General features: G+C 40.8%; 48 protein-coding genes. 15 read left to right on the top strand and 33 right to left on the bottom strand.

The genetic code is table 11. The annotated features are described in order from the left end of the window. Positions 1-241 precede the first annotated feature (241 nt). From KEM09_RS00240 to KEM09_RS00220, 5 genes are all read left to right on the top strand, one after another. Positions 242-781, top strand: a complete 540-nt coding sequence (locus tag KEM09_RS00240; RefSeq protein WP_212223625.1) for a hypothetical protein — start codon at positions 242-244, stop codon at positions 779-781. A gap of 65 nt (positions 782-846) precedes the next feature. Further along, the gene (locus KEM09_RS00235) at positions 847-1,371 is read left to right on the top strand and encodes a hypothetical protein (protein WP_212223623.1); all 525 of its coding nucleotides are present in this window, start codon (positions 847-849) and stop codon (positions 1,369-1,371) included. Between the two features lie 197 nt (positions 1,372-1,568). After that, positions 1,569-1,919: a DUF5684 domain-containing protein gene (locus KEM09_RS00230; RefSeq protein ID WP_212223621.1), complete on the top strand. Its 351-nt coding sequence runs from the start codon at positions 1,569-1,571 to the stop codon at positions 1,917-1,919. A 142-nt stretch (positions 1,920-2,061) separates the two neighbouring features. Continuing rightward, a complete protein-coding gene (rfbB, locus tag KEM09_RS00225) occupies positions 2,062-3,114 on the top strand; it encodes a dTDP-glucose 4,6-dehydratase (RefSeq protein ID WP_212223619.1) in 1,053 nt (350 codons plus the stop codon). A 259-nt stretch (positions 3,115-3,373) separates the two neighbouring features. Continuing rightward, positions 3,374-5,191 (top strand): methyl-accepting chemotaxis protein, encoded by a 1,818-nt coding sequence (locus KEM09_RS00220; RefSeq protein ID WP_212223617.1) that lies wholly within the window; start codon positions 3,374-3,376, stop codon positions 5,189-5,191. Between the two features lie 156 nt (positions 5,192-5,347). On the opposite strand, the gene KEM09_RS00215 is transcribed toward KEM09_RS00220, so the two are convergent. The 5 genes from KEM09_RS00215 to KEM09_RS00195 all read right to left on the bottom strand — a co-directional run bounded on the left by KEM09_RS00215 (position 5,348) and on the right by KEM09_RS00195 (position 9,970). After that, positions 5,348-6,097 (bottom strand): hypothetical protein, encoded by a 750-nt coding sequence (locus KEM09_RS00215; RefSeq protein ID WP_212223615.1) that lies wholly within the window; start codon positions 6,095-6,097, stop codon positions 5,348-5,350. A gap of 80 nt (positions 6,098-6,177) precedes the next feature. Next, positions 6,178-6,567, bottom strand: a complete 390-nt coding sequence (locus KEM09_RS00210) for a rhodanese-like domain-containing protein (protein WP_212223613.1) — start codon at positions 6,565-6,567, stop codon at positions 6,178-6,180. Positions 6,568-6,671: 104 nt separating this feature from the next. Continuing rightward, a complete protein-coding gene (locus tag KEM09_RS00205) occupies positions 6,672-8,066 on the bottom strand; it encodes an LPP20 family lipoprotein (RefSeq protein ID WP_212223611.1) in 1,395 nt (464 codons plus the stop codon). Positions 8,067-8,082: 16 nt separating this feature from the next. Beyond that, a complete protein-coding gene (locus KEM09_RS00200; RefSeq protein ID WP_244824727.1) occupies positions 8,083-8,550 on the bottom strand; it encodes a regulatory protein RecX in 468 nt (155 codons plus the stop codon). A 52-nt stretch (positions 8,551-8,602) separates the two neighbouring features. Beyond that, on the bottom strand, positions 8,603-9,970 hold the full coding sequence (locus tag KEM09_RS00195) for an NAD-dependent succinate-semialdehyde dehydrogenase (RefSeq protein ID WP_212223603.1): 1,368 nt from the start codon (positions 9,968-9,970) through the stop codon (positions 8,603-8,605). 102 nt (positions 9,971-10,072) lie between these two features. Between KEM09_RS00195 and KEM09_RS00190 the strand changes: the two genes are divergently transcribed. Beyond that, positions 10,073-11,155, top strand: coding sequence for an acyloxyacyl hydrolase (locus KEM09_RS00190; protein WP_212223601.1), 1,083 nt, complete (start codon positions 10,073-10,075; stop codon positions 11,153-11,155). Here KEM09_RS00190 and KEM09_RS00185 read toward each other — a convergent pair. From KEM09_RS00185 to KEM09_RS00140, 10 genes are all read right to left on the bottom strand, one after another. Further along, entirely contained in the window at positions 11,152-11,604 is a 453-nt protein-coding gene (locus KEM09_RS00185) for a DUF2147 domain-containing protein (protein ID WP_212223598.1), read from the bottom strand. The genes KEM09_RS00190 and KEM09_RS00185 overlap by 4 nt on opposite strands. Before the next feature lie 74 nt (positions 11,605-11,678). Then, on the bottom strand, positions 11,679-11,966 hold the full coding sequence (yidD, locus tag KEM09_RS00180; protein ID WP_425305773.1) for a membrane protein insertion efficiency factor YidD: 288 nt from the start codon (positions 11,964-11,966) through the stop codon (positions 11,679-11,681). After that, positions 11,935-12,342 carry a ribonuclease P protein component gene (gene rnpA / locus KEM09_RS00175; RefSeq protein WP_212223589.1) on the bottom strand — a complete coding sequence of 136 codons (408 nt, stop codon included), beginning with the start codon at positions 12,340-12,342 and terminating at the stop codon, positions 11,935-11,937. Before rnpA ends, yidD begins: the two co-directional genes overlap by 32 nt. A gap of 68 nt (positions 12,343-12,410) precedes the next feature. Continuing rightward, positions 12,411-13,160 carry a uroporphyrinogen-III synthase gene (locus KEM09_RS00170; protein ID WP_212223587.1) on the bottom strand — a complete coding sequence of 250 codons (750 nt, stop codon included), beginning with the start codon at positions 13,158-13,160 and terminating at the stop codon, positions 12,411-12,413. 48 nt (positions 13,161-13,208) lie between these two features. Then, positions 13,209-14,258 (bottom strand): DUF4271 domain-containing protein, encoded by a 1,050-nt coding sequence (locus KEM09_RS00165; protein WP_212223585.1) that lies wholly within the window; start codon positions 14,256-14,258, stop codon positions 13,209-13,211. 76 nt (positions 14,259-14,334) lie between these two features. After that, a complete protein-coding gene (locus KEM09_RS00160) occupies positions 14,335-14,916 on the bottom strand; it encodes an LOG family protein (protein ID WP_212223577.1) in 582 nt (193 codons plus the stop codon). A gap of 51 nt (positions 14,917-14,967) precedes the next feature. Further along, a complete protein-coding gene (locus KEM09_RS00155; protein ID WP_212223574.1) occupies positions 14,968-15,402 on the bottom strand; it encodes a DUF417 family protein in 435 nt (144 codons plus the stop codon). Between the two features lie 10 nt (positions 15,403-15,412). Further along, complete coding sequence (locus KEM09_RS00150) at positions 15,413-16,351, bottom strand: glutaminase (protein ID WP_212223566.1); 939 nt, start codon at positions 16,349-16,351, stop codon at positions 15,413-15,415. A gap of 6 nt (positions 16,352-16,357) precedes the next feature. Further along, complete coding sequence (locus KEM09_RS00145) at positions 16,358-17,047, bottom strand: DUF6048 family protein (protein WP_212223564.1); 690 nt, start codon at positions 17,045-17,047, stop codon at positions 16,358-16,360. Continuing rightward, complete coding sequence (locus KEM09_RS00140) at positions 17,022-17,519, bottom strand: DUF6452 family protein (protein WP_212223562.1); 498 nt, start codon at positions 17,517-17,519, stop codon at positions 17,022-17,024. The genes KEM09_RS00145 and KEM09_RS00140 overlap by 26 nt, the downstream gene beginning before the upstream one ends. Before the next feature lie 235 nt (positions 17,520-17,754). On the opposite strand from KEM09_RS00140, the gene KEM09_RS00135 reads away from it, so the two are divergent. From KEM09_RS00135 to KEM09_RS00120, 4 genes are all read left to right on the top strand, one after another. Beyond that, positions 17,755-19,086, top strand: coding sequence for a M16 family metallopeptidase (locus tag KEM09_RS00135; protein WP_212223560.1), 1,332 nt, complete (start codon positions 17,755-17,757; stop codon positions 19,084-19,086). Positions 19,087-19,159: 73 nt separating this feature from the next. Continuing rightward, positions 19,160-21,217, top strand: a complete 2,058-nt coding sequence (locus KEM09_RS00130) for an insulinase family protein (RefSeq protein ID WP_212223558.1) — start codon at positions 19,160-19,162, stop codon at positions 21,215-21,217. A gap of 160 nt (positions 21,218-21,377) precedes the next feature. Then, positions 21,378-22,541 (top strand): DUF362 domain-containing protein, encoded by a 1,164-nt coding sequence (locus tag KEM09_RS00125; protein ID WP_212223556.1) that lies wholly within the window; start codon positions 21,378-21,380, stop codon positions 22,539-22,541. 10 nt (positions 22,542-22,551) lie between these two features. Next, positions 22,552-23,298: a DUF6599 family protein gene (locus KEM09_RS00120; RefSeq protein WP_212223554.1), complete on the top strand. Its 747-nt coding sequence runs from the start codon at positions 22,552-22,554 to the stop codon at positions 23,296-23,298. A gap of 160 nt (positions 23,299-23,458) precedes the next feature. On the opposite strand, the gene KEM09_RS00115 is transcribed toward KEM09_RS00120, so the two are convergent. Further along, complete coding sequence (locus KEM09_RS00115; RefSeq protein WP_212223552.1) at positions 23,459-25,933, bottom strand: FAD-dependent oxidoreductase; 2,475 nt, start codon at positions 25,931-25,933, stop codon at positions 23,459-23,461. Positions 25,934-26,152: 219 nt separating this feature from the next. Here KEM09_RS00115 and KEM09_RS00110 point away from each other — a divergent pair, with 219 nt between their 5' ends. Next, positions 26,153-27,646, top strand: coding sequence for a M28 family peptidase (locus tag KEM09_RS00110; protein ID WP_212223543.1), 1,494 nt, complete (start codon positions 26,153-26,155; stop codon positions 27,644-27,646). Positions 27,647-27,677: 31 nt separating this feature from the next. Here the strand turns inward: KEM09_RS00110 and KEM09_RS00105 are convergent, their stop codons facing one another. From KEM09_RS00105 to KEM09_RS00070, 8 genes are all read right to left on the bottom strand, one after another. Beyond that, a complete protein-coding gene (locus tag KEM09_RS00105; protein WP_212223541.1) occupies positions 27,678-29,192 on the bottom strand; it encodes a glycosyltransferase family 39 protein in 1,515 nt (504 codons plus the stop codon). Between the two features lie 28 nt (positions 29,193-29,220). Then, positions 29,221-29,709, bottom strand: coding sequence for an arsinothricin resistance N-acetyltransferase ArsN1 family B (locus tag KEM09_RS00100; RefSeq protein ID WP_212223540.1), 489 nt, complete (start codon positions 29,707-29,709; stop codon positions 29,221-29,223). Next, positions 29,706-30,371, bottom strand: coding sequence for a hypothetical protein (locus KEM09_RS00095; RefSeq protein WP_212223538.1), 666 nt, complete (start codon positions 30,369-30,371; stop codon positions 29,706-29,708). The genes KEM09_RS00100 and KEM09_RS00095 overlap by 4 nt, the downstream gene beginning before the upstream one ends. A 165-nt stretch (positions 30,372-30,536) precedes the next feature. Next, on the bottom strand, positions 30,537-32,426 hold the full coding sequence (glmS, locus tag KEM09_RS00090) for a glutamine--fructose-6-phosphate transaminase (isomerizing) (RefSeq protein ID WP_244824726.1): 1,890 nt from the start codon (positions 32,424-32,426) through the stop codon (positions 30,537-30,539). 109 nt (positions 32,427-32,535) lie between these two features. Beyond that, positions 32,536-33,342, bottom strand: a complete 807-nt coding sequence (gene nagB / locus KEM09_RS00085) for a glucosamine-6-phosphate deaminase (protein ID WP_212223536.1) — start codon at positions 33,340-33,342, stop codon at positions 32,536-32,538. 24 nt (positions 33,343-33,366) lie between these two features. Next, a complete protein-coding gene (locus KEM09_RS00080) occupies positions 33,367-35,355 on the bottom strand; it encodes a DUF4954 family protein (RefSeq protein WP_212223534.1) in 1,989 nt (662 codons plus the stop codon). 251 nt (positions 35,356-35,606) lie between these two features. Beyond that, positions 35,607-37,334, bottom strand: coding sequence for a DUF4270 family protein (locus KEM09_RS00075; RefSeq protein ID WP_212223532.1), 1,728 nt, complete (start codon positions 37,332-37,334; stop codon positions 35,607-35,609). Positions 37,335-37,346: 12 nt separating this feature from the next. Next, entirely contained in the window at positions 37,347-38,153 is an 807-nt protein-coding gene (locus KEM09_RS00070) for a glycogen/starch synthase (protein WP_212223530.1), read from the bottom strand. A gap of 254 nt (positions 38,154-38,407) precedes the next feature. Here KEM09_RS00070 and panC point away from each other — a divergent pair, with 254 nt between their 5' ends. The 4 genes from panC (at position 38,408) to radA (ending at position 41,563) form a co-directional block, all read left to right on the top strand. Continuing rightward, on the top strand, positions 38,408-39,268 hold the full coding sequence (gene panC, locus KEM09_RS00065) for a pantoate--beta-alanine ligase (protein WP_212223528.1): 861 nt from the start codon (positions 38,408-38,410) through the stop codon (positions 39,266-39,268). Further along, positions 39,258-39,608 carry an aspartate 1-decarboxylase gene (panD, locus tag KEM09_RS00060; RefSeq protein WP_212192184.1) on the top strand — a complete coding sequence of 117 codons (351 nt, stop codon included), beginning with the start codon at positions 39,258-39,260 and terminating at the stop codon, positions 39,606-39,608. Before panC ends, panD begins: the two co-directional genes overlap by 11 nt. A gap of 90 nt (positions 39,609-39,698) precedes the next feature. Beyond that, complete coding sequence (gene rfaE2 / locus KEM09_RS00055; RefSeq protein ID WP_212223526.1) at positions 39,699-40,193, top strand: D-glycero-beta-D-manno-heptose 1-phosphate adenylyltransferase; 495 nt, start codon at positions 39,699-39,701, stop codon at positions 40,191-40,193. A gap of 2 nt (positions 40,194-40,195) precedes the next feature. Continuing rightward, positions 40,196-41,563 (top strand): DNA repair protein RadA, encoded by a 1,368-nt coding sequence (radA, locus tag KEM09_RS00050; protein WP_212223518.1) that lies wholly within the window; start codon positions 40,196-40,198, stop codon positions 41,561-41,563. On the opposite strand, the gene KEM09_RS00045 is transcribed toward radA, so the two are convergent. From KEM09_RS00045 to KEM09_RS00005, 9 genes are all read right to left on the bottom strand, one after another. Then, positions 41,560-44,880 (bottom strand): hybrid sensor histidine kinase/response regulator, encoded by a 3,321-nt coding sequence (locus KEM09_RS00045; RefSeq protein ID WP_212223516.1) that lies wholly within the window; start codon positions 44,878-44,880, stop codon positions 41,560-41,562. The two genes, radA and KEM09_RS00045, sit on opposite strands and share 4 nt — an antisense overlap. Before the next feature lie 82 nt (positions 44,881-44,962). After that, positions 44,963-46,711, bottom strand: a complete 1,749-nt coding sequence (locus KEM09_RS00040) for a sensor histidine kinase (RefSeq protein ID WP_212223514.1) — start codon at positions 46,709-46,711, stop codon at positions 44,963-44,965. Continuing rightward, entirely contained in the window at positions 46,712-47,536 is an 825-nt protein-coding gene (locus KEM09_RS00035) for an alpha/beta fold hydrolase (protein ID WP_212223512.1), read from the bottom strand. Positions 47,537-47,730: 194 nt separating this feature from the next. Beyond that, a complete protein-coding gene (locus KEM09_RS00030) occupies positions 47,731-48,870 on the bottom strand; it encodes a DNA/RNA non-specific endonuclease (protein WP_212223510.1) in 1,140 nt (379 codons plus the stop codon). Between the two features lie 4 nt (positions 48,871-48,874). Then, on the bottom strand, positions 48,875-49,894 hold the full coding sequence (locus KEM09_RS00025) for an endonuclease/exonuclease/phosphatase family protein (RefSeq protein ID WP_212223508.1): 1,020 nt from the start codon (positions 49,892-49,894) through the stop codon (positions 48,875-48,877). Positions 49,895-49,960: 66 nt separating this feature from the next. Next, entirely contained in the window at positions 49,961-51,688 is a 1,728-nt protein-coding gene (locus tag KEM09_RS00020) for a DUF4493 domain-containing protein (protein ID WP_212223499.1), read from the bottom strand. A 37-nt stretch (positions 51,689-51,725) separates the two neighbouring features. Then, positions 51,726-53,573, bottom strand: a complete 1,848-nt coding sequence (locus KEM09_RS00015) for a DUF5689 domain-containing protein (RefSeq protein WP_212223497.1) — start codon at positions 53,571-53,573, stop codon at positions 51,726-51,728. A 33-nt stretch (positions 53,574-53,606) separates the two neighbouring features. Further along, positions 53,607-56,333, bottom strand: coding sequence for a carboxypeptidase-like regulatory domain-containing protein (locus KEM09_RS00010; protein ID WP_212223495.1), 2,727 nt, complete (start codon positions 56,331-56,333; stop codon positions 53,607-53,609). Between the two features lie 24 nt (positions 56,334-56,357). Then, positions 56,358-57,671 (bottom strand): endonuclease (locus tag KEM09_RS00005; protein WP_212223494.1); only part of this gene is annotated, 1,314 nt, incomplete at its 5' end.

Genomic DNA, 57,671 nt, shown 5'->3' with positions numbered 1-57,671 from the left:
AAGTCATCACTTATCACAATATTCATAAGCTGTCAGAAAATTCTGGCAGCTTTTTTTGTTCTCCCATAGATATTAATTTCCATACACAAACACTGCCTGCCACATTTAAACTAACATAACATACGTGTAAACACCCAGTTGTTTTTCTTATAACTGTTGCAACAACACGAGTCATCATCATATGACCTTTCAAACAGGCAATTTAGTTTGCTAATCATTTATTACAAACAAATAAAACACCATGACCAAAGTAATTCTACTACTATCCCTAACGATTGGGATCTGCTGCTACGACATGCAGGCCCAGACTCCCAGGTATGAGGTAGAGGTACTCACCTGCATTGAATCACTGGTACCCGGAGGTGCCGGACGATCGCGGATGATCTCCACGCAGGCCAGGGTAGACTACCTCGATTTCACCTCACACCAAACAGCTGCCACGAAGGACAGAAACAAGAGCAACCGCAAAGACATACGTCTAAAGGAATACGAAGAAACAAAACTGCTGAACCTGTACAATGCCGGCGGTATCCGTTTCCAAAATGTGGCCAGTAACGATGCGCTGGTGACATCGAAAATTAATAGCATGCTGACCGATGGTTGGGAACTGTTTTTTGTATCAACGGGCGTTGAGAGTAAAATGGCAGATATAACCGTTAAAAAAGAGTTGTTTAAGATGGGGATGAAAATGCTGCTGGACGACAATAGCGCCAGCGAGAACAATAACGATCCCAACGGCCTTTTTATGACACGTTATTACTTCAGAAAACTAGTACAATAGGCTGATAAAAAGTCTCTAAACAAAATTAGTAACATACAATAATGACATTCTTAAAGCATATAACAATGAAAACAAACCTGATTACAACCTTAATCGTTTTACTAGTCACAACAGCTTCTTTTGCTCAAGACAAACCCGTTTATGAGGTGAAAATTATTACCAGCATTGAATCTATTGTACCCAATGGAGTAGGACGATCGCGCCTTATCTCTACCGACTCGGAGGTAGACTATAAACAATTTACAACAACCCAAACAGCTGAAAGTGGCGATCGCAACAAAAGTGACCGATCGGATATACGCATCAAAGATTACGATGAGACCAAACTGCTTAACTTCTTTAATGTGGGCGGTATTCGTTTTCAAAACATCGCTTCCAATGATGCTCTGCTGACATCAAAGATTAACCAGATGATGCAGGATGGCTGGGAATTGGCTTTTATAAACACTGGGGTTGAGAGTTACGGAGGAAAGGATGATAACAATGGCATATACATCACACGCTATTTGTTTAAGCGCATAAAACCTGCTACTTCCGAAACTCCGGCCACACCTGAATCAAGTGAGGATAACAGTTTGGTTCAGCAATAAAAGCACGCTGCTTTAAGTGTATAATTGAAGAGAAAATGGGCATTCTATAATTGAGAAGTCCACAAAATAAGCTCTTTGGCTGAAAACTTTTTAACAGGACAATCCTCAGGTTGTCCTGTTTTTTTGTTTATATTCAAGCTGCAATTTTTTAACAGTGTGGTCATCCACACGATTTCTAACCAATAAAAAACAGATTTATGGAAGATGTAGGATTATTTGGCGGTATAATTTATATGGCCGTTGTTGTTTTGCTAATTGCCTCAATGTGGAAAATCTTTGAAAAGGCAGGGAAACCTGGCTGGGCATGCTTAATTCCAATTTACAACACTATTGTATTACTTGAAATTGTAGGCAAACCTTGGTGGTGGTTACTATTGATGCTAATACCTGTTGTCAATATTATCCTTCTGATCTGGGTAACCAACTTATTAGCGAAAAGTTTTGGCAAAGATGTTGGTTTTACATTAGGACTTATCTTCCTCTGGTTTATTTTCTACCCCATTTTGGGCTTTGGCGATGCCAAATATCAGGGACCTGCAGGTGCGTAAGCGTCAGATTAAGATATAAAGACTAAAAGCCTCATCTTTGAGGCTTTTTTATTGCTAGTAAGACGAAGCTTGTAACTTGATAATAATCTTGATACTTTTGTTTGACACTCCCACTACCCGGGATAAACTTTGATATTGAAATATGAAAAAGCTATTGATTACCGGCGGAGCCGGCTTTATTGGCTCGCACGTGGTAAGGTTATTTGTTGAGAAATACCCCGATTACCATATTTTTAACCTGGATACCCTCACCTATGCGGGCAACCTGGAGAACCTGAAGGATATAGAAAACAAAGACAATTACACCTTTATTAAAGCCGATATCACCGATGCAGAGCATATGAATGCACTGTTTGCCGAGCATGTATTTGACGGTGTTATCCACCTGGCTGCCGAGTCGCATGTTGATCGCTCCATCTCCGATCCGCTGGCTTTTATCAAAACCAATATTCTGGGTACGGTCAACCTGCTGAATGCGGCCAAAACAGCCTGGAAAGACCAGATGGACCAACACTTGTTTTACCACATATCAACCGATGAGGTATATGGCTCACTGGGCGAAACAGGCCTGTTTACCGAAACAACCGCTTATGACCCACGCAGTCCTTATTCTTCATCAAAGGCCAGTTCCGACCACCTGGTGCGTGCCTATCATCATACTTATGGCATGCAAGTGGTTATCTCCAACTGCTCCAACAACTACGGCCCCAACCAGTTCCCTGAAAAACTCATCCCCCTGTCAATCAATAATATCAAAAACAATAAGCCCATTCCTATCTATGGCAAAGGCGAAAATATACGCGACTGGCTGTATGTACTTGACCACGCCCGAGCCATCGACCTCATCTACCACCAGGGCAAAAACGGGGAAACTTACAACATTGGCGGCATTAACGAATGGACCAACATTGACCTCATCCATAAGTTATGCGAGGTGATGGACACTAAACTGGGTCGTGCCAAAGGCGAATCAGCAAAGCTCATCACTTTTGTGAAAGATCGAGCCGGTCATGATTTGCGCTACGCCATCGACTCATCTAAGCTGATGAATGAGCTGGGGTGGGAACCTTCATTGCAGTTTGAGGAAGGCATTGAAAAAACCGTGGACTGGTACCTGGCCAACGAGGAGTGGCTGAATAATATCATCTCGGGCGACTATGAGAATTATTATCAGAAACAATACAGCGAACGATAAACTATTATACATCTACCGCAAGTAAGAAGGCACCACTGGTGCCTTTTTTTATGAGGTAAAATGAACCTTGACATACACTCAAAATATGGGCAATATTTTTTTTTAAGATCTTATAACCATTTGATATTTATCTCGTATTGTAACTCATTGCTAAAGGAATAGGGAAAACAATCGGCCAAACAACGGCTGCCTTTACCAATATGGGAATTTATAAGTGTTTAACAAATACCGGTCTATCCGGTTAAAAAAAGTATGTTGTATGCAACTTCGAAGCATTCGCTCCAAGATATTGCTATCTTTTGGGGCTGTCGTTTTTATGGTGATTGCAGCTGTGAGTTTTACTTTCTATTACTCAGTAAGCAACACCTTAACCGAAAACATCAGAACTCAACAACTTCACTCCTTTTTAGAGGCTTCACAAAGCAACTTACGTGCAGGCTTTGAAAAGGCCATTGAAACCTCAATCAGCCTTGCCAGCGATCCGCTAATTTCGAACTGGTTTGAGAACGATGAAAGCAATGAAGACATTAAGTCGCTTTGTTTGGACAAGATAGATTCAGCGGTGGATGAATTTGGTTATTTAACTGCTTTTGCAGTCAATAATCGCACTCGTAACTTCTGGTCTAAAGGTCATGTTCTTCTTGATGTTATATCAGAAGACGATCCGGATGATGTTTGGTTCTTTAATACAATCAAAGATAGTCACAAACGAATTCAGACCAATCTTGACTTTAACCGAGAACTGAATCAATCAGCCCTATTCATTAACGTTATAATGGGAAGTGCTGAAAACCCATTAGGCGTTGCAGGTGTTGGTATGAATATTGACTTCCTCGTTAATGAGCTAACCCAAAGAAAGTTTAGCGCAGGTAGTAAATTATGGGTTGTGGATGACAGTGGCATCATAAAACTTGCCCAGGATAATAATGATATTAACACATCGCTAAATGAAGTATTGGGCGAAGTTGCAAGCGAAATTGTAAATGCAGTTGATAAAGGATTGATCAGTGAATATATGATTGATGACGAAGCGAATGAGATTGTATATATGAACATTGGCAATACAGGACATAAAATTATTATGTCGGTTCCGACCTACGAACTGGTAAGCATGCTCAACCCTATTCGCAATATTACTTTTGTCATAGGCACCATTTTCCTGTTACTGGCGCTGATTCTGGCCTTTTTCATTTCAAAGTCGCTGGCACAGCCAATATTACAACTGAATAAAGTGGCTCACTCTCTCTCCGAAGGGGATTTGGGAGTGAACATTGATGCTGAACTTACCACCCGTGCCGATGAAATTGGACAGCTGGCACTGACATTTAGCAAGATGACTGATAAAATATCTGAGGTTATCTCCCAGACCAAACAAACAGCACTACTCATTTCAGAAGGCGGTACCAAACTTACTGATTCGGCCAACGAATTGTCAAGCCGTTCGATGCAACAAGCGACTTCCACCGAAGAGGTATCTGCCTCGATGGAAGAAATGGGCGCCAACATCAGTCAGAATGCCGACAATTCCAAGCAAACTGAAAACATTATGTCACAAGCCTTTAAGGAGACAAGTGATGGTGGCGAAATAGTTAAGCGGGCGGTTGAAGGCATCAAGCTAATTGCCGAAAAAGTTCAGATTATCGAAGAAATAGCCATGCAAACAAATATCCTCTCACTCAATGCAGCTGTTGAAGCAGCCAGAGCCGGAGAGGAAGGTAAGGGCTTTGCAGTGGTGGCAGCCGAGGTACGCAAACTGGCGGAGCGAAGTCGCGAGTCGGCCAATGAAATACGAGAGAAAGCAACTGCTGGTGTTGACATAGCTATACGAGCCGGCGAGATATTTGAAAGCCTGGTGCCGGATATACAGAGGGCCTATAACCTGGTATCTGAAATTTCAGCAGCCTCTATGGAGCAAAATGAAGGCTCAAAGCAAGTGAATAAAGCAATTTTAGAGCTGGACACTGTGTCTCAGGGTAATGCGGCGGCAGCAGACAAGATATCGGATCTAAGCGAGTCCTTCTCAGAGGAAGTTCAAAAACTCAATGAAGTCATCAGCTTCTTTAAAATAAACGAATAAAGAATTAACTATAAATAAATGCCCTGCTTCATTATAGGAGCAGGGCATTTTTATATTAAAATGTTTATTGGTTGGGGGGGGGGTATTAAGAAAAACTTCTGCGATAAATCAATCAGAAATTGATGCACTCCGTTATTTTAAACTAATTAAAGCCCATTATCGTATTTTAGAAAGCATATGCCGTATAATTTCGGTTATTGGCTCATTTGCTTTATCAATGGACTTAAGCTCCAAGGAACTAATAGGAAAATATGCAACAATAATATACTCTTCATCCTCAACAACCCTAATAGCAGTGCTGGCCTCTTCTGGTTCATAAGCATTAATCAGAATAATTCCTCCCCCATCACTATTGCCAATATACACGTATCGCTCATCAAGATAATCTATCAAACTATCTACAGCTAATTTTGAGATTAAAACAAGAACGCCTTCAACTTTTGTCAGTTCATCAAAATAGTAAAATAAACCTTTTGTGCCTGAGTATTGATAACCTATAGCTTCAACTTTGTCAACATCGGGAGTTCCATATGCACTAATTATGTTTGTCCGTTTCAAAGTCCAATCCAGAATAGGTTCTTTAAATAAGTTATGATTACCAATTGTTTCAACTGGGACTTTGATAGCTTCACCCTCACATTCAACTATGATTTCTGTTTTGCCTACTTTATATCCTTTAACGATGCCCTCCTTATTTATTGTTGCATGAAATCCATTAGCTGAAAAGAACGACACAGGAAAGTCAGATTCCACAACAATAGTTTGTGTTTCTCCTGATTGCACCAGAACTTCCTTTGTAATAACAGTAAGCTTTGGTGTAGCCTCATCATCTTTCGAGCACCCTGCAAATAACATGAATATTACTATACTGAAGTGCGTGCTTTTAAATAAAGAATTACGTTTCATAAAATTCTGTTATACAGATAAATATAACAATAAAAACTTAATTCCCATACTTTTAGACATAAATCTACACCCCGAGTTAACTAATATTCATCTTGATCCAAAGGTAATCCATTACGACGCCAGCTAACCAGCCCGCCTTTCAATTCAATTACATGGATATAACCCAATTCCACAAGCACCTCAGCAGCAGGGCGGGTACGTATGTCTTTCTCGCAATACACAAAAATAGTATCCGTTTTGGGAACTACTTTTGTCAGCTCTAATAAATCAGCTTTCTCGGGTGCCGGCATGGCATCTTGCAGACGGTATTTTGCAAACATCCCGGCCGGCCGAACATCTACCAGTAAAGCATTAGGATGCTGCTGTATTAATGCATGAAACTCCTTTGCTGATACGCGCTTTGAACCCTGAGCCATCAGGCTAAGGCAGGTTCCAAGCAATACAAATATTAGTATAAAAGCTTTTCTCATTTTATCAGGTGTTTATCACCCGGTGTTACGATCGTGTATCCGAATGGTTACTAAAAACCCGAAATGACAATCATTCCGGGTTATCTATTATAGTTCAACAGTGCTTACATATTTACCTGCTCCAGGCGAGGTTCAATCTGTTCTTTAAACTCCTCAATCAGCTTTATTCTTACATCTTTTAATGCGTATTCGTAGTTACCTGGTCGCATTCCTCTGATGCCCGTCAGGTTATCGGCGAATATTTCTGTTTGGCTCTTAATATCCTGAATGGCAATATTAAAATCGGCAAAAACGGTGAATACTGAGTAGCCCTGCCCTTTACGTTCATCACCTGCTACAAAATTAGAGTTGACAGTCACTACAAAGTCAGCCTCATTCACGTCACTTGTAAAAGTAAAAAAATTCTCATTGAGTTCGGTTTTAAGCATACCGGTAAAAGCCCCTTTATCATCCAGCTTTCCAAACACTTTCTCTTCGCTTACCAGGTAAGCTTTTGATTTGAGGACTTCAATGGCAATACCAACCGCAGGCATTTGCTTAACAGGGAAAAACACCTTCAGCAGGCGCTTAACTTCATCATCCATCTCCGATTCTGCCACATGCGAAAAGTCAAAACCGGCGGTTATTTCCTGCATCTTTCGTTTTGATATCAGCCTGGTGATGGATACCGAGGTATAGCCATCGAAATTGGTTTTACTCTGAGCCGTAAGAATACCTTCACCTTTGGTAAACTCATATTTTAAAGGGAAGCCTACCAATGGCCTTTTCTCCCCTGCCTTACCAGTAAAAGTCGCATTAACACCAATCGGTACTTCCAGCTTTTTCGAAAACTGTATCTGATAGTTTGATTGCACCGGCATTAGTTGCACCCTGCGAAATACATCCTGAATAGCACTAAACAGTTCGGTTCCGACATTGTAGGTTCCGTCAACGGTTTTATAGGTTAAGTCCTCTTCCAGATGATCCTTCAGGCTGATAACACCTTTGGCCAGATAATTTAGAGCTGAGTAAGCATCATAATTATCAATGGCCTTGTAAGCATCGGTCAGGTATGAACTAGCCATCATCTTGGCTTTATCCAGCTTCATCTGTTTGGCACGCTCATATTTCTGCTTCGACAAACGGGTCATCACCCAATACTCTTTTCTACCTTCCCAGGTGAGCACTTCGTAGCCTTCAAGCGTTTGCTCTACCGAAGCCTGTATCTTAGATTCGTAGGCCTCTTTATATTCATAATCGGTTTCAATCTTATGCAATACCGAGTTTGAAGAGATATTCACTTTAATTTCACTGCTCATTTGCTTGAGTGCGGTTCCACGGGCGGCCTGACGATACTCAACAGCACTGCCTGCTTTTGGCACATTGGCAATACCAATATAATAGGCCGGATCATTTGGCCGTTGCTTTACCCAGGAGGGCTTTTTCTTAGCTTCGCTAATGTTTGGCATCAGTAAAAATGCCAATAGTAAAAGGAGAGTTAAGTTTGCTTGTTTATTCATAATGAATTGCTTCAGGTTATATTTCTAAATATTGGTCGATTAAACGATAAACGATATCTGGTTCAAAACCCCTGGACTGAGCAAAACGCACAAGCGCCGCCTTTGTCTGCCAGGCGTCTTTGTTTTTAATCTGCCGGTTTTTACTATGCAATAATTCTGCCAGTTTTTCAGAATAATCTGCATCCACAATCTGTTCCAGAGCCTCATCAATCATTGATGAAGATAGGCCTTTACTGCGCAGCATAAAACGGATTTTGATTCGCCCCCACCCATTGAATAGGAATTTATCTTTCACGTAATAGCTTGCATAACGACTATCATCAATGAACTTCTCATTCACTAAACGCACTAAAACAGCTTCCACTTCTTCATCACCCAATTCCCAGTTTACCAATTTTTTGCGGATATCAGTTGTGCAATACTCCTTTCTTGAACAGAGAGCTGCTGCTTTATTTAAGGCCTGACGACAATCCATATATATCATTAATGTATTTAGCCCGCTACAACAATCTATTGTTGACCTGGCTATCATTCACTTATTTGATGTACACTCCTTTAATATTCATAAATTCTTTCATGCCGTAATGCGATAGTTCACGGCCGTAACCACTCTCCTTAACACCTCCAAAAGGTAATCGTGGATCAGAGCGCACAAAGTCATTCACGAAGCAGCAACCTGCATCCAGCTCTTCTTCGGCAATCTGTTGCCCTCTCTTTACATCACGCGTAAATACAGCTGCTCCCAGTCCAAATACTGTATCATTGGCAATTCGGATAGCATCGGCCTCATCCTTCGCTCTTATAAGAGAAGCCACGGGCCCAAACAACTCCTCGTGGTAGGCTACCATACCTGGCTGCACATCACCCAAAACCGTTGCCGGATAGTATGCCCCATCGCGATTGGGAATATACCCCCCTGTAAGCAGCTTTGCGCCCTTGCCTATGCTACTTTCCACCTGTCGGTGCAAATCCTCGCGAAAACTCGACTTAGCCAAAGGTCCCATATCCTTTGTTTCATCAAACGGATCACCTATGGTAATGTCACGCATCTTATCCGTAAATTTTGTAGCGAACTCATCATACACCTCATCTGCTATGATAAAACGCTTAGCACCTATACAACTTTGCCCGGCATTTAATATACGACCTGCCACACATGCCTCCACTGCTGCATCAATATCGGCATCTTTCAGAATCAGGTAAGGATCACTACCACCCAGTTCCAATACACATTTTTTAAGGTGCTGACCCGCTGTAGAAGCCACAGCTTTACCAGCAGGCGTGCTGCCTGTAAGCGTCACTGCTTTAACGCGTTTGTCGCTAATTATCTTTTCAACCTTACTACTTCGCACCAATAGTGTTTTGAATACATCTGCAGGAAAGCCAGCCTCTACAAATATGTTTTCAATGGCCAAAGCACAAGCCGGCACATTGGAAGCATGCTTTAACAAACAAACGTTACCTGCCATTAATGCAGGGGCCGCAAACCTGAACACCTGCCACAGAGGAAAGTTCCATGGCATAATAGCTAATACGGGACCTATGGCCTGCATGGATGCATATGATAAGCTGGCTTCTGTTGGAATGATTTCACTTTTTAAGAATCCGGCACCATTTTGTGCATAATATTCACACACTTTAGCACACTTTTCTACTTCTGCACGGGCTTCAACAATGTTTTTACCCATTTCAACCGTTATATTGAAAGCTAATCCCTCCTGCTTATCGCGCAACACTTTTGCTGCTTTAATCAATAGTTGCGCCCGCAATTCAACAGGCTCTTTTCTCCAGATCTTATAAGCCTCATAGTTGGCCGCTATAGCATTATCAATCTCATCGGAATAAAACTCCTCATATTCCCTGATTATTTCCCCTGTTGCCGGATTTATACTTTTCAAATACATGGTTTTTTCATTTTAGGTATGCTCCCTAAAAGTACATGGAAAAAAAGAACCTAAAAAGGTTTTTATTGGGAATTTACGAGCTATATACCTTAACTTGTTAAGATGCTCAGACTAACTCATCATATAAAAATTGACTTAACCATCATTGCCCTTTGCCTCATTCTGAATAATATAAGTGGATATGCACAAACCAACCAGTCTGACGCACCAGTTTTTTATGGCATATCGGCCTATTACGGGCAATTTCAGGTACATACCAAGTCATTATATCCGTATAATGGAACACATCCTTACGGGATTGAATTTGAATTCAGTCGGCTACTATTGAAAGATAACATCAGGGAAACATTTGGCACGTTTGTTAAATGGGGCCTTGGAGTTAATTACGTCAATTTCAATCATGCTGATCTGGGACATGGACTCACAGGCGTGGCTTATATTGAACCTTTTATCAAAGCTGGCAGACGATGGCGATACTCCTTAAAAGCTGGCATGGGAGTCGCATTTATGAGTCATCCATATCACCCTGAAAGCAATCCACAAAACCTGACATACAGCACCCAACTGGCTTTTCCTTTGTTTGGCGGAGGAAGTGTATACTATTTCTTCACTAACGAATGGGCCATAAAAGCGACAGCTTCCTTTCAACACATCTCCAATGGCGGAATAAAACAACCCAACCTGGGCATCAATTACCCGGTCATTGCCTTAGGTGTTGAGCATACCTTACATCATTATACTATACCCCCTGCAAAAAGACTGCATCATTACACAAAAGCAAAACGGATGGATATATTGCTGGGCTACTCACTAAAGGAAGACACCACTCATACAAATAATCAAAATGTTATAACGGGGATCATCAATCGGAGCTGGCAGGTATCGCGCATTAATGCAATTACCGTTTCATTTTTTGCTGAGTATCAGGAATCATCGGAGATAACCAGCACCAAGGACCAATGGAGTTTAGCCCCTTTGGTGGGTAACGAGTTTATTCTTGGGAAACTCTATTTTGGACAGCAGATAGGAGCCTATCTGTTGAAAGGACAAAAAGCACCCAATTTACTTTTGCAGAACTATTACCTGAGGGCAAAAGTTAACGCCCACTTTATAGCAGGCGTTAATCTTAAGGCTCATGGCCGTGTGGCCGATTTCTTATCTATTCAGTTGGGTTATACCTTTTAGGCATCCCCCACCACTCGTGTCCAACTAACTTTCTTTCCAATCAACGAAAATCCTATATACCCTTTCACTTGCAGCTTATTGGGATTGCCATCGAACCACATGTAGCATTTATAGGTATTGCCACTTTTAGGATCATATATAGTACCATTGGTCCATTCCCCTTCATCATCGTTATAGGTGAATTTCTCAAGAATATTCAAACCAATAATCTTACGTTTCTGTAAGTCCTCGTCGGGATTATGCTTATCCAGTTTATGTGAACCATCCTTCTCAGTCGGATTTTTTAACCATATAATTTGCCCGGCAAAGGTACCATCAGCATCTTGCGAGATGCTTACTTTTGAATCCCCATCTTGTGTGAGCCAGGTTCCAATTATTCGCGTATTCTTCTGACCAAAAGAAGCAAGTGTAAACAGTAATAGCGCAAAACTTAAAAGATACTTCTTCATTTTCATTAATTTACCATCCATTCTATTCCCTCCGATATTTTGAATGGCAATATAAGAAAAATAAACCAACCTGCTTAAGGAACAGGATCATGCCCGTGGCCACCCCATGGATGACAGCTCAATATACGTTTTATGGATAAATATAAGCCTTTGAATGGCCCGTGCTTCTTAAGCGCCTCAATGGTATACTGTGAGCAAGTGGGCGTATACCGGCATGATGCCCCTAAAATGGGTGAAATAAACCACTGATACAACTTAACAGGTATGAGCAAAAGAGCCACCAGCCCGCTTTTCAACAGGAATAGCAGGTAATGAATAAAACGCACTATGCTATTCTTTTTCTTCATTCTTTCGAACTTCATCAGTTAGCTTTTTGAGTGCTTTCTTCACTCCCTTTTGAACAGAAGCAAAATCAAGAAGTTCACTTGGCAAATACACAAAAGCAACAGCTAAATGCACATTGACATCCTTCAGTTGAGAATAAGCATCAAGTTTATTTAAACGGTATGCTTCGCGCACAAGTCGCTTTACACGATTGCGCTTGTTAGCTCTCTTAAATCGCTTCTTGGATACACTGATAAGCAATTGAATGGGCACATCATCACCTGATTCTATAGGTATGTAACTCACCCGGAAAGGATATTTAACAAACGACTGACCTTTTGTAAACAGTTCCTGAATGGTTGTGCGGCTGCACAAACGCTCATTCTTACTAAAGGTAAACCGCTGCTGTTCCATTATTGTCAGATAAAAATAATCCTCTCTGCCAGAGACAAAGAGGATTAATCAGCCTCAGGCTGTATGTATTATTTTCCTTTGTTGTATTTCTTGATGTATTGCTCAAGCGCCATTGTCATTGATGGAGCCTGTGGCATTGGTGCCTGAATATCAAGACGCAAGCCTGCATCCTTCACCGCCTTGGCTGTAGCTGGTCCAAAAGAAGCAATTTTGGTATCATTCTGCACAAAGTCAGGGAAGTTCTGCATTAATGAAGCAATTCCCGAAGGACTAAAGAACACCAGCACATCGTAGTTAACATCCTTAAGATCACTCAAGTCGCTACTAACTGTACGGTATAAAATTGCCTTTGTGTACTTTACTTTTGCCTTATTCAGCAAAGTTGGAATTTCCTGCTTATGAATATCCGATAATGGCACCAGGAAAGTCTCATCTTTATGCTTTTTCACTACCTCGGCTAAATCAGCAAATTTTCCTGTAGAGTGGAAGATTTTACGTTTTCTGTACACAATATACTTCTGTAAATAAAAAGCTGTTGCTTCTGATATACAGAAATACTTCATGGTATCGGGCACAGTTACGCGCATTTCTTCAGCAATGCGGAAATAATGATCGATAGCTGTTCGGCTGGTAAAAATCACTGCTGTATAGTCCAGCAAATTAACTTTTTGTTGCCTGAATTCCTTTGCTGAAACCGCTTCTACCTGAATAAAAGGTCTGAAATCTATTTTCAGATTGCTTTTTTCGGCCAAATCAAAGTAGGGAGATTTGGGGGTTGAGGGTTTGGGTTGTGAAACCAGTATTCTTTTAATCTTCAATGTTCTACAATTTAAATTCAACTAAACCTTTACCTCATTTACTATTCCCTAGTATATCATTACTTTAATAAGTATTGATAAGGGTAAAATTTCTAGGGCACAAAAGTACAAAAACATATAAAATATTGAAAGGGGGCTGCGCAAAATTATTTTAGCCCCGCGAAGTAATTGAATAATGTACATGATTATAAATAGCACAACACCTGCTTTCAGCAAAAAAGTAGCTGTTAATACATCAACAAATGGTACAATACTAACGATTGGCAAACACGCTATACCAAATACCTTACTTAGCATATTGGCATTAAATAAATATTCTTTGGTAGCCTGATGGGCTTCAAATACAGCCGCCACAAACCGATATAGCAGGTTTTTGAGAATAAAATAACCAACCACACCTGCATTTACCAATATAAAAAAGATAAAAGGACTAAAACGCTGCGGACTTTTACCTCCCAGGTGAGCAAACTCAAAAATGAGCATCGATGTTGACAAAAAGAATAACACAGTGAGCGCCCACGATGGCTTTTGATTTTGAAGATTACCACTGAAAAATAACTTGGAGGCACTCTGCTGATAACGAACCGATGAGAATAAGTCACTTAAGTATTTTCCCGCCGTAAGTTTTATGAAGCCTGCCACAATTAAAGCAAGCAAAATAAAGCCTGCCAGCCAGTCTTTGGATTCCTCAAATGGAGAACCCTTGCGCTGTATGACCGGAGGTGGTGGAACAGACACAACATTTTGTACAGACTGATTACTTGTGTCTATCGCTATTTGAATAGATTCTGCTGCCGTCTTATTCAGTGCCTGTTTTTCGACTGTTGACTCACTTGGCAAAGATACCTTACCAATACCTATCGCTCCATCAGATGACTTAAGGTTGAAATAAACCGAGTCCTCTGAGGACCAGGTTCTGTAAATTTTCTTCTTTGGCAGCGCTGCTTGCTTCACTTGCAAATGCCTCGGTGCTGCAGTCGATATTTCCTGGATAGGCGTACGCAAACTTTTATTGGTAGCCAGGCTATCACCACTTGTAGCGGCTTGACCGACTGCAACCTGCTGCGCTTGCTGATATGTTACCGTTGTTTTCCCCATCCAAAAAAAGCACTATTCGACAAAAGTAATCAAAAATACGAATGCATATATTCGCAAATAACAACTCAAAAGAAACTTATTTCACCGCTGCTATCTCAATGGCATTATTATGCCATGCAGGCAGCTCTTCAATGGCCTGACATACCTGCTGTGAAGATTCAACCAAATGCCACAAGGCATGATGCTCAACGCGCATAAACTGCTCATCCACTAATTTCTCAAGCATCTTAATTAAGGGATCAAAGAAACCTCCTGTGTTTACCAGGATAATGGGCTGTGTTATTTGCCCCAGTTTTTTTAAGGATAACACCTCAAACAACTCTTCCAGCGTGCCAATACCACCAGCGAGTACCACTATGGCATCACTATCTTTTACAAGCAATTTTTTTCGCTCGGCCATATCATCCACATGCACCATATCACTAACACCTTTGTGCTCCCACTCCACTTCAACCATGAAATGTGGTATGATACCCCTCACCTGGCCATTTAGTTCTAGCGCACGATTAGCCAAATTTCCCATCAACCCAACAGCGCCTCCGCCATATACTATTCTATAATTGGCTTTTACCAGCTCTTCAGCCAGACTAGTTGCCTCGGCCAGATAAGCCTGTTTAACTTTGGGGCTTGAAGCACAAAAAACGGTTACATTTTTCATTAAATACAATTTATTGGTTCCTGGTTTTGGATGAGATTCAATCAAGTTTGTTTAGGCCGAATCGCCAACACACCACATAGCTGCTCCTAATAAAATAACATCTTTCAGAATGCTTTGCCCCAGCTTTGATAATTCTGGAAAGCCATAGGGTGGCAACCAAACATATGAACTGGTAAATAAAGTGGTAACACTCAAAAATAACACTATGGTAGCAAGCACTCCTCCCACAAAAGACAATTTACGAGCAACCGGTTTTGCTGCTATCATAATACCTATCAGCATTTGCAAGTATGCAACCAGTTGCGAAAATGCATATGGCGTAATGTACTTTAGCAACCAGCCTAACATTGCAGAGTTTGACAAAACATCTTTGAGGTAATCGGCCTCGCTATTTTTAAGTTTCATCAGACCTAACCATATGAACGCTACAGCTAATCCATATCTTAATAAAAATTGCCCGAGTGATTTAAAAGATTTTGCTAACATCCAATTAGTATTAGAAAATTGATATTCCTGTTTTAGTGGTCAATAGTTCGAGTGCTTTCACTCCTGCCAGTGAGTTACCATGCTTATCAAGGCCAGGACTCCAAACACAAACTGATAATAATCCGGGAATAATGGCGGCAATACCACCTCCAACACCACTTTTCCCAGGCATACCTACTCTAAAAGCAAAATCACCTGCAGCGTCGTAGGTACCACATGTCAGTAACAAGGCATTAAGCCGCTTGGCCTGGCTGGCCGTGAGGTAGCGCTTATTGGTGCGAGGATGAACACCGTGATTAGCTAAAAACAAAAATGCCCTGGATACATCCTGACAACTCATTGACAGGGAGCAATGCCCAAAATAGAAATCAAGGACCTCATCAACATCCGATTGTATGTTGTCATAGCTTTTCATGAAATGGGCCAAAGCAGCATTTCGATGCCCAAACGCCTTTTCAGACCGAAACATGGCATGATCAATCTGAATATTCTTGTTATCAGCCAACCCACGTATGTACCCAATAACCTCATTCAAGGAGTCTTGCGTGTGACTAACCACACAATCAGCTACAACAATGGCTCCTGCATTGATAAACGGGTTGCGGGGCTTACCATTTTCATGCTCTAGCTGTATTAGCGAATTAAAAGGATTACCAGACGGCTCTTTTCCAACGCGTTTCCATAAGTCGTCCTTCAATAAGGAAAAAGCCCTGGTTAAGCTAAAGACTTTTGAGATACTCTGAATAGAAAAGCTTTTTAGAGCCTGACCACAATAAAACTCTCTGCCATCAATCAAACTGATTGACATGCCAAAATTAGCTTTATCAACATTTCCCAACTCAGGAATATAGTCGGCCACCTTTCCTTCGTCCAGAAGTGGCTTTACCTCTTCCGCTATCTCATCGATAACGCCTTGCCAGTCCGTTGTCATTGCTTCAGAGCTACTCATGGGCATTTATTTTTTCCGGAATGGAATATGATATTCAAGTGAATAAGTAAATCCCATATTGGTTGAGCGATCACGACGACCAAATCCAGGTATTGAATAGGGCTCCAACTCATTATTAACCCCAACGTTAATAATGGTCCTGAAACGAACACTCCAACCCATGTAAAAATTCTTAAGTACTTCAGAGCGCAAACCAAATACAAATTCGGCCCAATGCGATCCCACTGTGGACGCTCCTATAGATTGTGAAACATCTCCCCAATAATCTTCACTTATGGTATAACGCGGACAGCTATGTTCCTGCACCGCCGCACCGTATCTTAGCCCCAGAAGAATATTGTCATTATTGCCAATTTCTTCAACCCGAAACAGGTTATAGTCAATACCGGCACGTATAAAGCTACCATTGGAAGTATATTTCATTTGTTTATTATCCAGATCAACATTTTCGTAACCCACTTCAGCTGCCAGTTGCCACTTACTGTTTATAGTATAGCGCGCATTAACTTCAACACCAAATCGTTCGTTAGCGAACAGGTGCGTAATAAAAGGAGCTAAATCTATCCCCACTGCCAGGCCCGGATTACCTTTGTTGACTTTCTTTTCTTCATCCCCGTTAAGCTTAATGTCAGCTTTTTGCGCTAACACCCCAACACTTAACAGCAAAACACTAAGGCTCAATAAATATTTTAACATTTTCAAGGTTTTCGTTGTACAACACTGATGGGTAACTCACTACAACAGAATCAATGATATTAATCGTATGAATCACCGTATCAATATGAAGATTGTAGGTAAAACCACAATCTCCAGACACATAATTCAGCTCTCGAGTATATACAAACATTATCGTATCCACAATGTCGCTCGCAATTGTCTGCTCCCTGAACACAAAACTGGTGGTATCGCGTTCAATATTGGTAGGCATGTACATCTTTTGCACTCGGGCGCTGTCAATTAACAATGGCAGATTGGCATCATTTATTTCGTCATAACCCCATAGGTAAACCCCATTAAGGGTTGTATCTTTCGCTTCACCTGATGCACCAGAGTACAAACCAGCCTGTATGGCGTTTTGTCCAGAGAGGCAAAGACTGGATTCGTCACAGGCCACCAATAACAGTATTGTGGCAGCCAAAAAAACGTGACCAAACGGTTTTATCTTCATCTATTAAGCTTTGATACAAAAATAGTATGTCCAAATAAGAATGAAAGTACAGATGGAAAAAATCTCACTTTTTTAACAAGTGCCCATTATGTACGGTTTCGTACACCTTATTGTTCATTAATGCACACATACTGAATATAATAAACAACCTTACAGCTCTATATATCTTACACTTATACATTTCGGCCTGCTTATTGTTCGTTGCCGAACATTAACTTAAACATGAAGTTTGAATATGAAGAACCGTTTTTTATTACTGGCTTTTTCACTTTTTTTAGCCGGCATTGGCGCCGTTAGTGCCCAATCAAATAAAATTAGCTTCGAAGAATATGACCTTGACAATGGCCTGCATGTCATTCTGCATCAGGACAAGTCCACTCCCATAGTTACCGTCTCGGTAATGTACCACGTTGGTTCAAAGAATGAAAATCCTGAACGTACCGGATTCGCACACTTCTTTGAACATTTAATGTTCGAAGGCACTGAAAACATTCCAAGAGGTGAATACTCTAATTTTGTAGAACGTGCCGGTGGAACACTCAACGCCAATACATCAAACGACCGCACCTATTACTATGAAATTTTGCCATCGAACCAGTTAGAGCTTGGCCTATGGCTTGAGTCGGAAAGAATGTTGCATGCGAAAGTGGACTCGATTGGTATCCAGACTCAAAAGAAGGTAGTTATTGAGGAGAAAAAACAGACTGTTGACAGCCGTCCTTATGGTACGCTGTTTCAGGAGACTATGAAAAGAGCTTTCAAAGTACACCCTTACCGCTGGACAGTAATTGGTGATCCTGACCACATACGCGCTGCCAAAGATGAGGAGTTTCAGCAGTTTTACAAGGAATTCTATGTGCCTAACAATGCAGCACTTGTTATTGCTGGTGATATCGAAATTGAATCAACAAAAGAACTAATTAACAAGTACTTTGCAGATATTCCTAAAGGCAAGAAGGATATTTACCGACCAAGCATGGTTGAACCAGAACTGGGAGGCGAAGTGCGCGACACCATTTTTGACAACATACAGCTTCCTTTAATTGTACAAGCCTACCGCACGCCTGCCATGGGTACTAATGATTACTATGCATTAGATATGCTGTCAACCTTGTTATCTGGTGGACAAAGTTCTCGCTTGTATAAATCATTGGTTGACGAGCAGCAAAAAGCACTTGAAGCAGGTTCGTTCGCTATGCCATTTCAACATCCAAGTGTAGCATTGGCCTATGCCTTACCAAATATGGGTGTTGATTGCGCTGACCTGGAAGCTGCCATCGATGCAGAAGTTTCAAAAGTACGCGAGGAACTCATCTCAGAAAGAGAGTTTCAGAAACTACGCAACCAGTTTGAGAATTCATTTGTAAAATCTAATGTGAAACTGGCCAGCAGAGCAGAAAATCTGGCAACTAACTATGTGTATTTCGACAATACCAATCTGATAAATACAGAATTGGATAAGTACATGGCAGTTACCCGCGAAGATATTAAGCGTGTGGCTAATAAATATCTGGTGGAAGACAATCGTGTAGTATTGTACTACCTGCCTAAGTCACAACAAAACTAATCACCATTAAGAGATCGATTACTGATTAAAAAGAATATACCATTCGGTGTGAATGGATTTAAAAATGAACAGAATGAAAAAATCAGTTTTATTTATATTGGCACTGCTAGTAGCTTTTAACATAAATGCTCAATTAGACAGAAGTACGCCTCCCAAACCAGGTCCTGCTCCAAAGGTAAATATTGGAAAGGCCCAAACATTTGAATTAAAGAATGGCTTAAAAGTATTTGTGGTTGAAAATGACAAAGTACCTGTTGTTTCTTATACCTTATCTCTGGATATTGATCCGCTCATTGAAGGCGAAAAAGCTGGTTACTCAAGTATTGCCGGCGACCTGATGGGTTCAGGTACAAGCACGCGTAGTAAGGCCCAAATAGACGAAGCCGTTGACTTTATTGGTGCAACCCTCAACACCAGCTCCAAGGGTATGTATGCTTCTTCATTGAAGAAACACTCCGATGAACTTTTAAACCTAATGACCGACGTTTTATACAATCCTTCTTTTCCTGCCGAAGAACTTGAGAAAGCCCAGAAGCAAATGCTAACAGGCCTTAAATCTCAAAAAGATGACCCTAAAGCCATTGCCTCCAACATTAAGAGTGTTTTACGTTTTGGTAAAGACCACCCTTATGGAGAAATACTTACCGAAGCTTCAGTTGAAGCTATTACGGTTGATGATTTAAAATCATATTACAACACCTATTTCCGACCAAATGTAGCTTACCTGGTTATTGTTGGTGACATTTCTGTGAAAGAAGCCAAAAAGCAAGCTAAGAAATACTTTGCTCAGTGGGAGTCAAAAGAGGTACCAACTTACAAGTATGATTTCCCTGCAGGTTTTGAAACACCTAAGGTAGTGGTAGCCAACAAAGATGGATCCACCCAATCAACCATTTCACTATCATACAATGTTGATCTTAAGCCCGGGCATCCTGATGCTATTAAGGCACGAGTAATGAACAGTATTTTAGGTGGTGGATCGTTCAGTGCCAGATTATTCCAGAACCTGAGAGAAGATAAGGCCTTTACTTATGGTGCTTACTCATCACTTAGTTCAGATGAACTGGTTGGAACTTTCAATGCTGGCGCCAATGTACGCACAAGCGTTACCGATAGTGCTTTTACTGAAATCATTTATGAAATGGAGCGTATGCGCACTGAGCTGGTTGATGAAGCAGGCCTTCAAATGGTGAAGAATTCATTGACCGGTAGTTTCTCGCGTTCGTTGGAGGATCCTGCTACAGTTGCCCGTTTCGCACTTAACATTGAAAAGTACAACCTGCCTGCAGATTATTACGAAACCTACCTTGAAAAGCTGAATGCCGTAAGCACAGCCGACATTAAAGCTATGGCTGAAAAATACCTGACGCCAGACAATGCATTGATATTAGCCGTTGGCGATGTGCCAAACATGCGAGCCAGCTTAAAGAAATTTGCTAAGGACGGTAAAGTAGAGATGTATGATTTCTATGGCAATGTGGTTAAAGCCATGCCTTTGCCAGCTGACCTTACTGCTGAAAAAGTGATTATCAAGTACATTAATGCTATTGGAGGTACTGAGGCCATTGCGGCTGTTGACAACTACATCTTGGAAGGAACAATGAACGTACAAGGCATGCCATTAAGCATGAAGATGTATAGCCGTCGTCCTAACCACCAGTGCGTTGAAACTTACATGCAGGGCAACCTAGTGTCAAAACAAGTATTTAACGGTGAAGCCGGTAAAGTAGTAAGCCCAATGGGCGAACAGAAGATTGAAGGCGAAATGCTAGAAAATATGAAAGCCGAATCAGTTATGTTTCCTGAAACACAATATGCTGAATTGGGATATAAATTAGAGTTGCTGGGCGCTGATAATGTAGATGGACAAGATGTTGTAAAGTTAAAAGTAATAAGCCCTTCTGGTAAAGAGCAAACAGTTTTTTACAGTCGGAACACCGGCCTGAAAGTAAAGGAAGTAAGCACAAGTCCTCAAGGTACCATGGCCAGCACCTACACCGAGTATGCCGAGGTGAATGGCATTAAATTTCCTAAAAAAATGAGCCAGGCGGTTGGTCCTCAATCATTCGACATCACGTTTGAAAGTATTAAAGTAAACGAAGGCATCGACGCAAGTAAATTCGATATCTAATACATTGGCATGGAACAGATATCGGAGCAATCATAGTTTTTTAGATCTGATTTATTATTTCGGACAAAGTTAGATTGATAGTTTGAAGATTGCTAGTAGGAAGGCGGCCAATGGGCTGCCTTCTTTTTTTTCAGAACAGATACCCTTTAATTCAAAATCCATGAGTCAATCAAAAGTAAACCGCCGTTCCTTTTTTAAGCTGGCAACTGCCGTTGGCGCAGGGGCTATTGTTAATCATCCACAATCTATTTTGGCAGCGGCTCCACAGGACCAAAAGCCTGCCAAACCAGCGACCAACATTGCTGATGCCTTAAAATATCCGCGCAATGAGCGCTCTTTACCCGGCAAATACCCCGGCAAAGTGGTTAAAGTGGTGAATAAAGCCTCGGTTGTGGATAACCAACCACAGGAAGACGTTGCCAATGAAATGATTAAAAAAGCAATGCTTCAACTAACCAATGAAGAAGATATCGATAAAGCCTGGCAACGGTTCGTGTCGGACGATGAAATTATTGGCCTTAAGGTCAATCCGGTCGCTGGAAAGCTCCTGTCAACCAGCCATGCGGTGGTTCAGTCCATCGTGAAGCAACTGGAGAGTGCTGGCATTCCTCGTAAAAACATTGTGATTTGGGATCGTCGCCTGATGCAGCTGCATGAAACCGGTTTCACGGAAGAGAACTATCCGGGCATTACGATTACCGGAACCGAGCAACAAGATGCTGAGGGAGGGTTTTACGATAAAGACGGCAAGCTTTACGGTGAAAAAATGATAGACAAAGAATGGTTTTACTATGCCGATGTTGAAGGCGAATACGATGAGTACACCATTCCCTACATGGTCAACGGTGGCAAGCATTCCTACTTTACAAAGATTTGCACCCAACAAGTTGATAAAATCATCAATGTGCCTATTCTAAAAAATGCGGGCCCAACTGTAACTTTGTGCCTTAAAAACCTGGCCTACGGTTCGATAAGTAATACTGGAAGATTACATAAACAACTTTGGTCGGATACCTGCGCCGAAGTTTGCGCTTTCCCGCCGATTCGCGATAAAGTAGTGCTTAACATCATCGATGGACTGAAAGGCTGCTTTAATGGTGGTCCGGCTGCCAATCCGCAATTCATTTGCAACTATTACACCATTATGGCCGGAACCGATCCGGTAGCCATCGACCGCATTGGGCATGATATCATCGTGAAAAAGCGCATTGCCGAAGGCATTCAGGAAAAAGACGATCCCAAGCGCTTAAAGTTTATGGAAATGGCAGAGGAGCTGCAACTGGGCGCTGCCGACATCAATAAAATCATACTTGAAGAAGTTTAATCTCTAATCTATGACCCGATTATTCATCATTGCATCATTCATTATTTCAGCAACATTTTGTCACGCTCAAATAAAGGTTACCTCCGAGCAAACCTACGATGCCGGCGCGCTGTATGGCTACATGAACGGAGGCTCTGAACTTTACAAAGAATATCAGTTTCAAAAACTAACGGTTCAGGAGCTGGAAATTGAAGGACAGGAACTGAAATTTGAGTGTTTCGAAATGGCAACACCAATCCTGGCCTACGGGATCTTTTCAGTTAATGTGTATCAATGCCAATCAGCAGAAAACAGCCTGCTTCCGTATTTGTGCGCAACTGATTACCAACTGCAGGCCGTTTATGGAAACAAGTACCTTTCTATCATCAACAATACGGGAAGTAGTGATGCGCAAAAAGTGGCCGAAAAGATTTTGCACAGCTTTATGGAAAATAACCATGAAAAGCACGATGCGCTTCTTCCTAAATGCATCACCCGCTTGAAAGCCGATCAGGTGATGTACATGAATGGCATGCTTGCTATGGAAAACAGAGCAGCGCAGTGGACTGAGCTTTATCAACAGCTGGAGCTCCACAATTGCTACATTATAAAGTGGAAAGCTTCCATAGTCTCGGTTATGGTGTTTCAGGCTGATAAAAAATCAATAAACGACTTTGCGGACGAAAGCTACCTGGTGAAACAAAAGAAAAGCGTTGCTTATATAGCTATTAAAGGGTATGATGATGCTTTTATCAATCAGCTATTTAAGACACTTTAATTATTTGTTTTTTAGACAGTAGTCAGTAGCTGAAATAATATAGCCCTGAGCTATTAAAACCTACAGCTAAATAAAAAGCATTACGGAAGAATTATTAAAGAAGAATCAAAAAAGAGGCTGCCCTTTTAAAGCAGCCTCTTCTTGTATCTTTCTTTATCAATTAGATAAGCAGATTCACATTCGATTCTTCAGACTGCTCAAGATAGGTTGCAACACCTCCGATTTCAACTGAATCGAGCAGCTCCTCTTTCTGCACGCCCATCACGTCCATACTCATCTGACAGGCGATAAATTTAGCACCGCCATCAATAGCCGATTGAATTAAATTCTCCAAAGAATCAATATTCTTCTTCTTCATAATGTTCTTCATCATCTTGGTTCCTGCCCCACCCATATGCATTTTACTAAGGGTCAGTTCGCGAGCGGATGACGGCATCATCTTACCAAACATTTTGCTGATGACATCTTTCTTCACCTTTGGCGCTTCCGTCTTCTTAATCACATTTAATCCCCAGAAGGTAAAGAATATGCTTACTTCATGACCGGCTGCCAAAGCACCATTGGCAATCACAAAGGTAGCCAGTGCCCTGTCCAGGTCATCGCTAAAGCAAATTAAAGATTTCTTACTGGCCTGTACAGGTCGACTTGGTGCCAATGTCTTTGTACCCTTTTTAACAACCGCAGTAATGATTGAACCATCCTGCGCCACATCAACAATCTGGTTGCCGGTCATTTTCGCCCAGCTTTTAACATCATTGAAAAAACCAGGATCGGATGCTTTAATCCTGATGCTTTCGCCATCCTGCACCGTATCCATCGTCTTCTTCAACTTCAGGATTGGTCCGGGACATTGCAAACCACAAGCATCGGCTTCTACGGTTACCTGCACATCAACCTGCTGTTCTTCTGGCTGCCTGGTTTTACGATAAATATGGTCATCGTTACCGATGTAATTATTCGCAAAAATATCCTCATTGCTTTGCTTCTGAATCGCATGCTCGTAAGTTTTTAAACCTCCCGAAAGATTATATACCTGTTCATAACCGTGTTGCATCAGGATGCGACATCCAACGTGCGCCCGTAGACCTACACCACAATACAGCACTACCTTTTTATCTCTTGGGATTTCGGTCAGGCGTTCACGTATGTCATCCAATGGTATATTCAGTGAACCTTCGATACCGCCCAATTCAGCTTCATCCTTTGTTCGTACATCTACAACAAAATAATCATCTGCTTTACCTGCAACTAAATCGCGCCACCAGATTGTTCGGGTAGTACCATTCAGTATGTTTTCAGCCACAAAACCAGCGATATTAACAGGGTCTTTTGCCGATGAGTATGGCGGCGCATACGCATGTTCTATCTCCGTCAAGTCATATACTGTATATCTATTACGCACTGCCTCAGCAAATAAGTCAATGCGCTTATCCACACCTTTATAACCCACAATCTGAGCACCTAACAATCGTCCATCTTTCGGATCAAATGATATTTTAATACTCATTGGTTCAGCACCCGGATAATAACCTGCATGCGATGATGAGTGAGTGATTGAATCAATGTGTGGTATATTGTGCTCACCAAGTAACTTGCCCGATACACCGGTCGATGCTACAGTAAGTTTAAACACTTTGGCAATAGCCGTATTGATGGCGCCTTTATAAACATGCTCATTTCCACGGACCAGGTTGTTGGCAACAATCCTACCTTGCTTGTTGGCTGGCCCAGCCAGATAAGTAATCATCTTCTTACCGATGATTGGGTTTTCGTACTCAATGGCATCACCCAAAGCATAGATATCCGGATCGGAAGTCTGCAGGTATTCATTCACCACAATTCCATGAGTATCGCCAATTTCAAGTCCGGCCTCCTTCGCCAGCTTGCTTTCCGGTCTGACTCCAATCGACAGGATAACCAAATCCGTCTCAATGGTACGTGTTGTATTTAAGTGTACATTCAGCCGTTCGCCATCTTTTTTTGAAAAAGAACTTACGGCAGTATTCAGATAAAACTCAACATTCTGCGTTTTTAAATGCTGGTGCACCAAGGTTGCCATCGAATAATCCAAAGGCGTCATTACCTGTTCGGCCATCTCCACAATGGTGACGCGCACACCTAGATCATGCAGGTTTTCTGCCATCTCAAGCCCAATAAACCCGGCTCCTACAACAGTTGCATGCTGTACATCGTGCTCCTCAATATACGCTTTGATAACATCCGTATCCGGCACATTTCTTAAAGTATAAATCCCTTCGGAATTGATACCTGGCAGCGGCGGCTTTACAGGTTCAGCACCAGGCGACAACACTAGCTTATCGTACGTTTCGGTATATTCTTCGCCGGTTGCAACTTTTTTAACTTTTACAGCTTTCGCTGCCCTGTCAATTGCAACCACTTCGTGCTGCGTGCGCACCTCCATATTAAAACGCTTTCCAAAGCTCTCTGGGGTTTGCACAAACAGGTTCTCACGCTCACTAATTGTGCCTCCAATATAATATGGTAACCCGCAATTGGCGTATGAAATGTATTCTCCACGCTCAAACATTATAATTTCAGCCTGTTCATCGATTCTCCGCAAACGTGCAGCCGTTGTGGCTCCACCTGCAACTCCTCCAACAATTAAATACTTCATACTTCTATAATTTTCATATTAACTTATCTGGTTTTCAAATACACTGCAAATATAGATATATTTCTTCATATCTATATATCTATATGGTTTATTAAAGATGTTAATCAGCATATAAACGCTATAAAATAGTCATCGTTTCACAACAAGGCCAGCGTCAAGAACCTAAAAAGTAACAGTATTTATGCTATTTTTAAGATCTGAACATATTTATAACGCACTATGAGAAACATACTATTCTTAACCTTTCTGCTTTTGACTTCAAATCTTCAGGCACAAGATGAAGAAGTAATTCTGAAGTATTTCCACAGCATTACCTCGGAAGAAGTATTTGGCTATGCTAAAACACTGGCAGGACCAGAATATGACGGCAGATTGGCCGGCAGCCCAGGCTATACCAAAGCAGCTGAATATGTGGCTGAACATCTGAAAGAATGGGGTATACAACCAGGTTATAACAGCAGCTACTTTAAGCATTATCCACTGGACTATACTACCGTCAATTCTGTTGGGAGCTTAACCGCACTATTAATCGATTCGAAAGGTAATACCATCGCTAAAAGTTATTCATTCCCTGAGCACTATTATCCGGGTTCTAACTCAGGAAATGGAGAGGTAAGCGGAGATTTAGTGTACGTGGGCTATGGTATTACAGCACCTGAGCATCAATATGATGATTACAAAGGCATTGATGTAAAAAATAAGATTGTCATGCTTGAATCGGGCCATCCCAAACCTGAAAATGCCAAAGACTGGGACGATTGGGCCGCATACGCAGGTTCCTCTGAAAAAATGAACAATGCCATTCAGCACGGAGCTAAGGGTGTACTTTTCATCTCTAAAATTGCTAGTCCAGGCATTACATACAACAAAGACATCATCTACTGCCATATTGATGATAAGGTGGCTGAAGAGTTCTTTTTTGCCCGTCATTTAAGCCTGGAAAAAGTCAGAAAAGTACTCAAAGAAAAGAATAAGCCACAAAGCATTGAACTCAAACACAACATAACACTTTCGGCCGATACCAAACACCATCCAGATGGCTCCTATGCCAATATTATAGGTATTATCCCGGGCTCTGATCCTTTATTAAAAGATGAAGTGATTATGGTAGGCGCACATCTCGACGGACAAGGCAACCTGGGCGAACTGTTCCCCGGTGCGCTCGATAATGCGTCTGGAGTAGCCGACATCATGGCGGCGGCAAGAGCTCTATCAAACCTCCCCGCTCCCAAGCGAACCATTGCATTCTTTTTTATCGGGGCCGAAGAAAAAGGCTTGCTTGGCGCGTTGGAGTATGCAAAGGATCCTTTATTCAACAAGGATAAAACCATTTGCTACATCAACCTCGACATGGTTGGTAATGGCAATGGCCTTTACTTTGGCGGTGGTCAATCGTTTCCCGGCATCTACAAGCATTTCGAAGCCGCCAACGAGCAATATATTCACCGCACTATGAAAACCAACTATCTGAACCGGTCTTACAAAGGTCGTCCCAGAACCGATGGTATGGCTCTATCTCAACATGGCTTCAGAGCATTAAGTGTTCATTGCACCGATCGGGTTAAAAAACTCTATTACCATCACCCGGCTGACACACCCGAAACCTTGGTGCCGGAAATTATGGAAGACGTGAGTAAATGGCTTTATCTAGGCCTCTATTCGCTTGCCAATGCCGAGAGCATCGACCTTAATGAAGTAATAAAACCTGAATAAGAATAAAGGCCCTGAACGGGCCTTTTTATATTTATCTATTAGTCCAAATACTAATCTTACCGTTAGATCCTAGAAGTTTTACTTTACTATAGAATTGAGGATAATTTCCTATTACCTCATCATTGAAGGTTCTATCTTGGGTGATAATATAGTCATAAGTCTTTTCTAGCTCTAAAGGTATTTGTTCTTCAAATTTCCAAGCTACCCTAAAAACGGGCCTTTTCCAACCCATCATTGGGGTGTTCCAACCACTTCCGGTAATAATTACGACTCTTGATTCATCTGGAATTATCGAATTCAAGTAGTTTGAGCTTTCTTTGAAAGTTTCAATTGTAAGATCAACCCCTCGAACTTCAATTTTTTCATCATACTTTCTCAGTTGGTTTTCTAATGCAATAGAAAAAGCTCCGATTACAAACAATAAAACAAACAAATTAATACCCTTCTTACTATAAACTTTTGTTTCAATATTCAATAATGCCCAAATAAGACAAATTACTAAAGGGGCCATCCATGTATCCAGAGAATAGTAGTCATGTGCTGACAAGCTCCATGACATTAAAAGACTAAATACGAAGGTTCCGAATAATGAGAATCCAAGCCATTGAAGCCAAAACGAGTTCAAATTCCATTTTTCTTTCGGAACAGTTATCAATACCACAATAAATGCGAATAAATGTAGAAAGGGAAGAAAGCCTCTTAGATAAGACTTTGCAATGTAAAATATTTGAAACATAAAATCTCTAAAAGTTTCTGCAGGTAATGGACTACCCAGAAAAACAGAGCCATAAAGAGATGCTAAATGCTTATTATAAACAAAATATCCGCCAACTACGAGTAATCCCAGAAACACTGCTAGAATTTTACCATTATGCTTACGAGTAATTATGAATCTTAATACAAAGCTACAAAATAAGGCTATTAAAGTGATTACTTGAGTAAATCTCATTAAAGCTGCAAGAGTGAGAAATATAACTCCAATGTAAAAAGCCTTGGAACTTGGCTTATAAAAATGCTTCAACATCAAGCTAATACCTATTAACTGCGTGCTAAAAGCAGCTGAAGATACATGGAAACCATTTTGATAATAACAGTAGATAGGCTGAAACATAACAAAACTAACCGCAAACAATGAAATCCATAAACCTTTTAAATCATATAAAATCCTGAAAAGGTAAAGCAATCCAACGTAACTAAACAATAATGATACTAATCGAAATATCCATGGTTCTTTTATTCCTGTTAAATACATTATAAATCCAACAATGTAATGCAACAGTGGAAAATCGACTGCTGTAATTCCTTTTGGGTCATCAACTTCTTGTTCTGAGGGGAACTGATGATTAAGTGAATAGGTTTGTGGATGAAAGAAGTCAAAACCATTATCTATAAACCCTAAAGCCAATGCATAGTGGTCGCTTTGCGCCCAGGCATGGATTCGTGTTGGCATTTTATCAAAACTAAGTGCGTGCACAAAACAAATACTTAGTATAAAAAACAGGGTAAAATAAAATTCAACTTTAATTTTCTTAAATATCAAACTCATTGAATATGATTATGTAAAATAAAAACAACTATTTCGAAAGAATCAACTCCCAATAACCTACGTCAATCCATCGATTAAATTTACGCCCCACCTGCTTGAACTGTCCAATTTTTTCGAAACCAAATTTCTCATGCAATGCAATACTTGCTTCATTGGGTAATGAAATACCACCAATAACCGCATGAATCGACATTTCTTTGAACTTATCCAACAGCATAGCATACAGCATCGAGCCAATTCCTTTCCCTATGGCGTCGTGATGCAGGTATACCGAACTCTCGACTGAATGCTGATAGGCTTGCCTTGCTTTCCACTGGGTGGCATAAGCATATCCCAACACTACTCCATCTTCTTCATAAACCAGGTAAGGATAGTTTATGGCAATCGCATCCATTCTGTTGCGCATTTCATCATCCGTAACCGGCTCCAATTCAAAGGTTACAATGCTGCTCGTTACATAATGATTATAAATAGCAGCTACAAATGGAGCATCACTGGCATGACTTTTTCTAATCATTGTTTTATCATCTCAATAGCATATTCATAAATCACCAGGGTATCATTCTCAGTCATATAAAATTCGGGGTGATCGTGAAAAGAATAATCGTAAACATTATTATCCTGAGTTATATAAACATTTGGCTGACTGTTGTTAAAGTAATAACTGAGAACTATCCGGTTTACCATTGGCAAATAAACTTTTCCATTCTTTACCTTCGCGAAGATGCATGGATTATATTTAATGATCTCAGAATAACCGGTAGCAGGATGTGCAGGAAAGACCTCAAAATTCAATGGTTCTAAACTCAAGTAAGGAACTCTATCAAAGGTTTGCATCGTATATGGGTACTCCCAAATCAGCACATCGCCTTTTTTATATGCTTTCCCGTCATGTCTTTCTCCAAATCCATCAATGGTTATATCCGAAGCATTATGATATGTAATTACTAATTCTCCGTTAGTGCCATTTCCGTCTTCAGAGTCAATATCCTTTTGTATCTCCTTATAAAACCGCTCCTTTACCTCTTGGTCGTGTACTTCACCCTTTTCAGTAAATACGCGCAATGTACCATCAGTAACCAAATCACTTACGTAAGTATACGGATAGTTCACTTCATCCTTTTCACAAGCAGATAGGCCTAAAACCACCAACAGGCTTAATACTAAGATTCTTCTCATTATCAGGGTTATTTTAGTTAATGACCCAAATATAATAAAAGCTAAGCTTTGCTAATAAAAAGCAAAGCCCGTATGACGTTTCAAACGGGCTTTAACTGAGAGATAAACCTTAAAATATTACAATGAATGTCATTCATGAACGAATGACAACGAAGTAATGCAACTCTATTCCACGGTTACTGACTTAGCCAGGTTACGTGGTTGATCCACATTGCAGCCACGCATAACCGCAATATGGTATGAAATAAACTGAAGTGGCACACATGTAAGCAATGGTGCAATAGCTTCGTGACAATCGGGTACTTCAATTACATGATCAGCCATCTTTCTAATCACCTCATCTCCTTCTGTTACAATAGCTATGACCTTACCATTACGTGCTTTCACTTCCTGTATATTACTCACGATCTTCTCGTAAGACTTATCCTTGGTCGCCAGAACAAAAACTGGCATGTTTTCATCTATCAATGCAATAGGACCATGCTTCATCTCGGCTGCAGGATATCCTTCGGCATGAATGTAAGAAATCTCTTTCAATTTTAAAGCACCTTCCAGGGCAACCGGAAATAAAAACCCTCGGCCAAGGTAAAGCGCATTGTTCGCATCCTTATATGTATCAGCTATTTGCTCAATATCTGCTTCAGCTTTTAATATGGCTCTAATTTTATCAGGAACCTGAGTCAGTTCATTAATTAATTCCTTGTACACCGAATCTTTAAGGTGTCCTTTTGTCTTTCCTAACAGCAGCGCCATCATGGTTAGTACTGTTACTTGTGAGGTAAAGGCTTTGGTCGATGCAACGCCTATTTCAACACCGGCGTGTGTATAAACACCAGCATGTGTCTCTCTTGGAATGGATGAACCTGCCACATTACAAATACCTAGTATGGTAGCTCCCTGCTCCTTAGCCATTTTAATGGCCGCCAGCGTATCTGCCGTTTCTCCACTTTGAGAGATAGCAATAATTACATCATCCTCATTTATAATAGGATTGCGATACCTGAATTCACTGGCATACTCGACTTCTACAGGTATGCGTGCAAACTCCTCAAACAAATACTCACCCACAATACCGGCGTGCCACGATGTACCACAGGCCGCAATAATTATACGCCGTGCCTGAGATAGTTGAGGTAATACATCACTGATACCTCCCAAAAATATCTTGGAATGATCCATGGCTATACGGCCCCTGAAGGTGTCTTCAATGGAAATAGGCTGTTCATATATTTCTTTAAGCATAAAATGCTCGAAACTACCCTTATCAATCTCATCAATGGTGAGATCCACCTTTTGAATTTTTGGTTTGAGGGCATCATTCTGGATACTTTTAAGGGTCAGTTTATCTTTTTGAATAATGGCCACCTCCTCATCGTTCATGTAAATCACCTGGTCGGTATATTCAACGATTGGCGTTGCATCAGATGCCAGAAAGTACTCATTATCGCCAACACCAATTACCAAAGGGCTGCCTTTTCGCGCAGCAATCAACTGGTCCTTCTCATCGGTACAGGTAATAACCAACCCGTATGCTCCTACAACCTTTGTTAAAGCCAGGCGGACAGCCATTTCAGCATTCACTTCTTTATTGATATAAATGTTTTCTATGAGATTAGCCAGCACTTCTGTATCAGTTTCACTCTGAAAAGTATATCCACGACTAACCAGTTCCTTTTTAAGGTGCGAATAATTTTCGATAATCCCATTATGTACGACGATGAATTTGCCATTTTGAGATACGTGCGGGTGCGCATTGTTATCACTTGGCTCTCCATGAGTAGCCCAACGCGTATGCCCCATACCAATAGAACCTGAGATAGATTTTCCTTTGGCATGATTCTCAAGGTCTTTCACCTTACCTTTACATTTGTACACGTTTACCTCGCTATTGATCAAAGCCAGACCAGCCGAGTCATATCCACGGTATTCGAGACGCTGCAGGCCTTTAACAATAATAGGGTAAGCTGTTCTGCCACCAACATATGCAACAATTCCACACATAGTATAATCTTTATATCTTTCTCCAACAAACACATGCAGGTGCAAAACCTGCATCTTTCAATTTTATAAACAATCAAATTCAGTTTTTGAGCTGCAGATAAAAAAAAGAGGAAACCTATAGGATTCCTCTTCAAACAGATGTGATATTGTTATGACTTGTTTCTTATGTCCACAAGCTTTCAGGTGCTAAATTGTCTTTTTCGATATCCTTGAAATAATTGTAGGTTCCAACCTTAAGTTCATAGGTTGCAGCCTCATCACAAACAATTACTCCTTTCGGATGCATCTGTAAAGCACTGATAGTCCACATATGATTGACTCCCTCTTCTACAGCATGTTGCAAAGCTCTTGCTTTGTTATGACCATTTACAATAATCAGCACCTCTTTCGAATCAAGCACTGTACCCACACCAACTGTCAAGGCGGTTTTTGGCACTTTGTTTGGATCGTTATCAAAAAAGCGTGAATTTGCTAAAATGGTATCATAGGTTAACGTTTTAACCCTTGTTCTTGAGCTTAATGACGACGCCGGCTCATTAAAAGCCAGGTGACCATCAGGACCAATACCGCCCATAAACAGATCGATGCCGCCCATCTCCTTAATTTTATTTTCGTAACGCTGGCATTCTGCCTCTGCGTTTTCTGCCTGTCCGTCTAACAGATTCGTATTTTCAGGCTTTATATCAATATGGCTAAAAAAGTTATCCCACATAAATGTGTAATAGCTCTGAGGATGCTCACGGGGAATTTCGCGGTACTCATCCATGTTAAAAGTTACCACATTCTGAAAAGATACTTTTCCTTCCTTGTTCAGTCTGATAAGTTCTTTGTATGTCCCCAATGGAGACGAGCCCGTTGGCAATCCAAGAACAAAAGGCTTATCACCTTTGTGTTGATTGATTTTTTGTGCAATGTAACTTGCAGTCCATGCAGATGCCTGCTGATAATCCGGCTCAATAATTAATCGCATAGTAATCTATTTAAGGTTTATTCTCTACTTCAAGAGGATAAGCCTTTCTTTCAGTTCTTCAGCCAGTCTGCTTTTTTCCCTGATATGATTACTGATGTCTTGCACCGAAGGGTGTTTCTCAAATTCACCACGCACCTGTTCAAAATCCATTATGCGGGTTTCTTCCGAGCCATCAATGCCAAAGCCGGTCTGGTTGTTTAATGTAAACTCCTTGTGGGCATCGGCATACACCATATTATCCAAATCAATAACACATTTTTTCCAGTTGTCAACAAAGTTGAGTATCTGATCTATTTCCGCTGTCTGGAAATCAATGTCAAACTCCTCTTTGAAGACTTTCAAACACCATGTCCACGCATAATCAAAATAGTTATCGTGTAACATAGCATATCGCTCATTCAGCTCCTCCAAATTGGATATGTTATCTTTTTGTAAATCATTTAAAAGGGTCATCACCCTTTCTTTGGGAACTAACAAACCAGCCATATCTATCCACTCCCCATCTCCATAATCGGAAGTTTTCGAAAGGCCACTCCTTAATTCATTTAACGATTCAAAGATAACATCTTCCAGCTTTTTTATAAGCGCATTCCCTAAAAACTTTACAATCCCGGTGTTATACAACTGAATCCCACGCCTTAGCGAAGTATTCGTAATCTTCACACTATTATACATGTAATAGTCTGAAGTTTGCCCCGATGAAGTGATTAAAGCTTTCAAAACCTTTTTACCATTAATCATTTTTTGAATGGTAAAGGGACTAAGCAAATTGAAATTGATAAAATCCAATAGTTTTTTATCAGTCCGCTTATCCCTCTTGGGCCATTTGCGGGCATCTCTTATTGTACCAACACTGCGCAGGTTAACTCCCGGTGCCAGTATACTTTCATCTTTATTCTCTATTAAGTAAGAAAATGGAAGCTGTGATGTATCCGGATTACGGTAATGACGCCCCATCACCAAAGAAAATGCACCAATATGAGCTGGCCATAACAGGTAAGAATCACTGGTAGTTTTAGAACCTCGTTCAACCACTCCCTGATGAATAGGACCCAATTTATACATGTGGTTACTTTGGTTAGAACCACTGCCGGCATTCATAAACGAAAAATACCCCGCAATCAACAGTGTTGATTTATGATGGGTTACGGTGTATGGTCCAGCAAACACCGAACAAGCTTCACCATGAAATCCCTGGCAATTGGCAAAGAACACTGAATTCTCTGCAGAGTAGTGCTTTCCCAGCTCGCAGCCCTGGCCAACGAAACATTTCGAAATAAGTGCACTGTCACTTACACGACAACCTGAAGCTGCAATAAAATCTTCAGCTATAACACCAGGTCCAAAATAACTGGGTGCATCAACTGAGCTGTTAATTGTTCCGTTACTCAAACGGTATATACCTTCAACACGTGCATATGCACCAATGTTGGTATCTATTATGGTACGACAATTAATAAGGTGTGCACCCTCCTCAATTGTACCCTTTGAACGGCATATGCCAGCTTTGTATGCATCTATCAGCTTTTGCAGCCTCTCAATAACAACAGGCTGATGCCTGTACATAGCCATAATATAGGCAGTATGCGCAGACAGCTCGTTATAAATGGCTATTTCACGCCCGCCGGCTTCGTTTAAAGCTGATACCTGAACGCCATTACCAAAGCAGCTATCACCCTCAGTAATGATTGAATCAACGTTTTCGATAACAACATTAGAGTGAATATGGTAATTGGCAATGTGGTTCTTTACCTGATTAATGTAGGCATCAGATTCAATGATGCAATTATGGATGGTAGCGTTGGAGATACCAGCTTGTTTCTGAACTCCTCCCGCGAATGTAAACGTTCTTTTGAATGAACCCAATCGAACATCTCCGGAGAAAGACACATTTCTGACAGTAACAGAATCAAATCCATTATCAACAAGCACCTTGCTCCAATCAGAACAAAAACAATTACGTTGCTCAAGGATGTTAATTTCTTGTTTTGACAAAGGCCGGTATATGCTCATTCTCTCAGTAGTGAAGTAACTTTACAAAGCGAATGTATGAAACAATTCTATTACGAAGCAAGGCAGGAATGAAAAGAAAGCCAAACATAATAAAATCGTAAACTCAGCTAATCAATATAAAGGTTTAGAAAGGCCTCGCCTGACAATGGCAAGCCCTTTCGCTTACGAAAACACAGACAAGCTTTTATATTCTTATATAAACAAAAAGAGGATGCTATAAGCACCCTCTCATTATATCTTGCAACTATTACTTATCGTGGTCTGTATAAGAAATACTTAATATTCATCTTCAGCGGCCTGCTTTCATTGGCTCCTCCAAATAAAACAACTCGCTGGAAGTTAGAGGTTGTGCTTTCCGGGCCTACAAAGAACTGTTTCTCGTTTAATCCGGCTCCGTCTTCTTCCCTCATAATATAGTTGAAGTATTCGGCTCTCATAATAAATCGGTATACATACTCCGGGCGCCCTTCCTTGCTGTAACGCACCACACGTTCACCAACACCTTCCGGACTTCCATCACCATCAATATCGCGCCCAAAAACAGGTATTGATATATTGTTACCGTTGATTTCAATTGGATAGATAGGATCTTCAAGTTCTCCTTTCTCATTAAGCCATTTTATTTGGAGCTTCGACGGTGCCGGATAATAATCCATATTGGAAGAAACCGTGTCAATTTCCATTAAGAACTCAATATTGGAAACCAGGCGGTAATCTAACTCCTTCGAAGGATCTGCATTGGCCGGATCGCCAATCGAATCCACCCAGTTAATAACTTCATCAGGCAGTTGCATGCGCATATAACTACCTGCCATACCTTGGATATACACTCTATCTGGTGTAGCATCTGTTGTATCAATATTGGCAGTCTCCAGCTCATGCTTATAGGTATTAAATCTTACGTTCTCAAGGTTGATAGGGAATGTGTAGATATAGGTACTTGTGGTATCGCTGATAACTGAATCTGAATTCAGGTATTTATAATCTCTTGACAAGTGCAATGTTAGATTAGAAGCTATTGACGAAGAACTCAACAGGTTCATTTTAGCCAACCAGCCATCTCCTCCACTTCCCCCATCTTGTATGTCAGCCAGAGCCACATACACTCCACTAAACACACCCTTAAATGCTGCTGTTGACTTCAATTCACTTTCCGACATTTCAAAGAACCTGTCTCTTACGTCATCACGCAATTTAAAACCCCAGCTCTTTGTTTTAGTTGTGTTGCCGTTAAAATCTGAATCCAACCATGAGCTATCTTTCGAAGCCTTAACCTTATCATTGTCCCACAGGTACTGTGGATAATTCCATAAGCTATCTGGTTTCGCATACAGGTCATTTTTAAAATAGACAGAACGCATACTATCAGGCACCTCACTGTTTGGATAGACTGCTTTTGAGGCTATCGGGTTGATATCGTACATCCCATCTACATTATGGTCACTGAAATACTCTTTACCAACCGTTCCTAAACTACCAGTTAATTCATAGATATTAACCGTTTGAGCTTGTTTCATTTCCCCATACCAGTTGTTAAACTGGTATTGCAGGTTCAACACAAGACTATCCACTTCCCATGTATCATTAGGAAAATCAACATCGTTATTGTTGTTGAACTGATATAAAACGGTATCTCGCTGCTCGTCATCTCCATCAATATATTTAATGGAGAAAGCTACCCGCTTACCAATGGAGAAATCGGTTAAAAAGGCAGCTTCAGAACTTCCAAAAACCGGATCGTCGAACTTACCAATAATGCCAAATGTAGCATCACTTGTACGTACGCTTTCTCTTTTAATATTTCGGGTACCAATTTCATGCTCATCATACACGAGGCCTTTTATTTTTTCGCCGTCGGGCAATACATCGCCTGTTAAACGTGCCGGTTCGTCTTTACAACCTACCGATAAAGAAAGAAGGCCAATAGCTAATGATTGGCCTGCAATAGAAAATATCTTTCGTAAAGAGTAGTTCTTCATAAATGTCATTAATTAGTCAAGCAATGAGTCATAAAAACCATTGTAGGCGCTAACATAGCTTTCTTCATCGTGATATCCTAAAAATGGCTTACCCGATTGCTTAATAAACTCACTAATTTCAGGATTGATAGTTTCACTTCCCTGAATAACACCATCAGACATTGAGATGGCCAGTTTGGTAAGGTTCACATAATCATTGGCCGCCATCACCTCTAAGTCGCTATCTTCCACTCCATCCAACTTAAGCTTCTCCTTAAAGTTTTCGCTCCAGAGACTAGTAAAATCATCATTATAAACTGTATAAACCACCTTTGAATTGGCAAAATGCGGATCTTCATTCATGGCTTTTTTAATGTACAACGGCGCAAGAGCTGTAAACCAGCCATTACAATGAACTACATCAGGTGCCCATCTGAGTTTTTTAGTGGTTTCTAGCACTCCACGTGCAAAAAAGATGGTTCTTTCATCGTTATCCTCAAACTCAGCCCCATTTTCATCAACCAGAGTGGCTTTACGCTGAAAATAGTCTTCATTATCGATAAAGTAAACCTGCATACGTGCGGCCTGAATTGAAGCAACTTTAATAATCAAAGGGTGGTCGGTGTCGTCTATAATAAGGTTCATCCCCGAAAGCCTGATGACTTCGTGCAATTGATTGCGACGCTCATTAATGCAGCCAAAGCGTGGCATGAATGTTCTGATTTCTTTACCTAATTCCTGAATGCCTTGTGGTAAATAACGACCTATTTTTGACATTTCTGTCTCAGGTAAGTAAGGTGTTATTTCTTGAGAGATGAATAAGACTTTTGCTTTTTCCATTATTATACTGGTAGAATATTTTTAGCAAATGCAAAAGTACGAAAAATAAACCACGTAACAAATTAAAACCCTTGCACGCATAGCGATATAGGGCCTCAAACCAAACTTTTATCTTACGAAAAAGCATATTTTAACAAGGTTTTTAAGATTTCGTGAACCAAATGTGATAAGTATTTTATTACTTTGCCGAGCTATTTTCAGACACCATGACAAAATGCAAACATTAACCTGTGTGTCAATTAAATACATAAAGCATGCAAGTAGTTCATACAGTTACTGCTCTTCAGGCTCTGCTTGAAAACCACAAACAGGGAAACAAAAGTATTGGCTTTGTACCCACGATGGGGGCCTTGCACGATGGCCACTTATCATTAGTGGAACATGCGGCATCAAAGTCCGATATAGTGGTAGTAAGTATTTTTGTTAACCCAACGCAGTTTAACAACGCAAAAGATCTTGATCGCTACCCACGAGACTTAAATACCGACCTTGAGGCACTATCCTCTGTCAAATGCGATATTGTTTTTGCCCCTTCCGTTGAGGAGGTTTATCCCGAAGAAGATTCCAGGCAATTTAACTTTGGTAGTCTCGAAACTGTGATGGAAGGACGCTACAGACCAGGTCACTTTAACGGCGTGGCCCAGGTAGTGAGTCGCTTGTTTGACATGGTAAAGCCCGATAAAGCCTTTTTTGGTCTGAAAGATTTTCAGCAGCTCGCTATTATAACCGAGATGACGAAACAGCTAAAGTTGCCAGTTAAGATAGTACCTTGCGACATTGTTCGTGAAGCAGATGGACTGGCCATGAGCTCGCGTAACATGCTACTCACTGATAAGCAACGAAAAAATGCACCTGCCATTGCCCGTACTTTATTCGAATCTTGTAACTTTGCCCCTGATTTATCGGTAGAAAAGGTCAAAAAACAGGTGGAAGAAACCATTAATGCGACCGAAGGACTGGAAGTTGAGTACTTTGAAATAGTAGATGGGTATACGCTGCAGCCTGTTGACAACTGGGAAAAGAGTAACTACATTGTTGGTTGTATTGCTGTTTTTGCCGGTGAGATAAGATTGATAGATAACGTGACATACAAAAATAGGGATCATGAATGTTGAGGTTGTAAAATCAAAACTACACAACGTTTCTGTAACAGAAGCAAATCTGAATTATGTTGGAAGCATTACCATTGACGAAGACTTAATGGACGCAGCCAACATCATTGAAAATGAAAAAGTTCAGGTTGTTAACAACAATAATGGAGAGCGCCTTGAAACTTATGTAATCAAAGGCGAAAGAGGATCAGGCGTTATCTGCCTGAATGGAGCTGCAGCCCGTAAAGTGGCCGTTGGCGATGTAGTTATTATTATTACATATTGCCACATGTCTTTAGAAGAAGCCAAGCAGTTTAAACCAACATTTGTATTTCCGGATACAGCAACCAATGCACTGGTTTAAAAGCAGTTTTTAAAAATATTAAGCTAGAACCCCGGCACCTGTCGGGGTTTTGTTATTTTTATACCTTCAGTTATTATAAAAGATTAATCAATGACTCAGCTAGATGCCATTACCAATAAAATAAAAAAACGCAGCGACGCCCAGGAGATTGTATCGCATTGGAGCGCTAACGGAGACACCATTGTTTTTACCAACGGCTGTTTCGACATTGTGCACCGCGGCCATATCGATTATCTGTCGAAAGCAAAAGATAAAGGCAGCAAATTGGTGCTTGGGCTCAATACCGATGCATCAGTTCAACGCCTGAAGGGCCCGAAACGCCCTGTGGTTGATGAACAAAGCAGAGCCATATTAATGGCTGCCCTACAGTTCATCGATTTAGTCGTTTTTTTTGATGAGGATACCCCCTATGAACTAATTAAAGCTCTGCAGCCTGATGTTTTGGTCAAGGGCAGCGATTATAAAGCTGAAGACATTGTTGGCTATGACATACTCAAAGCCAAAGGTGGAAAAGTAGAAACCATTGATTTTGTCGAAGGCTTTTCTACTACCTCTATTGTTGAAAAGATTAAAACATCCATGTAGTTATGGCTAAAGCGAAAACGGTATTTGTGTGTCAGAACTGCGGCAATGAATCGCCCAAATGGGAAGGTAAATGCTATGCCTGTGGCGAATGGAATACGTTTGTTGAGGAAACCAAGATAACCGGTAAAGCCAAAAACAGTCGGCCAGGTACTGTGCTGGCTGAGCGCACAAAACCGATGCCTGTTTCAAAAGTTTCGGTTGAAGAAATGCCCCGCCTCAGTACAGGAAATGAGGAACTAAACCGTGTTTTAGGTGGCGGATTGGTGCCTGGTGCCATGGTATTAATTGGTGGCGAACCCGGTATAGGAAAATCGACACTGGTATTACAAACAGCCCTTAACCTGCCCAATGTTAAAGTACTTTATGTCTCTGGTGAAGAGAGCCCTCAACAGATAAAGCTTCGTGCCGACCGTATATCAGGGGCATCGGCTGATAATTGCCATGTGGTAAGTGAAGTATCAGTTGAGCATATTATCAAACACATCGAAAATGAGCAGCCTGACGTACTAGTGATTGACTCGGTACAAACGCTCGAAACAGAAAGGATCGAATCGGCTCCTGGCAGTGTTTCTCAGATACGTGAATGTACAGCAACCATATTGCGCGTATGCAAGGATAAACATATCCCGGTATTTCTCATTGGCCACATTACCAAAGAGGGCAGCCTGGCCGGTCCGAAGGTATTGGAGCATATGGTAGATGTGGTGTTGCAGTTTGAAGGCGATCGTCATCATATGTACCGTATATTGCGATCCATTAAAAACCGCTTTGGCTCCACCAATGAGATTGGCATCTTTGAAATGTTAGGCAGTGGCCTTCGCGAAGTGAGCAACCCTTCTGAATTACTATTGGCCACTCAGCAAAAACAGATGAGCGGCGTTGCAATTTCAGCAGCACTGGAGGGCGTTCGCCCGTTCTTAATTGAAGTGCAGGCACTGGCAAGTACAGCTGCTTATCAAAATCCACAACGCTCAGTTACTGGTTTCGACCTGAGAAGATTGAACATGCTCCTGGCTGTTCTTGAGAAACGTGCCGGGTTTAAACTGGCTCAAAAAGATGTGTTCTTAAATATTGCCGGAGGACTTAAAGTAAATGATCCGGCTATTGACCTGGCTGTCATTACATCTGTTCTCTCATCGAATATGGACATGACCATTTCGCCAGATATATGTATGACCGGAGAAGTGGGACTCTCGGGTGAAATCAGGCCAGTAACCAGATTGGATCAACGCATCGGCGAAGCTGCAAAACTAGGGTTTAAAAGCATTATTATACCTAGCTATGTGAAAGGTGTTGAGCTAAAAAAGTTTGATATACAGGTTATTAAAGCCAATAAAATAGAAGAGGCTTTTAAATATCTATTTGCTTAGTCCTCTGTAATTTTAATATTAAAGTAGAAGGTGGAACCTTTTCCTTTTTCGCTTTCTACCTTAATATTACCACCCAGCTGCTTTGCCAGGCCTTTGGTAATGGCCAGTCCCAAACCGGTTCCCCGGTAGACTTTCTCAGAATAGCCTTCCAACTTATTAAAACGGTTAAAGATATTCCCAATCTCATGCGATGGGATACCTATTCCGGTGTCTTGCACAAAGCCATACATCCTGCCATCCTGAATGGAATAGTTAAACTTTATCCACCCTTTCTCGGTAAACTTTATGGCATTATTAATAAGGTTGGTGATAATCTGGCGAAGTCGGATTCTATCGGTAAACACTTCCTGAGGCTGTTCCAATTTGTTATAGATGAACCGCACCCCCTCATTTATTTCACTGTTGCCATCAATATAATTGGAAGCAATCTTCTCAATTTCCTGAGTGATTTCAAAGTGTGTCTTTTGAATCTTAAAATCACCAGACTCAATACGTGCCAAATCCATTATATCATCAATCAAACGCATTAGCGTAACACCGTTGGATTGTATCAACTCTTTGAAATAGTCACTCTCTTCTTCCGGCACATCTACATTAATCAGTAAATCAACAAAGCCCAAAATAGCATTCATGGGTGTACGAATCTCATGACTCATATTGGCCAAAAATGCTGTTTTTAGAGCATCAGCCTTTTCAGCCTTTTCTTTTGCCAGCAGCAAGTCCCTGGTACGTTCGTTAACTTTTCGTTCTAAACTATCATTTTGTTTCTCAAGCTTTTCATAGGCTTTTGAAAGCTCCCTGGTTTTCTCTGCTACTGTTTTTTCAAGAAGTTTCCTTTTGATGCGTGCGTTTCTGTTTTTAATCAGATAAATGGCAATAACCAATGTCAGCAGAACAATCCCCACCAGCATGAAAAACCAAACAGTTCCATAAAAAGGTGGCTTTATACTGATGGTTAAAACCGTTTCATCGCTTTCCAGCTTTGAATTTGATGTGGTTGATTTTATTCTGAATGTGTAATCATCTGGTCGAAGGTTGTGAAAAGATATAGTATTTTCATTCCCAAGGTGAATCCAGTTATCATGTAGTTCGTCTATTTTATAATGAAAAACTGTTTGCTTGGGATTCCTGTATTCGAGGGTCGAATAACTTATCTCAAATAGCCTATCCTTGTGTGATAGGTTGATTCTTTTAGCCTCGCTAAGCTTTCCCTTGAATATTTCGCGACCATCCGCCAATGTCCCAAAACTAACCTGATTATTAAAAATGGATAACCCAGTGATTATAACCGGCTGAGGTTTTCGTCTTTCAATATTTATATTGGGCTCAAATACATTTAATCCGTTGATCCCACCGCATACAATGGAACCATCCCGCAATTTGGCAACCGCATTGTAATGGAACACGTTTTCCTGAAGACCATCTTCCTTGAAAAAGTTGCTAAACAAGCCTGTTTTTAAATTGTATATTGATAATCCGTTTTGCGTGGTGATCCAGAGATTATTATTTTCATCTTCCACCAGTCCAACGATTGAATTACTGGCCAACCCATCCTCAATATAATAAACGGTAAATGTTTCATTATCTGCATTCATCCTATTGAGTCCAAAATTGGTACCCACCCAATAGTCACCATTGCTATCAATCAGTTGACAAGTTACCTGGTCGCTTGAAAGGGACTGCGGATTGTTTTTATCGTTCTGGATATAGGAGAATGTGCCTGTTGCCCGATGATAAACATTAACTCCGCCTCCATAGGTTGCTATCCATATATTATGCTGTTTATCTTCAAGAAGCGACAATACGTTACTGCTATTCAAATATCTTCGCTCGTTATGTGTATTGGGGTAATGAGTAATTGTACCTGTTTGGGGATCAAACACATCTAAACCACCTCTTACAGTTCCAATCCATATCAATCCCATGGAGTCCTGGAATAAAGCCCTTACAAAATCACTGGAAATACCTTCCTCTTCACTACTCTCAGACTTTTTCAGATAGCGAAAGTCTCCGGATTGTTTATTATAAATGCTTATCCCACCAGTGTATGTACCTATCCACAATTCGCCGCTAGTTGTTTCCAGAATACTTAAACCTACATTATCACTTAGCCCATTTGTACGATAAAACTTCTCTTCGGTATTAAACTTGTTATCTGCCCTGTTAAGACCATTTTCGGTACCAATCCATATTTCCCCGTCACTGTCTTCATAGATACAATTTACACTTCTATCTGAAAGCGAACCCGGTTGATTCATTTGATGCGTAATATGAACAATACCCTCCTGATTAAGGTTACTGTAGCAGACTCCCTTATCGTAGGTACCTACCCAAAGTAAGTTATTGTCATCAATCAATATTTTGGTTAAAGCATTGGATTTAAGGCTTTCATCTATCACAGGATTATTTTGCAGATTACTAAATAATTGTGTGGCTTTATCGAAGCAGTAAAGTCCCCCTTTATCGGTAGATACCCATATTCGCCTACGCTTATCTTCAGTAATACAAACCGGAAAGTTGTTCTCCAGAAAGCTATATTGTCCTTCCTTACTTGTATAATGCACATGCGCATTATCAGATGGATTAAAGCACCATAAGCCCTGCTTTTCAGAAGCAATCCAAAGTAGTCCATCACTATCCACAAATACATTAAGAACATGTTCATCGAGCGACATCCTGGCCTCCTCATCCAATGGTTTAATTTCCCCCGTTTCAGCATGCAGCACATCTACTCCACCACCATACATACCTGCGTAAACATTATTGTTGAGCAAAGTCACCGATACCACATTGACATTACTTAATCCTTCCGCTAATGCATATATTTCAAAATGGTTTGTGATCGGGTTATACTTATTCACTCCACCTCCTGTAGCTATCCATATGTTTCCCAGTGCGTCTTCGGTTAAATCAAAAATATGATTAGAGGCAATGCTGTTTTGCAGCGAGTCATATTCATAGACACTAACGTTTCTGCGCGCTGCATCAAGACAATTAAGCCCTCCACCCATGGTGCCTATCCACAGGTTGCCCTTTGAATCTTCAAACAGGCAGTTGATGATGTTGCTACTCAACAACAGTTCATCTTCGCCATAACTATTAAAAGCCTGAATTTGATAGCCATCGTAACGGTTTAAACCATCAAAAGTACCCACCCAAATAAATCCTTTGGAGTCTTTAAGTACCGATGTCACATAATTATTAGAAAGGCCTTCATCAATATCCAGATGCTTAAATTTTAAGCCACGAACATTAGCTGTAGTACATTGCAGCACTACAGCAATCAGTATGGCTGTTATCGAAGTTTTTAAGCCCAAGAACTAATTGTTTAGAGGATTACAGACATTTAAAACTAATAAAAAATCCAATGCCATGTTCTATAATATGGCAATCAATCTATTATGACTCATTAGTTTTATTGTATGGCAACTTAAACCAAAAGGTCGATCCTTCACCAATACTTGATTCGAGGCACAATTGTCCATTCATACGTTCCACCAGATTAGAGCAAATGGCCAAACCCAATCCTGTACCACCGGCACTGCTTGTTTTAGCATCCCTGACCTGAACAAAGCGTTCAAACACCTTCTTCTGGTTTTCGGTGGCAATTCCAATGCCAGAATCGCGTACATAAAACTCCAGATAATCTTGATTATTGTATTGATAGCCTATTTCAATAAATCCTTGTTGAGTAAACTTAATGGCATTATTAATCAGGTTGGTAAACACCTGTCGAAGTCGTGTTTTATCGTTAATAATTACCGCTTCACTATCAATCAATGGCGTATGGGTTAACACATCAATATGACTTTTAGACAATTGATGGAGAATAGATATCATATTGATAGACAGTTCTGATATCAATTCATTGACATTGATGGCTTCATTGCAAATAGTAACTTGTTCGGCTTCTATTTTTGAGTAATCAACAATGTCATTAATCAGATTCAGTAAATGAAGACTGTTTTTAAAGATGATGTCTGCATATAGTTTCACTTCACCTGGCATGGATTCATCCTGATAGAGCAGCTCACTGAAACCAATAATGGCATTCATGGGCGTTCTTATCTCGTGACTCATGTTAGCTAAGAAGGCAGACTTCAGTTTTTCGGATTCCACCGCTTTATTTTTGGCCTCAATTATTTGTTTTTCGTAGGCTTGTCGTTCGCTTACGTCACGGGCAATCGCCAATACCATTTGCTTATTATCCAGTTTTATGCGCCTAAAATGCAGCTCAAGCGGAATAAGGCCTATCCTGGTGTTGAATGATGCTTCCAGAATACCACTTTGCCGGGCAAAATCTTTCTCAAATACCTTTCGCTCTTTAGGTGTGTAGGTATCTGCTAACAGAGAAAACAGGTTGAGGGATTGTAAATCGTCTTTATTGTAGCCCGTCATCTTCAGCACCGCGTCATTCATCTCCTTACAGCCTAAAACCTTTCCTTTATTATCAATTTCCCACAAAAAAATAGCATCAGTAGCCATATCAAACAGCTGACGGTACTTCTCCTCACTTTGCTTAAATAAGTTGGTACGTTCTTCAACGCGTTTCTCCAGTTCCTTATTGAGCTGTCTTAGCTCTTTCATTAAACTGATTCGGTCCCATTTATCTGTAACTATCCGGATTATCTGATAAAAAGGCAACAAATCATTCTTTAGTGGCCCTGATGGCTTGCCATCGCAAACAAAAATAAACACCCCATGATTCAAGGCCCGTGTTTGAAAGGTAATGGCCAGCATCTCACCCGGGTGAAAAGCACTTTTAGAGTCGAATGTCACCAAACCTGGGTTTTGAATTAAATTTGTCCGGAATATAGATTGAGTATTCAGCTCTTTTAATAATTCACCTGATATGGAAACGGTACTGAGGCAAGGCTCATTTGTATAGAAGGAGCAATATTGAGCCAAACAATTATAGCTAGTCTCACTAAACTCAAAGCAAGCACAATATGGGATATCTTTAAGCACCGATATTTTCTCCAGGACGGCAGTCAAAAGCCTTCCTTCATCGGTTATCTCATCGAAGCTTTCGTTGATAAGGTTAATTAGCAACATCTCTTCAACCTGATCAGAAAGGGAATTATTCTCTTCCTCCAGTTCTTTAATGCGAAGCTCTAAGCGCCTTAATATTTCCTTATCCGCTGCCATTTATACAGATATAAATTCATCAATATACCTGGCAATCACAGCTGGTTCATCTTCCTGAATGAAATGCCCGCCTGTAGCAACAACCTTTAGCTGGCTTCCCTTAATACTTTGGTGCAGTTTCTCTGCAATTTGTTTGCTCAGGTACACATCCTTATCACCACGTATTATCAAAACAGGTATTTGCAGGTGCTCAATGTCGTCAACAATCTCTATTAAGTCTCTATTATCCAGGCAATGCGCAAAGTGCAGGAAAGCCTTGCGACCAGCACTTGTTTTCATGGGATACCAGAAATAGTTCATCAGTTCATTAGTGAGTCTTTCTCTGTAATACAGGCCTCGTTTGACTATAAAACGAAAGGCTCCCAGATCGAGTGAAGCCATGGCCAGCTGCCTGATGATCGGCGTTCGCATTGAAATAATTGGCTGAACCGGCCAAAAATCGTAGGCAACTGTATTAATTACCGTCAGACTTAATGCCACCTCTGCGTGGCTGACCGCCATAATCTGACAAATACCTCCGCCCACATCGTGACCTACAAGATGCACTTTGTTAATATGCAGAGCTTCCAGTAGCTCAGCGAGGATTTTAGCATGATTCTTAAGTGAAAACGCAACATCAATAGATTTAGCTGAATCACCACACCCCAATAAATCAACAATAATCAGTTCGTAGCGATTTTCAAGAAATGGCACCACTCTTTGCCAAATAAATGAATAGGTGGTAATGCCATGCACCAACAGTAATGGTTCACCATTACCAATGCGGTAGTATACCAGTTCATGATTTTGAATGATAATACTATGGCGGTTTTTCTTATTGAGCATTTTATCTGTTTTGTCCCCAATAAGTTAAAAAGTATTTTATGAAAAAGCCACCCTGTTTTGGAGTGGCTGTGATATTGTTTGGTAAAGAGATTATACAGATTACTATTCAAAATCGGCCTTTAGTTCGTTTCACTCTTAAAGATACGATGAGTATTTCTCGGCATATACCAGCGCATTGTTGTATTTAAATGGTATTACATGCCTCCCCAAAGCGACTTATCGAGCCTGGATTCAATATCATTTTCGATGTCATCAGGCAAGTTTGGAAAAAAGTTAATACCTGTCTTACTCTCAAGGTCGTCGATGCTAATGGCAAAATCATTAACCATAATACTTCCTGCATCTTGGTCTTTTGTGTGCTCTATCCAAAAAGCCAGACCGGTATATTTCTTATTCTTATAATTCACCAAAGCCATGTAATAATATTTGGGCACCGGCACATAAGTTCCTGCCGAAGTGTATCCAATCACCTTATCAAGCGTGCCTCCTTTGACCACATACAAGGTGTCTCTGAATGATGCACTACGCCCCCAGTTTCTAAGTACTTCTTCAAATTTTGTCCAGATATTTCGGTTAAAATGACCATACATAGGCGTCATATTGGAATAGTAGAAAGTCTGCTCGTTGGCTTCGCGGCTATATACCCGATCTGAGGAAGCGACAATATGTCCCCGATCATAACCATAAAAATCAGAGCGTTGCGAGCGATACTCCTGAGGCACTTTAGGATCATCACCCCAGGCATCTGTGCGGTTTACATTATTGCCCGCCGTTTCGTTGTAATAGGTAAAAGCTACCCACTTGGCGTGCCGCTTCGACTTACTGTACTCCAAGCTGAAGTTGGTTATATTTTTACCTTTATAATCGGTAGAATGAGTTATAAACAATGCATCATCACCGCCTGACAACTCGGGTATTTCGATGCGCTTTGAAATATCGCCTAAACCAGTATTTCCTCCGTTACCGGTATTTGAATCATCAACACCACTCTGAACAAGGTATAAATAATCCGTTACATCGCGGGTTGCTATTTTAATATTCTCACCCCGCTTACTGCCACTGTTGGCATCTACGGTTATCGTAACAACTGCATCTCCATCACCATATCGCAACGAGCTTGATAGCCAATCAGCATTTTCTTCTACTGTCCAGCCTGAGCTTGTTTTAATGTGTAATTCGTATTGCCCGCCGTTAACCGGAATTTCGCCCACATCGGGTACCAATTCAAAGGACAAGTCGCCTGATGATTCTTCATCGGAACAAGCCATTAGAAAACAAGAGCAAACCAGTGCCAACGCTACTAATTTGAGATATGGTTTGAGTACAACAGGCATGTGCTTATAGTTCTTTAGCAATGTAGGTAATTACCGGCAAGTGGTCACTATAACCGTTCAGATAGATACCTTTGGAGTGTGTTCGTTTAGGGTACCCTTTAAACTGACCTTCCTGATTAATCAGAAAAGCCTTATTAAAAATTTCCGACTTCCAATAAAATAGTTTCTTTTTATCAGCATCGATAAGGCCTTTGCTCATCAAGATCTGGTCAAATAGGCTCCAGCTTCCTTTGTAGCCCAGAGTTCCTATTCCCTGCGCATAGAAATCCCAATATGGATTATACATCTCATCGTTCTGGACTTCTGACTTTTTTCGTTTGCCTTTGAGCACCTTTTTAATGCTGTTATTGGTCGGATCATCGTTAAAATCACCCATAACAAATATTTTGGCCGAAGCATCATCATGTAGCAAGGAATCAACAATTGCACGAGTTACTGCAGCAGCCTGCTCACGCCGGATAGATTTGGCTCTGCGCGATGGCCAGTGGTTAACAATCACGTGCACTTTTTCACCAGATATATGCCCTGTAACTAACAGCTGATCGCGGGTCTTGTATTTCGTATCTTCGTCCAATTCAAATGGATAGGTTTTATGCGACTCAAGTGTAAATATGGCAGGATTATATATTAATGCCACATCTATACCTCGGTAATCGGGTGACTCCTCATGTACTATCTGGTAATTTTTATCAGCAAAGTTGCCATAAGCCACCAAATCTTCCAGCACTTTTCGGTTCTCCACCTCAGCCAAACCCACAACAGCCGGTCCCTGCGGACAATACTTGCCCCCCAATTGATTGAGGACAGTGGAAATATTTTTCAGCTTATTCTCGTACTTCATTTCATTCCAATGATAGCCACCATCCGGTGTAAATTCCTCATCATTGGTATCATCAGAATTAACCGTATCGAATAAGTTCTCAACGTTGTAAAATGCCATACCATAAACAGCATATTTCTTGTCCTGAGCATTAACACCAATGTATAGGACTAAAAGTATTAGAAGTATAAACTTAGCTCTCATTGAATAATATAATTAAAAGAGGCAACCCAAAATTCTGGATTACCTCTTTAGGATATAAATGAATAATTATTGCGTTACTTTGAAATCATCTATAAACACTCGCTGAGTTACAGGATTTCCATTGTACTCACGCGTAGTTGTTTTAACAGTAATAACCGAATTAGCCTGACCACCGGTAAAATCTACAGATGCATCAACCATTTCTCCTGTTTTACCAGTACTGGTAAATGCTACTGTTTTCTCTTCACCACCAACTTCGATAATTACAGAGTTATCTTCGGTGTACCACCCACGTATTTTAAACGAAACAGTAAAAGCACCACCATTCCCAGATAGATCCAACGCTTTTGTTACCATTGACCCCGGACTTGAACTTGAGCCAAGCTTAACACTACCAGCCGCATGATAAACTCTATCGGTGGAAGTAAAATTAACTCCTCCATCCCAAATCGTACCACTCGCATCTACAGCTGTTCCTCCGGATGCCGTAGCAAAATCTTCAACTAAGACTTCTGAACCTGTAGAACCACCAGTGTCACCACCTGTATCGCCACCAGTATCACCTGAACCATCTGGGTTAAATCCAAAATGGAAATTATCCATACGGAAAGTAGTAGCCGCACCAACATATTTAAAGGCAATATACTGTGTTCCTGAATAGCTTGATAAATCAATTGTTCCAGAAGGAATCCAGGCATGATTTGCGTCTGATTCTTGTGCCAAAGTTGCTGTTAACACCTCCTTATTAGCTGTACTTGGATCTGCTCCATCCATTATAAACACCTCCAATGTAGTTGAAGCACCCCAATAAGCTTTGGCAGTTTCAAACTTTAAGTTTTTATAGGTTGCAGCTGTTACATCAATCGCCGGAGATATTAACCATGATTCATATTCACCTGCTGAACCCTGATAGCCAGACATCTGAGCATATGTTTCAGAATTATAAACTTTGGTTACCCAGGCACGATCGGCTCCGTTATCCCTATTATATACAGTCCAACCATTAATGGCTGCACTACCCAAATCAGTACCAGTTGACCAATCCTCAGTCAACTCACCTACTGGTGCAGTTGTTCCCCCACCAGTACCAATCACAAATACCTCTTCACGCTCTGTCACATCAGTATCAACAGTAATTGTAACAGTTAAAGTGCCCGAACCTGCATCCGATGCCACTGGTTTAATTGTTACTAATTCACGTGCATTAAGTGTAATGGTCTTTGAGAATGTTGCAGCATTTGGCGCAGTTCCAATGGTAATATCAATTGTTACATCACCTGCTGCAAAATAACCTGTTCTGGTTTCTGTTTTAGGATAATCCAATGATGCATCAGCTATTGTTACCTTTGCTGCATACTCCGAAAAAGAGGCTTTAAATTCATCTGTCCATAAGAACTTAACACCTGCATTGGTTTGCGTACAATTAATGGCGGCTGCTCTGTTCTGACCTGGTACCACATCTACCAATACACTACCTCCATACACAGGTTTATCAAATGCTGGTGTGGTAAACTCTTCTGAATAGGCTTCAACAGTGTAAGACCCTGCCATCAGCTCAATTTGGTCTGGAGCACTTGATACGGGATTGTATTCCTTCACTACTGCATCCTGTCCATTTATAATTTTCGCAACAAAACTATTTGGATCAACAGCAGCTGTTGATTTCAGAGTGACCGCAGAATTATATCCGCACTTAATTTCCAGTGTTCCTGTTTCAGATACATCTTCCTTGATGTTTGAACAGCTCGATAACACCGCCAGGCCCAGTGCCATCATGAGCAATTTTGTTTTCATTTTCATTAGGTCTAATTGTTAGTTAAAATGTTTTTAGTTATTCGGTTACTCCAAACTTAAAATTGTCAATCCTAAACGTGGTAGAGTTACCCGCACCTCCTTTGGCCACATACTTAAAACCGATGTATTTAATCCCTGTTTGTGCCGCTAAGTCCACATCTCCTGATGGGTAATAGGTGTTATCCGCATCATTTTCTTCTGCTATTTTTGCAGTTACTTTTTCAACTGTAGCCGTTGCCGGGTCAGCACTATCCATTACAAATACTTCTAATGATGAGGTACTTTTCCAATAAGCTTTAGCTGTTTCAAACGACATGGTTTTGTTCGTTGCATTATCCATATCAATGGCTGGGGTGATTAACCAATATTCATAATCTGCGGCCGCACCATTGTGAGCCGAAGCTTGTGCATAGTTATTATCATTATAGGTACGGATTTGCCAATCGCGGTCGCCTTGCACCTTGGCCACTGTCCAGTTATTAATGGCTGCCGAACCATAATCAGTACCACTTTCAAAGTCTTCACTAATGGTTGTAACAGGATCAGGGTCTTCAACCGGTGTTGACTCTACACCAAATTTGAAGTTATCGATGCGGAACGTAGTTGAGTTGTTGGCTCCGCCTTTAGCCACGTATTTAAAGCCTATGTATTTGATGCCAGTTTGAGCTGACAAATCAACGTCTCCACTTGGAATAAATGCATTATCACTATCGCCTTCCTGAGCTACAGTAACTTCTAGTTTGGTCTTGTTAGCATTCACAACCTCTTTACTATCCAATATGTAAACTTCCAATGAAGATGTAGCATTCCAATAAGCTTTTGCCGTTTCAAACGACATCGTCTTGTTTGTGGCGTTATCAAAATCAATTGGAGGCGTCAATAACCAGTATTCATAATCGTCTGCTGTACCATTATGCGCCGATGCCTGTGCATAATTATTTTCTGAGAAGGTTCTAATCTGCCAGTCGCGGTCGCCCAATACCTTAACTACCGACCAACCATTAATAGATGCCACATCATAATCTGCAGCACTTTCAAAATCTTCATCAACAGTGGTAACCGGTGTATCCGGATCGGGCGTAGGAGTTGTTCCATCGTCCACAAATGTGCCGATATCCAGTGTATCACGAATGACCAGCTGCCAGGTTCCACGATAGTTTGACATGATACCAGTTAAACTACCCCACCCTACTGGCAAAGTCTTGTTGGCAAAATTGGCATACTTACTGGTGTAGGCTATTATTTGTTTGCCATCTGCATCAACAATTGTTCGTGATGTTGAGTTTTGAGATTCATCAGCAAAAGTTACTTGCCCTCCTTGTGAAAACTTAACATTCTCGAAAGTCACCAATTTATCTTTCATGGTATTCTCCAGATCCGCAATATTCACCAACTGAGGTAGTGGCTTGTCACCCGGAAAATCGTGTCTGAAGACATGACGCTCAAATATTTCGGCCGGCATGCGTCCAACTGTCCATTCACCATTGCTCTGGTATTTATAACCAATCAATTGCTTATCGCCATATTTACCAGTATATAAACCTTCACATTCAACAAACACTTTTTGCCCAACACGAAAGGTGTTATAGATACTGTTTTTGTCAATTGATAATTCAATGGCTTGTTCATCATCCTGTATAATCATTTTCTTATACAGATTACCCGACTCATCGTTAGCTGTAACAATACCACTTATCACTACATGAAAATCAATTTCCTGGTAGTCGCCTGTAAACTGCTCTTTAAATTGTTTTATTGTATGAGTTGCTTGCCCATTATATTCCGGAGCTGTAATTGGAGGCACATCATAATCCCTTTCATCACACCCTGTAAACACTGCCAGCATCAGTGCTAATGCGAATAAGCTATAATTTCTAAGTTTCATATGTTTGTATTTTCTTGTTCTGATTTGGATATATTAAAAACGGTAGCCCAGGTTTACAAAGAAGTTCAAACCTTGCGCATAATAATAACGTGGCGGAAATTTATTGACATTATACTCTTCAAAATCGAAGCGCCCCTGTTCAAAACCACCTGTTCGCATATCAGTATTGTTCAGCACATTCTGAACCATTACATTAATGCTTAGACTGTTATTATTCTCAAAATAGATAAGTTTTCCTAAAGAAAGGTCTAATGTGAATTTACTTCCCAGCTCTTCCTGTTCTGTAATCTCTCTCAGTTTAGCATCAATTTCTTCATCGGTCATGCCATCAGTTGGGAACTGAACAGCAGCTTCGGTTCTTCTGGTTGGTGACACATCCAGATAGGTTTTATCGTAGAAGTTACCATTGATATTAAAAAACCACATTTTTGGATGGAAATAATCCAGACCTAAACTTCCGGCAATACTAGGTGTACCAGCCACATGGAAGTTCTTTAAGTAAATCGTTTCAGTGATATCTGGTTGGCTTCCGTTATCAAAACTAAATGTTGCTTCAGGACGATTAGTGTAACGGTAATCACCCACATTACCTATAGCAGTTAATGTGATCTGGTCCGTCACTTTTGCTTCTGCACCAAATTCAACACCCCGATATTCTTTTTGAATCCCTGTCATGGCTACATTCATAAATGTACGAAAGGCATCGTGATAATAATTATCAATCTCAATCTGGTTATCAAGCAATGTATAATACCCTGTCACACGACCTTTAAATCGTGGCAAATTCATGATATAACCAATATCACCTGATTGAATAATCCCGTTTTCCATACCTGGCACCTGATTATCTTTAATGCGTGGAGACAAGTAGGCATTGTAAGGCACTGGAGCTCGAGTTTCATAAGCCGCATTAAATGCCAGAATATGGCGTCCGCTTAGCTTGTATTTACCTCCCGCTTTAAGGGCAATATCACCAAACCGATGTTCTTTTCCTTTACCGTATGAATTAAGAGGAGCACGGCCGTTACGCATATTTCCTTCGCGGTAAAAGCCGGTATAGGTTAGTTTTGCTCCATAATACACATCCCAGTTTGAGAAGCTATGGTCATTGCGAAACCAGGCATTGGCCGAAGTGACATGCATCTCATAATCGTAACCAAAGGTATCGTCCTCTGTCACTTTACGATTAGGGTTATTCAGGTCGTTCTGTAATTTGTATGAATCACCACTAAAATCACGTTCTGCAAATTGGTCAATGTCCAACCAGTGTGAACCACCTAAAAGGTCCTCAACGGTTTTGTAGTGCATCCCTATGGTTCGGCGAGCTTCAACACCCCCAACCAGCTTAAAACGTTCATTGATAGCTGTTGAAAATGTTGAGTTGAAGGTAAACTCCATATAATCGTTATTTCTACCTTCAACCATATAGCTGGCACCTTTGTCGGTTCCATATCTATCATTTTCATTGTTGTTCAAGCGGTTGACTTCATACATCCTATCCCAGTTAATCTGACGCATCGTTACATCATTCCTCCAAAGGCTATCGTACATCGCCACTATCTCAGGATTTTCCTGATAACTTGGCAGGTAGCGATAATAATCAGGACGAGGATCTTCAGCTTTGTACCAGTTAAGTGCTGTTTTCTTATACATACTGTAACGAGCTGCCACACCGGTTGTCAGTTTGCTTTGCTCACCAATATTCCACTCATGCGATAAAATAGCTACTGGTTCATAAGACTTTGTCTCGCGTGCATTGCGTTTCTTCCCATTCTGATAACCCCAGTTGGGATTGTACAGGTTGTCGCCGGTTATATCATATACTTCCTGAAACGAAGCACTTGAACTACCTCGCTGGCTGGGTGCACCAAAAGTTGTAAATGAAATACTGTGCCTGTCATTCAGCACTTTCTCAACAGCCAACATATAAGACCAGGCATCATAGAATGTTCCATCAATGTAACCTTCTTTAGCATAACGACGCGAGCCAGAAACTGTAAATGCCCAGCCATTATCCATCAATCCGGTTGAATAGGTGCCAATTACCCTATAATTGTATGACCGATTGGTGTAACTGGCACTAATACGTCCGCCACGTGCATAGTTGCGTGCCTTCATATTAATATTTGTTGCACCACCAATATTACCAAAGCTAAATGAACCCATTTCAAGCCCATTAACTACATCTTTGTTTTTAACCACATCATTCAGGCCACCAACACTTCCGTAAAAGAAGCGTCCACGCTCGGCACTATTAAAATTGACCCCATTGATAAATGTTGAAGTGTATTCCTGGTCATATCCCCTTACACGAAAACGCATAGGACTAAATGTGAAACCTACATTACTGAGATATACATCATCAGATGAGACCAAAAGACCAGAAATGACCTGGTCGTTATCATCCTCAATATTAATCTCATCTTCGCCAATAAAGAAAGCATTGACATAGGTAGTAGCTGGTTCAACTTTTATCTTGCCCAGATCAAATATGCTGGAAGAAGGAACCTGAACTTCAAGGGTGAAGGTTTGTATAGTTGAAGAAGAAACAATTAAGGTTTCTGCACCAGCTGTTCCTTTTATTTCAAAGGCACCATTCTGATCACTCGTGCATGAAACATTACTTTGTTGTAGAGTGATTGTAGCTCCTTGTACAGCATTTCCGGTTTCAGCGTTAACGATGACTCCTTTTAAACCACCATTTTGCGCTGCCAACGAAAGGCTGATACAACATAGAGCTATTAATGAAAGTAGCTTCATAAGTTGATTGATTTTTTCTCTGATTTAGTTAACTGATAAGGTTAATTCAGCCGCTTGAACTGCGACCCCACTTTTAAGTTTTTGGATTGACTTCAACTGTCCCCATATTTTATCTATAAACTCCGGATGATCGACATATGGATTACGGTTGTTTTGAAAGTCCTGAATGTGCTCATTTCGCTCTCTTTCCTTATCACTCACCGGATCATTCGCACTCCAGTCCAAAAGCATAGTAATAGCCCATTGGTCCAACCCATAAGCATCAGAGCTAAACATTACACTATTCCATCCGGCCACTCTATCATCATAACGCGTTACAAAATAAAAGTAGATGCGGGCAAAATCACCTTTATACTCATCGATGGGTTCAAATACAGTTCCTGAATATCCCAAACCGTTGCGAGCAGAACCCACAACACAGCCGTTATCCGATGTCCAGGTAACACTTCCTACTTCTCCAAAAGGATAATTGCTTCGCTTACTATTGACATATCCATCGGTAGGCACCAGGTGAACCATGTCGGTGTACATTGGTGCAGCATCATTAAACCAGCTTTTAGGCACAGAATGCTCACGGTTGTAACAATCACCTTCGCCAGAATAGTTACCGCACTGATCTCCTCCTGGGTAGTAAACATATGTTTCGGGGCCGGTTGGATTATCAGAATACATATCCCAGATAGTTCCATCGGTTCTTATATCCGAGACTTTGTAGATCTCCCACAAGTCAGCATATGAACGTTCGTTATATCCAGCAGAAATGATATCGCCTAAAGTAGCCTTTAACTCAAGACCTGTTTTATTTGAGGCCTGGGCATAATAACCGGTATAGGTAGCATCTTCACTTGTCTGAAATTTTATTGTCAATGCGGTACCTGCTGCAATGGACGGATTACCCGCTTCCAGTACATTTTCTTCCGTTTGAATAATCCCATCAGCATCGGTATAGGTAAGAACCACAGAAATTGGTCCTTCTACAAAATAACCAAAACGAGTTTCTGAACCACTGTAACTTAAGGAGCCATGTTCACTACTGATGACTGTCGAATAATTAGTGTTGACAGTTTTAAAATCATCGGCATAAACCACCTTTACCCCAAAGTTTGATTGTGTAAGTGTTAGGCTTAATGATGTTGTATTTTGATCAGTAACCGTGAAGTTTTGCGTACCGCCATATAAAGGCTGATCAAATGCGGGAGTTGTTATCTCCGATAGTACTTCAGCAGTATAATCACCGCCAGGTAATTCTATTTGACCAGGCAGGTTTTGTAAATCAGTAAATTCGCTTACAACTGTACCCTCGGCGTCACTGATTTGCATCAAATGATTATCCAACAC

Source organism: Carboxylicivirga mesophila (assembly GCF_018271975.1).
GTDB classification, from domain to species: domain Bacteria; phylum Bacteroidota; class Bacteroidia; order Bacteroidales; family Marinilabiliaceae; genus Carboxylicivirga; species Carboxylicivirga mesophila.
The sequence above is the reverse complement of the archived record's forward strand: the minus strand, read 5'-3'. Positions and strand labels throughout refer to the sequence as shown.

Bases quoted from the DNA above. Each gene is read 5' to 3' on its own strand.
- KEM09_RS00140 (WP_212223562.1), bottom strand. From the start codon at position 17,519: ATGAAGATAAAACCGTTTGGTCACGTTTTTTTGGCTGCCACAATACTG.
- KEM09_RS00230 (WP_212223621.1), top strand. From the start codon at position 1,569: ATGGAAGATGTAGGATTATTTGGCGGTATAATTTATATGGCCGTTGTT.
- KEM09_RS00110 (WP_212223543.1), top strand. From the start codon at position 26,153: ATGAGAAACATACTATTCTTAACCTTTCTGCTTTTGACTTCAAATCTT.
- KEM09_RS00020 (WP_212223499.1), bottom strand. From the start codon at position 51,688: ATGAAAACAAAATTGCTCATGATGGCACTGGGCCTGGCGGTGTTATCG.
- nagB (WP_212223536.1), bottom strand. From the start codon at position 33,342: ATGCGATTAATTATTGAGCCGGATTATCAGCAGGCATCTGCATGGACT.
- KEM09_RS00190 (WP_212223601.1), top strand. From the start codon at position 10,073: ATGCTCAGACTAACTCATCATATAAAAATTGACTTAACCATCATTGCC.
- KEM09_RS00220 (WP_212223617.1), top strand. From the start codon at position 3,374: ATGCAACTTCGAAGCATTCGCTCCAAGATATTGCTATCTTTTGGGGCT.
- KEM09_RS00235 (WP_212223623.1), top strand. From the start codon at position 847: ATGAAAACAAACCTGATTACAACCTTAATCGTTTTACTAGTCACAACA.
- KEM09_RS00125 (WP_212223556.1), top strand. From the start codon at position 21,378: ATGAGTCAATCAAAAGTAAACCGCCGTTCCTTTTTTAAGCTGGCAACT.
- KEM09_RS00200 (WP_244824727.1), bottom strand. From the start codon at position 8,550: ATGATATATATGGATTGTCGTCAGGCCTTAAATAAAGCAGCAGCTCTC.
- KEM09_RS00155 (WP_212223574.1), bottom strand. From the start codon at position 15,402: ATGTTAGCAAAATCTTTTAAATCACTCGGGCAATTTTTATTAAGATAT.
- KEM09_RS00210 (WP_212223613.1), bottom strand. From the start codon at position 6,567: ATGAGAAAAGCTTTTATACTAATATTTGTATTGCTTGGAACCTGCCTT.
- KEM09_RS00015 (WP_212223497.1), bottom strand. From the start codon at position 53,573: ATGAAACTTAGAAATTATAGCTTATTCGCATTAGCACTGATGCTGGCA.
- KEM09_RS00120 (WP_212223554.1), top strand. From the start codon at position 22,552: ATGACCCGATTATTCATCATTGCATCATTCATTATTTCAGCAACATTT.
- KEM09_RS00070 (WP_212223530.1), bottom strand. From the start codon at position 38,153: ATGGAAAAAGCAAAAGTCTTATTCATCTCTCAAGAAATAACACCTTAC.
- KEM09_RS00150 (WP_212223566.1), bottom strand. From the start codon at position 16,351: ATGAGTAGCTCTGAAGCAATGACAACGGACTGGCAAGGCGTTATCGAT.
- glmS (WP_244824726.1), bottom strand. From the start codon at position 32,426: ATGCAGGTTTTGCACCTGCATGTGTTTGTTGGAGAAAGATATAAAGAT.
- KEM09_RS00025 (WP_212223508.1), bottom strand. From the start codon at position 49,894: ATGAGAGCTAAGTTTATACTTCTAATACTTTTAGTCCTATACATTGGT.
- rfbB (WP_212223619.1), top strand. From the start codon at position 2,062: ATGAAAAAGCTATTGATTACCGGCGGAGCCGGCTTTATTGGCTCGCAC.
- KEM09_RS00205 (WP_212223611.1), bottom strand. From the start codon at position 8,066: ATGAATAAACAAGCAAACTTAACTCTCCTTTTACTATTGGCATTTTTA.
- KEM09_RS00160 (WP_212223577.1), bottom strand. From the start codon at position 14,916: ATGAAAAATGTAACCGTTTTTTGTGCTTCAAGCCCCAAAGTTAAACAG.
- KEM09_RS00115 (WP_212223552.1), bottom strand. From the start codon at position 25,933: ATGAAGTATTTAATTGTTGGAGGAGTTGCAGGTGGAGCCACAACGGCT.
- KEM09_RS00240 (WP_212223625.1), top strand. From the start codon at position 242: ATGACCAAAGTAATTCTACTACTATCCCTAACGATTGGGATCTGCTGC.
- panD (WP_212192184.1), top strand. From the start codon at position 39,258: ATGAATGTTGAGGTTGTAAAATCAAAACTACACAACGTTTCTGTAACA.
- rfaE2 (WP_212223526.1), top strand. From the start codon at position 39,699: ATGACTCAGCTAGATGCCATTACCAATAAAATAAAAAAACGCAGCGAC.
- KEM09_RS00105 (WP_212223541.1), bottom strand. From the start codon at position 29,192: ATGAGTTTGATATTTAAGAAAATTAAAGTTGAATTTTATTTTACCCTG.
- KEM09_RS00040 (WP_212223514.1), bottom strand. From the start codon at position 46,711: ATGGCAGCGGATAAGGAAATATTAAGGCGCTTAGAGCTTCGCATTAAA.
- KEM09_RS00135 (WP_212223560.1), top strand. From the start codon at position 17,755: ATGAAGAACCGTTTTTTATTACTGGCTTTTTCACTTTTTTTAGCCGGC.
- KEM09_RS00165 (WP_212223585.1), bottom strand. From the start codon at position 14,258: ATGGGGAAAACAACGGTAACATATCAGCAAGCGCAGCAGGTTGCAGTC.
- yidD (WP_425305773.1), bottom strand. From the start codon at position 11,966: ATGAAGTTCGAAAGAATGAAGAAAAAGAATAGCATAGTGCGTTTTATT.
- KEM09_RS00075 (WP_212223532.1), bottom strand. From the start codon at position 37,334: ATGAAGAACTACTCTTTACGAAAGATATTTTCTATTGCAGGCCAATCA.
- KEM09_RS00130 (WP_212223558.1), top strand. From the start codon at position 19,160: ATGAAAAAATCAGTTTTATTTATATTGGCACTGCTAGTAGCTTTTAAC.
- rnpA (WP_212223589.1), bottom strand. From the start codon at position 12,342: ATGGAACAGCAGCGGTTTACCTTTAGTAAGAATGAGCGTTTGTGCAGC.
- KEM09_RS00035 (WP_212223512.1), bottom strand. From the start codon at position 47,536: ATGCTCAATAAGAAAAACCGCCATAGTATTATCATTCAAAATCATGAA.
- KEM09_RS00030 (WP_212223510.1), bottom strand. From the start codon at position 48,870: ATGCCTGTTGTACTCAAACCATATCTCAAATTAGTAGCGTTGGCACTG.
- panC (WP_212223528.1), top strand. From the start codon at position 38,408: ATGCAAGTAGTTCATACAGTTACTGCTCTTCAGGCTCTGCTTGAAAAC.
- KEM09_RS00095 (WP_212223538.1), bottom strand. From the start codon at position 30,371: ATGAGAAGAATCTTAGTATTAAGCCTGTTGGTGGTTTTAGGCCTATCT.
- KEM09_RS00215 (WP_212223615.1), bottom strand. From the start codon at position 6,097: ATGAAACGTAATTCTTTATTTAAAAGCACGCACTTCAGTATAGTAATA.
- KEM09_RS00100 (WP_212223540.1), bottom strand. From the start codon at position 29,709: ATGATTAGAAAAAGTCATGCCAGTGATGCTCCATTTGTAGCTGCTATT.
- KEM09_RS00010 (WP_212223495.1), bottom strand. From the start codon at position 56,333: ATGAAGCTACTTTCATTAATAGCTCTATGTTGTATCAGCCTTTCGTTG.
- radA (WP_212223518.1), top strand. From the start codon at position 40,196: ATGGCTAAAGCGAAAACGGTATTTGTGTGTCAGAACTGCGGCAATGAA.
- KEM09_RS00145 (WP_212223564.1), bottom strand. From the start codon at position 17,047: ATGTTAAAATATTTATTGAGCCTTAGTGTTTTGCTGTTAAGTGTTGGG.
- KEM09_RS00195 (WP_212223603.1), bottom strand. From the start codon at position 9,970: ATGTATTTGAAAAGTATAAATCCGGCAACAGGGGAAATAATCAGGGAA.
- KEM09_RS00185 (WP_212223598.1), bottom strand. From the start codon at position 11,604: ATGAAGAAGTATCTTTTAAGTTTTGCGCTATTACTGTTTACACTTGCT.
- KEM09_RS00080 (WP_212223534.1), bottom strand. From the start codon at position 35,355: ATGAGCATATACCGGCCTTTGTCAAAACAAGAAATTAACATCCTTGAG.